Source organism: Evansella cellulosilytica DSM 2522, from assembly GCF_000177235.2.
Taxonomy (GTDB): Bacteria; Bacillota; Bacilli; order Bacillales; family Salisediminibacteriaceae; genus Evansella; species Evansella cellulosilytica.
Genome location: NC_014829.1, coordinates 980,418 through 1,038,088, shown reverse-complemented (window position 1 = coordinate 1,038,088; position 57,671 = coordinate 980,418). Strand labels below are relative to the sequence as shown.

The window sequence follows — 57,671 nt, the reverse complement described above, 5'->3', positions numbered from 1 at the left end:
GTAGCATCAATCGTGCCAACTGGCTGTCCTCTACTAGCTAACGGATCCTGAATCCCTATTGACCAAGGTTTTCCTGAAGGGTTGTTACCAATGACGATGATGTCCCCACCTAAATCTATTATTCCTGCAGTAACACCGTGCTCTACCATCAACTCTGCAATTAAATCTGCAATGTATCCTTTCGCTATCCCACCTAAATCTAATCTCATTCCCTCTTCTGCTAAAAATACAGTCTGCTTCTCTTTGTTAATCTCAATTTTCGTATGGTCCATTAATGGTAAAATTTCATCTATTTCATGCTGTTCTGGCTTACGTGCATCGTCAAAGCCGATGTTCCATAGTGATGTTAACGGACCTACTGCAATATTAAATAATCCACTCGTATCTTCGGCATGGGTGATGCCTCTTTCAACTAACTTAAATACTACAGGGGAAACTTCAACAGGCTCTACACCTGCATTTTCGTTTATATTGTCCACATCTGATCCTTCTATATTAACGGCTATTTTGTCACCTAACTCATGGATTCTTTCAAAGGCAGCATCCATTACCTCTTCTTTTCCTTCATCATATATTCTCAAAGTAACGACCGTCCCAATAGCCATCTCTGTTTTTCTTATAGGCTTTTCTGATACGCTTCCCTCTGATGGTGAGCTTGCTGCGCTTCCACATCCAATTAGGAAACCCGCTAATGAAATCAACGATACGAAAGCATAAAACTTTTTCATAGTTAACCCTCATCTCAATAATATTTTTAATGTAACCGAACCTGTGAAATAAATCACAAATAATCACCGCTAGTATAGCATCGCTCTTTTTTTCTGTCTATATAGCCAAAAGCTAGCATTCAAGATCAAGATTCATTTTGAAAAACGAAAAGTATTGCTACCTTAAGCTTAAAATAGTTTATTAACTTTATAGTGCATAAAATATGATATTATTATGAACATTTTAGTTTAATAACTTTGTTACTATTCCGTGAACTTCATAGACAGATACATAAAGGAGATGTAAACTTTATGTTAGTTGTTCATAACTTCACAAGCGATTTCTTCTTGTGGATATTAAGGAGTGAAAATATTATGGCAGAGAAGAACATTGTCATCATTGGCGCAGGCTATGCAGGAGTTGCCGCAGCAAAAAAGCTTGCTAAGAAATACAAGAAAGACGATTCTGTGTCTATTACTTTAATAGATCGTCATTCTTACCATACTATGATGACCGAATTACATGAGGTTGCTGCACACCGTGTAGAGCCTGACGCAATCCAGTTCGACTTAAGACGTCTTTTTAATCGAACGAAAGTGAAACTTGTCACAGACAATGTGACAAAAGTAGATCATGAGAGCAAAACAGTGAAAACAACGCACGGAGAGTTTTCCTATGACTACCTTATTTTAGGTATGGGGGGAGAGCCTAACGATTTTGGTACTCCAGGTGTTGGCGAACACGGATTTACATTATGGTCTTGGGAAGATGCAGTAAAGCTTCGCGAGCATATTGAAAAAACGGTTCAAAAGGCTGCACAAGTTCATGATGAAGCAACACGAAGAGCTATGCTCACATTTACTGTCTGTGGATCGGGCTTTACAGGAATTGAAATGGTTGGTGAATTAATAGAGTGGAAGGATCGTCTAGCAAAGCAAAACAAACTAGATGTGGAAGATATTACACTGCAAGTGATTGAAGCTGCACCGACTATTTTAAACATGCTTGACAGAAAAGATGCAGATAAGGCAGAAAAATACTTAGTTAAAAAAGGCGTAGAAATCTTAAAGAGCTCCCCTATCGTTGAAGTAAAAGCTGATTCGATTCTACTAAAAACAGGTCAAGTAATACCGACGCATACACTTATCTGGACTGCAGGAGTGAAAGCAAACTCGGATACAGAAGACTATGGTATGTCCACTGGACGCGCTGGTCGACTAAATGTAAATGCCTATATGGAAGCAGAAGGTTTAGAAAACGTTTATGTTGTTGGTGACTTAGCTTATTACGAGGAAGAGCCAGGTAAACCGATTCCACAAATCGTAGAGGCTGCCGAGCAAACGGCACATACAGCCGCTGATAACATCATCGCTGATATGAAAGGTACTGAGAAAAAGGAATACAAAGGTAAATATCACGGTGTTATGGTCTCTATCGGAGCAAGGTACGGTGTTGCAAACTTAAGTGGCATCCATCTTAGTGGATGGTTCGCAAACTTTATGAAGCACATGGTGAACTTATATTATTTCTTCACAATCAGAAGTGGCTACTATATGTGGCAATACGTATCACATGAGTTTTTCCATACAAAAGATAAAAGAAATGTGTTCCGTGGTCTACCAACACGATTTGGAAATGTACTATGGAGTGTCCCATTAAGGGTCGGTGTAGGGATATTTTGGTTAAGTGAAGCGCTACCTAAAGTTTGGGGTTATACGAAGTGGGAAGAAGCTACTGCTAGTTTTTCCTCATTACCGAAGCTTTTCCAAGGCTTTGGGGAAGATTCATGGCTAACAAGTTCAACACTGAACATGGATTTATGGTGGCTATCTGACGGTACTACTGCTGCTACAACCGCTGCTACAGACGGAGCTACATGGGCAGAGCCAATTTTAAGCGAAATTCCTTTCTGGTTTGAATGGATGATGAGACTTTCTCTTCCTTCAATGGAAATGGCTTTATTTGCTCAAAAAGTGATGGTGCTTCTAGAGGTTGCTATAGGATTTGCCCTTATTTTCGGTTTATTTACTTGGATTTCAAGTGCAGTAAGTGCTGGATTACTTCTTATGTTTACATTCACAGCCATGCTCGGATGGGATAAAGCTTGGGCATTCCCTGCTTCAATTGCACTGATGAATGGTTCTGGACGCACATTAGGCTTAGATTACTGGGTTATACCATACGTTCAACAAAAAGTTGGAAACTGGTGGTATGGAAAGGAAAGAGCGATCTATAGTGATCATCGTTCTAGCTCAACAACTACGACAAAATCTAAAGGCAAGAGTATGTAATCAAGATTTTTAAAGAGATAGAGTGTCTCATTAGGTTCATCACCTTTTGGGACACTCCATTAAAAATCTAGACATTGGAGGGGAAAAAAGAAAGCATGAAACTACTTCGACTTTTTAAACGTTGGGATTGGGTCATTATCGTAACACTACTTCTCTTATCTTTTTTGCCCTCTGCTGTCTTCAGTTATCAGCAGGCTGGAATTTCCGAAGATGCAGAGCTTGTTGCTATCATCTCTGTTGATAACGAAGTTGTTGAAGAAATTACACTTACAGGACATGTAGGAAATGACATACTTGATATCCCTGGTGTTCCGTGTGATACAGAATCGATTGAGTTAAAAGATGGACAAATTAGAATGAAAAGCTCTCACTGCCCAGAACAAATTTGTGTTTTAACAGGCTTTATTTCTAGACCAGGCCAAACGATTATTTGTCTACACCATAGGGTTATTATTGAAATTCAAGCTGTTCAAGGACATACAGATGAAATCATCATAAGCTATTAATGATAGTTTTAGAGATTCCCTAAAGTCTAATAGATTGGAAGTTGGGACATATGACAAAAAATCAACGACTCGTATATATCGCATTGTTAGCATCTCAAGCCGTCATTATCGGTTTACTAGAAAGAGCGATTCCCTTTCCATTCGCCTTTGCTCCTGGAGCAAAATTAGGTTTAGCCAATATTATTACAGTTATGGCGATTTACACTTTATCTACGAAAGACGCAGCAAAAGTTGTCGGGATAAGGATTGTTTTAACAGCTTTGTTAGGAGGAACAATTTCGACATTTATGTATAGCGCAGCTGGTGCAGTCATTAGCTTCATCGGTATGTGGGCTGTGCACAAGCTTGGTCCTTCTCGTGTGAGCATGATCGGCGTAAGTGTTACAGGAGCAATCTTACACAACGTAGGGCAATTAAGCATTGCAAGCTGGATTGCACAAACGTGGACTGTGCTCCTATATTTACCTGTATTGTCGTTTATCGGTGTCTTGTCAGGAATTGCTGTAGGTATAGCTGCTAACTATTTGCTTACTCACGTAGAAAAGCTTCATTACTATAAGGAGTTGCGTGATTTAAGAAAAGTGTAAATAGCTTAAATAGATGTAACATAATTCTAGAATGAAAGAGGTTAAGACTATGCGTGTACATCAAATGTGGGATGGATATCCTGAATTAAAAACAAATTTATCTTCTGTACTCTCTTTAATAGAGTCACATGTTCGTGTTCGTGACAAAACCGTTGCAGCAACCATTAATAATCTTGTTCACTCTGGTGGAAAGCTTCTCAGGCCTGCGTATTCACTCTTATGCTCCCAAATCGGACCAGATAGTGAAAAAGAAAAAGCAGTAGCCGTTGCGGCTGCGATTGAAGCCATTCACATGGCCTCCCTCGTTCATGATGACGTTATTGATGATGCGGACACGAGGCATAATCATGCAACGATTCATACAATGCATGGAAATAAATTTGCGATTTATTCAGGTGATTATTTGTTTTGTATTAGCTTTCAAATACTCGCTCAGCATGCTAGTTCCTTAGCCCATCTAGATTTTAACACTAGAGGAATGGAAAAAATACTAGCTGGTGAACTAGATCAATTAAATTCAAGATTTAAGCCATCGTTAAGTGTAAAAAGCTATTTATCAAGAGTTGCAGGGAAAACAGCTCAGCTTTTCGCCATTAGTTGTTATTCAGGTGCAATGGAAGGTGGTGCTACTCGAAAACAAGCAATGAACGCTTGGAATATGGGGCACTACATTGGAATGACCTTTCAAATAATGGATGACATATTAGATTTTAAAGGGTCTTCACATTGCCTTGGGAAGCCTGTGATGAGTGATTTGCAGCAAGGAATTTACACGTTACCGTTAATTTATGCTATGCAGCAAAAGCCTAACGCCTTTAAACCATTCCTAGAAAAAAAAGACATGCTAACAGAAAATGACTTAACAGTAATAGCCGAGCTCATTGACCAATATAAAGGAGTAGAAAAGGCACAGGCACTTGCTGATAAGTATACAGCAAAAGCGTTAAAACAGCTTAGCAAGCTCCCTTCCGGTGATTACAAAGAAATATTGGAGGAAGTTACTACAAAGCTACTAAAAAGAAAATCCTGAAAAAAAGGCCGATGAAAAAGTGGTGTTCTTTCACTTTTTCATCGGCCTCGTGTTCTTTCACTTTTTTAGTGGCCTCCTAAAAACCTTTCATCAGTTTTCTACATCATACTGATGAAAGGTTTTTATTTTTGAAAAAAATATTGAAACTGACGTTACGTCATTTTGTATAATGAAAATATGGGTGTCAGAAGAATAGGAGGAACACGTGATGATTTCTATTAAAGAAGTAGCCAAGCAAACTGGTGTTACTGTTAGAACGTTACGACATTATGATCATATCGGTTTGTTAAAGCCTTTAGGCAAGACTGAAGGTGGGCATCGCTTGTACGGGGAAGATGAAATGAAGAAGCTACAAGGAATCCAATTTTTAAAAACATTAAGATTTAGCCTAGCAGAAATAAAAGATTTATTAGATGATAATACACATGATTGGTACATGGAATTACAAAATCAATTAAACTACTGCATAAACGAAAAGCAGAAACTTGAACAAATGGAGTCCTTGATTCGAGGTTTGATGAACGAATTTACTATCGAGGGAAAAAATGATCTTTCCCATATTCAACAGCTTATTCGAATGTATGAAGATAATTCACATGAAAGAGAACGATTTCGACAAGAACGTTTTACTGAAAAAGAACACGAGCTCTTAGACCTTTTGCCTAATATTAATAATGGTGATCCAGATACAATAGAGTGGGTATCCTTACTTGCACAAATAAAAAAACATATGAATAAAGGCGTTGACTCAACTGAAATACAATCAATTATTCGTCGTATGCTAGAAAAAGAAAAAGAGACTTTTGGAAATGACCCGCAGTTTAGTGAAAAATTGTGGGAGGTTAGAAGCTCACAAGAGGAATCAAAAAAAGCAGGTTTCTACCCCATTGAACAAGAAGTCATTGAATTTGTTGAAGAAGCGACGAATTTTTATTTAAAGGGGGATAAATAAATGAATATCCTCTATGAATTTCACTGGGAAATCTTTATCGTCGCAGAAGTTGTGTCTGTTATTTGCCTATTGCTTTTTGGATTCTTCCGATATTTTTTAGAAAAACGGAAGCTTAGTATTTTCTTTATATTAATGTTCCTTTCTCTAATTGTTTTAGAAGCTATATTAGGCTTAATGATCTATAAGGAGACCGGAGAATTTTCAACGTTTTTAATCGTCATTATTATATTTGTAATTTACGCCTGCACATTTGGGATGTTTGACTTTATTCGTCTTGATCGCTGGATGCGGCAAAAAATTGGTAAGTTTCGCAAAGTCGAGCTATTAACGGAAAAAGATTATAAATTGATGGAACGAAACAAAGACCCTAAATACATTGCAAAAAAATATAGAATAAGTGCCACTATCCATTTCATTGTTTTTATTACCGGACAAACAATTCTTTGGTCAATTGGGACAAATAATGTAGAGGAAATGATTCGATACATAACAGACCTTTCATGGATAGAAGAAGGTGCAGTCGATAATTCTCCTTACCAGAACGAAACAATGTACTATATCGGAATGTTGTGGGGCCTCATTTTTATTATCGACTTTCTCTATTCCATGTCATACACTATCTTCCCAAGTAAGAAAGAGTAAGTGGTGCGGCAAGAAGTGGATTGACTACACTATGTATAAAAAAAGGATACTATTTCTATTTCAACTTAAAAACACATGTGATTTTATATAATCACATGTGTTTCGCATTACATTGACTAGACTTTACCTATCTATATATCCAGTCCTACAATGACTTTTCAATGGAATATTATTGTACTTCTACAGATCCTGTTACAGTACCCTCAGAAAGGTCTGCACTTGCTTCAAATTCTTCACTAGCAAAGTAAACATTTCCTTCAATAGTACCATTAGGAATACTGAAGTTGTTCGCTTCTACGTAAACGTCTCCAACGAATGTTCCACCTTGAAGTCTTGTGTTTTCATTTTGGATCGTTAACTTTGGAGCAGTTAACGTAAATTGTGCAGTAATATTACGATCAGCATCTTGCTCATATAAAGCTAATTTACGAGCTGGCTCATCACGGTGTGTATGGTTACCAGTTAACACAACTTCTTCATCTACTGTTAAATCATCTTGGAAAAGAATAATCCAAGGCCCATCTGCGCTTACACCATGGAAGAATGATTCAGCATCAGTAACCATGATTTGTGTTGCACCTGTTACTGCATCAGCTTCTTCTCCACCTTCAACAGATACAGTTCCTGTCACAGTACCACCAGAAAGGTCAGCACTTGCTTCGAATTCTTCGCTTGCAAAAGTAAGGTTTCCTTCGATTGTAGCGTCCGGAATACTAAAACCATTTGCAGCTACAACTACATCTCCAGCGAATGTACCACCTTGCAGTCTTGTGTTTTCACTTTCAATTGTAAGCTTTGGAGCAGTTAATGTGTATTGGTCTGTAATATTACGATCAGCATCTTGTGCATAAATAGCAATTTTACGTGCTGGCTCATCACGGTGAGTAAATTGTCCAGCTAAAACAATTTCTTCATCAACAGTTAAATCGTCTTCTAAAATAATGATCCAAGCACCGTCTTCGCTAATACCTTGTAAGAAAGAAGCTTCGTCAGTGACTACTACTTGCGTAGCACCTGTTGTTGCATCTGATTCTTCATCGCCACTTGTTTCGTCTTCTCCACAAGCCGCCATTAATCCTACTGATAATAATAATACTAATACTAATAAAAAGCCTTTGAATTTCATTAAGTAATCCCCCTGTCGTTAATTAATGTGATTTATTTCACAAGAAAATCTTATCATAAATTTTAGACATTTATAGTTAATATGTGTGTATAATTTGTGAAATTGTGAGCAAAGTTATTTAAGCACTATTATTATACAAATATCAATAAAAAGATTAATTTATATTTTTTTGTATTATATTTTCGTTCTAGGGAAAATTATATCTCGGGAGGTGATTTAGATGGCTAATAACAATAACAATAATCGTAATCGCAACAATCGTAACAACAACAATAATAACAACCAAGACTTAAACGTTAATGCAAACACTGAATTTGCAAACGAAAATGCTGCTAATGCAAACAACCGCAATAACAGAAACAACCGTAACAACCGCAACAACAACAATAACTAATTACTTATGATTCAACGATAACCTCCGACCAAAACGGATCGGAGGTTTTCAACTTTACTTATTATCTTGATCTGTGACTTTGGAATATATGCATGTATTTCTTACTTGTTTACCGTCGGGAGATAGGTCATCATTTTTTAATATTGCATCTAATGTGAAATCTAATCTTTCTGCTACAGCTCTACTACGATCATTTTGTTCGTCGCAGCATATTTCTACCCTTTTTGCTTTTATTTCCTTAAATGCATATTCCGTTATTCTCGTTATCGCTTCAGTCATGTACCCTTTTCCGCTATAGCGCGTATCGATCCAGTAGCCAATCTCGCACTTAGGAATGTCCCAATTAATTCTATGTAAACCAGAACAGCCGATGAGTTCACCGGTTTCTCTAGAAAAAATAAGAAGTCGTAAGTCCTCTCGACTTAAAAACTTCACATGAGCTTCTCGTATATTTTCCTCAACATCTTCTAACGTTTGCTGCTTTTGAGCAAATGGTAACCACGGCTTTAATTCAGTTATCGATGCATTAATTGCCTTAAACACCTTTTCCCCATCACCCGGTAACGGCATTCTGATCATTAATCTTTCGGTGTAAAATTCCGTTGGTAACTCTATCATGATTGGTTTAGTCACTTTATTCACCCATTTCTACTTTTATCTAGGTTTTATTATAACGTAGTCAAATGAAAAAATTGAGTTATTTTAATCGGGTCAGATTAGGTTTATCCCGGGTTCGTTCTAACCCGGGTTCATTTACCTCACCTTCAGGCTCTCTCTTGCTCTCGTTTCCTCCCTTTTTGAAGGTGATACTTTTGAACCCGGGTTCACTCTAACCCGGGTTACTTTTCCTCACCTTCAGGCTCTCTCTTGCTCTCGTTTCCTCCCTTTTTGAAGGTGATACTTTTCAACCCGGGTTCGCTTTAACCCGGGTTCGCTTTAACCCGGGTTCGCGCACCTCACCTACGACAATAAAAATTGAAAGCATATATAAAAGGATAATCCCAAATGAAATTTGAGTTTATCCTTTACATAGTTGGACCGTCTATCTGTAGTTTAAAAATTAATCTTTCTTCTTTTTCTTTAATTCCTCAGTTACGTCCATATCCTCAGCGAATTCCGTGCTAAACTGCGGTGGAGAGAACATCGTGCCTTTTTTCATATTAAATGCTTTCACTAATACGAATTCATGATAAATTGCTTCTAAAAAGGAGATAAAGAATGCTGCTAAAAGTGCAAATCCTAACGTAGGGACAATTCCGTCCATAACCGTGACATTTAGTAACCAAAGCACAATAGAGTAAAGCCCTAAGTCAGCAAGAGATGCAATGAAGTTTCCGTATCGAGGATAAATGAGTAAATCCCCAATGACATAAGCAGGTATTACTGCAATAAAAGCAGCAAATAAAATCCAAGAAATAGCTACTTCAAAAAAAGTTAATGTAGACAATAGAACTAGGCTGACAAATCCAAATTTTATTAATAATGCAATGACGTGCTTCATTGTTATAAAAACTCCTTTTTAAGTGGAATTTTTTAATTGCATTATTATCATGTACAGTTTTTAATTAAATATAAATGTGATAAAGATTTGCCTTTTAACAAACAATATAGTAAACGGTTTATGTACATTCAAATAACTTAACTTGCAATTAGATCCTTTAGTATCGTCACTGTTCCGAGTTTTAATGAATAAGTGCGGATAACTTTACACTGTTTTTCTAAAAACAAGGAAAGAGGCTGACATAAGAAGTGAAGACACCTCTTGAGCCAACCTCCCTCCTATTCATTTTATCGAACTGATCTTGCACCTAAATAGCGTTGGGACCAGTAAGAGTTATTCATACTCGTTATTGTTACACCAGTAGATGATCCAGCGTGGATAAATTGGTTATTTCCAATAAAGATTCCTGCGTGTGATGGACCTGATGTGTATGTTTCAAAGAAGACGATATCGCCTACTCGTGGAGTAGAAACTGGTGTCGTTGCATTCCAAATAGTTGCAACTGTTCTTGGAATACTAATTCCTTGTGTGTTAAATACATATTGTAAATAACCACTACAATCGAATCCACGTGTTGTTGAACCTCCCCAAACGTAAGGAACACCGATATGTTTTCTTGCTTCTTCAATCAACGCCTCAACATTAAAGCCTTGTTGAACTTGTGAAGTTGTGTTATTTGTGCTTGTGTTATTTGTGTTGCTAGATGATGTTAACCTTAACACTTGTCCTACACGTATAACGTCAGATGATAGGTTATTAAATTGTCTTAATTGATTTACTGTAAGGTTATGGTCTGTTGCAATTTTCCATAAGCTATCTCCAGCTCTTACAGTGTATGTTGTAGCCGATTGTTGCTGTGATTGATTTCCTGACTGTGCTTGAGGAACTTGTAAAACTTGTCCTACTCGGATTAAATCAGAGTTCAAACCATTAAGTGATCGTAACTCAGCAACTGTAGTATTGTAATTTCTAGCAATAACAGAAAGACTATCTCCTGATTTTACTGTGTATGACCCTACATTTTGTGTGTTATTAGACACTTGTTGCACATTTGATGAAGATGGTATTTGTAACACTTGTCCAATACGAATCAAGTCTGAAGATAAGTTATTTAATGATCTTATTGCATTTACCGTAGTGTTATGATTTCTTGCGATAACAGACAAGCTATCACCTGATTTTACAGTGTACGTTCTCGCCTGTTGTGCTTGTACTGTAAGTGATTGTCCTACAAATATAGTAGAGGATGATAAGTTATTCCACGTCATTAACTGTTGAACAGTTACTTGATTGTTATTTGCTATTCTCCAAAGTGAATCTCCTGATTGAACATGATATGTTTGTGCATCTACTTTTCCTGTAAATAATAAGAACGCCAATGTAGCAGTAGTTGCTGCAGATATCAAATATTTTTTCATGTTGTAACTCCTTTGTGATGAAAAATTTTATTAGTTTATGAATCTATAAAAATTGTAGTATGGAAAATAGTATTTTCGTACGCATAAATATTGGTTGAAGTAGTAAATCATGGATAGTGTTCTTAATAGAGGTAAAATTGGAAGTGTTCATCTCAAATGATTTGATCAATATTTGTTAGTATATATGCCTTTCAGAACTATATGGATAAAATTAGCGTTTGACATTACATTTCTGTAACAGTGAAAAAAACTATCCAATGTACGGATAGTTTGTTAACTTATGGGATATATAAGGATAATATCACCTTATTTTTCTCTCTGAAATATCGTGACACCAGGAGTTACTGATAGTGCTTGTATGATTGTACCAACTCCTTGAATCCATTTCCCAATATTTCGTAACTGATCTCCCAGCTCCTCTTCAGACTTTAATTTGTTCGTGACACCTATTGCTTCTACGATTGCACCAATTGCTTGTAGTTCATTCCCGAATGCTTTAGGAGGATTATCATCACTTCTAGCAACCGCAGTAATATAGGATCCTAACGCTTGCAGAGAATCACTGATGATTTCTAGCTGATTGTTTATTTCTTCGTTATCATCCATTAATTCATGATAGGCTAAAACGGCATTTCCTTCCGAAGCTATTCCTTGAATCCTATTGCCTAATGCTGCAAGTGAATCTTCATTTGCTTCAGCTATCATAAAGTTTCCTATACCTTGGATACCATCCCCGATAATTCGAGTCCACTTTCCTATCGTACTATCTTGTATTTCTATACTTACACCAGCCGCAGCAACGTTTGCACCAATTGCCTCTATCCAGTTTCCAGCTATATAAAGAAATTGTTGTTCTGACATAAGATCGCCACCCTTTCGTGTTCAAGCGGTTAGCAGTAAGACATAGCGATCGTTAAAATTACTTTTATTGTTTGTATTGCAATGGCTACGCTCGCCTGATAGGAGAACCCCCCCCTATCAGGCTTTTAACGATTGCGACGGCTACGCACATTGCTTAGGATCACTGAAAAAGTAATTATTCTTTAATTATCAGTTATTATTATAAGTTACTCTGTACATAGTGTTTGATGATCCCTGCACAAGCTCGCTTTCCGTGGAGAGTCGGCAAGCCGCTTCGAGTTCTCTACGCTGCTCTATCGGCACTTTTTCTCTTTTGACATCTCTCTATATGCTCATAAAGCTTCTCTATCTGCACTTTTCCTCTTGCATTATCTCTCTATATGCTCATACAGTTACGGATACGCTCCAAAGCATATGCTCGTATAGGAAGAGACAGTAACCTCGCTTGATCCAGTTTCATCAATTCGTTCTTAAATTATAGATTATGAATATTAATATACGATAGAATCATGTTTTTCACTTTTTCAGTGCCCTCAAAAAACACCCCTTATTCAGTGCCTTCTTGCTATTCCCGCTGGAGTCGCCACCTTTCGTTTCACCATGCCGAAAAAAGCAACGAATTTCACGAAAAAAGCCTTATTTTAAAACATAGTACACTACCACTCTGTATCATAGAGATATGCTCTTTGTGCCCCCACAGCTTGGTAAGCCGTACCAAATGCTTGGATCCATCCACCAATTGTTTGAAGTACTTGGCCTCGATTATCTTCTTCATCCTCAATTTTTATATCATATAACACGCCGATTCCCTCGATCATAGCACCAATTGATTGTGCGATGTTACCTAACACCGTTAGTGGAGCCGTGCCTAATTTATCAATCGACTCAACGTATGAACCTAATGACTGAAGAGAGTCCCCTAGGATTTGTACTCTTAAGCTCGTTTGTTCATCAGCTTCTTGAAATACAACTAAATACTCTGATACAGCATTGGAAAATGTACCTACAGCCTGTAACCAATCTCCCATTTCAGCAATACTACTTTCGTCCTCTGCGATTGCCTGTAGGGTGTTTCCAATGCCTTGAAGACCGTTTCCGATGATCCCTTTGTATTTACCTCTAATGACATTACTTCCAAGCTCTTCCGTTTCCGCAATAGCAGCAATTGTTTGTCCAGCCGTTTCAATCCAGTTACCAATAACGTCTAAAAGTTGATTATTCACATCCATCCGCCACCAATACAATGGTTACATGCTAAATTTGCCTATTCATTGTTTTTATGATATTCATCTACAAGCAATTTGGTTAAAACGAGAGATTACGTCTTTTTCCGTGATGGTTACGATTCGAAAAGTTGTAACACAAGTCCTCATATATATTTGATATAATTGAAAATATATTAGCTATAAATTATATAGTTTCTATAATGAAGGAGAGATTCACGATGAAGGAAGCTAATACTGTTGTTATTGAATGTTCCATTGAAAAGGCGCTAAATGTAATAGGAGGTAAGTGGTCCTTTTTAATTTTAAAAGAACTTTTTGAGGAGAAAAAAAGGTTCGGTGAGCTACAAAAATCTATTAAAAAAATTAGCCCAAAAGCTTTAACAGACACTTTACGCCACTTAGAAGATAACGAAGTATTAACCCGAACAGTATATCCAACAGTACCTGTAACAGTAGAGTACTCATTAACGGAAAAAGGACAAGCATTGCATAAAATGATAAAGGAAATGAAGATTTGGGGATCGACGTGGGCATAGAGGAATGATAGAGGCAAGCTCAAAGTAAAGATTTCACTATTGAGCTTGCCTCTTTATTTTCCCTCTATTTAATTGGCAACCAATTTAAAACTTCTTGAATTTTTCTATCCCAGTAGCCCCATTCGTGGTCACCAGGACCGAAATCTGTCGTTAATTCGATAGTCGTTTGTTCGCACGCTTCCTTAAATGTCATGTTGTCTTGAAAGAGGAAATCCTCTGTTCCACAACATTGATAGAGGAGTGGCTTTTCTTGCTTGGCATCTACTTGCTTCATTAAATAAAGCAAGTCATTCGCCTCCCCAATCGTTCCCTCCTCACCGTATATGAGCTCGAATACACGATTCATTGGATTATCTTCTGTTAAGTTTTTTATATTTCCTTCCATATCTAGCGCTCCAGATAAACTCGCTGCTGCTGCAAAGCGATCTGGGTAGGTTAGCGCCCATTTAAATGCGCCATATCCACCCATAGAGAGACCCGCTACGAAGTTTTCTTCACGTTTGCTTGAAAGCGGGAAAAAAGATTGGGCTAGCTTTGGAAGTTCCTCTGTTAAAAATGTCCAGTATTTGTTCCCGTATTTCATGTCTGTATAAAAGCTTTGGTGCACTTGGGGCATGACGACAGCTATTCCCATTTCCGCGACATATCGTTCTATCGATGTTCTTCGCGTCCAAATTGTGTCGTCGTCACTAAACCCATGTAATAAATACAGCGTTGGGTGACGCTCGCCTTTCACTTCGTTTTGCATTCCAATTTGTGTTTTTGTTTGCTGTGGTAAAATAACCGTCATCGATGTGCTTAAAGTAAGGACCTCTGAGAAGAATTGACATTGTATAAGTGCCATAAAAGTGCTCCTTTAGTTTATATTTTTTTCTATTAATCTTGAAACAATAGGTTGTCCATCCCATAAAAGGTGACTAGCAGCTTCTCTTTTCTTCATTTCAAGTTCTTCTAGTAATAAGAAGAAATTTTTAGTAGGTAACTCTCCTAACGCATGCTTCTCTGAAAGCCTGTTAAGATACGTTCTCATTGCTTGCAAGTTTTTTGATGCATTATTCCCAGTGTCAGAAAACTCATAAAGAACAGAAGCATAAGGACTTCGTTGAATACGATATGTATTAGCTACTCTTAAAAAGAAGTCCCAATCCCAATAATTTTTCACTTCCAAATCAAAATTACCAGTTGTTTGATGGATGGCTTTTTTATATAAACATCCAGAAGGAACAAAGGTAGAAAACGTCCTCATCGCTTTTAGATCATATTGATACGCAAATAAACGGCGACTCTTTACATATCGGACATTTCCCTTCACTTCATAATTAATAATCTCTACATCTGAATATACTAGGTCGTAGTCTTGCATTTGCGATAGCATTTTTTCCATATGACTCGGCAATATTATGTCATCATCATCGATCAGCATGATATATGTTCCTAGTGCTTTTTCGATTCCAACATTTCTTGCATAAACATGATTTTTATTTTCTGGCAAATTAATAATTGTGATGTTTAATTCATCATATAAGTGCTTTAACACTGAAATACTTACCCCTGCATCATTAACAATAATTACTTCGAAGTCTGAAAAAGTTTGACGAGACAGCGCTTCAAGTAATTCTCCTAACGAAAATAGCCTATTATAGGTTGGGATAATAACAGAAATGGTTGGTTTTTTATCCATCGCATCCTCCATATTCTTATGTCTAATTTTATTATACATGAATGACTTTTACTAATGGAAGACGCAAAGAGGGTAACTCGATAGGTTAAGATTAACCTTTTTGAGTCACCCTCCTCCAGCATTTTTAATAGCTATACTTTTTCAAATGTGTACTTTAGCTTCATCTTTTAAGAAATGAAATGCTTCATCATATGAGTTAAAGTGATATTCTTCTGAGTGGTTTGATTGCTTTGCTGTACGCTTAAGCTGCATTTTGGCAACTGCACCTTCAACTACTACTGCGGCTCTCTTCATTCCCGCCTCTTTTAACCATTCCTGGTGCTTTACTAATTCCTCTCTTGTATCTTGCTTCATCACAGTGACATCTACCATTTCTACTAGTACGTCAAAGCCACTTGATGGAAACCCTTTTAATAGCTCTGTAATTCTATTAGTTGCTTCACGAACTTCCTCTGGTTCAACCATGCCTGACCATTTTATGTACATTATTTTTTTGCTCACATCTAATACTTTTACTTCAAACATATAACCCCAGCTCCCTTGTATACGTTATGTATAATTTTTATATAAGTTTATTATAATCTATAGTTTTAATTAAAGAAACAAATATGCTTAGAAATTATATTTTAATATTTTTCAATAAAAATAGATGGAAAGTATTATAAGCGTTCAACAGAATAGAGAAATAAAGGCCATCTCAATAGATAAAAAAACTTAAAGACAGCCTCTACACAACTCATCAATACAGAAAACTCATAAGTAAGCCTACTAAATGCTATCTTCGTGCTATTTCCTACGATTTTGTTAGCAATTACTTCTAATACTTAGTGTATTTTTCTATACGCTCTTCTTTCAGCGTATGAAACACACTTGACACATACTTTCATCTCATTCCCTATATCATCCATATATTTACTAGGCTTTTTACATTTATGCTTGCATATTGTACACTTCTCTCCAAATAACTTTGACAGCATGTATAATAACCTCCTCAAAAAATGTCATATGCTACAAAACTTATGAATAGCCTTTCATAAGTAGGAAAATAGTTACATGCACTATACCCTTTTATAAGTGAAATTACGATAATTATTCTATGTTTACAGCAGTTAGTTTGTTTCCTACTAAATAATTACTATTTTTTCAGAAAATTATAAAAAAATAACACACATTTTCAGAAATGTGTGTTATATTATTTATTATATTTATATCATATTAAAGCTTTAAAGGAGGAAATAACATTGAGTCAATTAGATGGTTCTCGTGAACAATGGAACTCTCGGTTAGGTTTTATTTTAGCAGCAATGGGTTCTGCAGTTGGTTTAGGTAACATTTGGCGTTTTTCCTATGTTACTGGAGAAAATGGTGGAGCGGCATTTTTATTAATTTATCTTTTATGTATTCTTTTAATTGGTCTACCTATTATTATGGCAGAGTTTACAATTGGACGACGTGCTCAAAGTGATGCAGTCGGCTCATTTGAAAAGCTTGCACCTGGTAAACCATGGGTATTAGCAGGTATTTTAGGGGTAGCCTCCGCGTTTATTATCTTATCATTTTACGGTGTTGTTGCCGGTTGGTCAGTGTTTTACTTCGTACAGTATTTAATTGGCGGATTGAACGCTTCACCTGCAGATGGTTTTGATGGCTTCTTCGTTGGATTCATCAGTAATTCATGGCAGCCGTTAATTTGGCAGTTCCTATTTATGGCATTCACAATCGGAATTGTTTTTGTAGGGGTTAAGAAAGGTATTGAAAGAGCAAATAAAATTCTCATGCCTTTACTTGCTATTTTAGTTATTGTGCTTGCTGGCTACAGTATGACTTTAGGTGGCGCTCAAGATGCTTTAGCTTTCCTATTTAGTCCAGATTGGAGTGTATTAGGTGATCTAGATGTATATTTAGCAGCGTTAGGTCAAGCGTTCTTCTCACTTAGTTTAGGTATGGGTGCATTAATTACTTACGGTAGTTATCTTAAAAAAGAACATAAGCTACCTGGTGCTGCAGCAAGCGTTGCAACATTAGATACACTTTTTGCAGTTATTGCTGGTCTTATGATATTCCCTGCCGTTTTTGCATTCGGAATTGATCCAGGATCAGGTGCTGGTCTTGCATTTATTACTTTGCCTGGTATTTTTGACAACATGGCACTCGGTCAAATGTATGGAATTTTGTTCTTCTTCTTACTTTCAGCAGCTGCATTATCATCTGCTGTATCACTATTAGAAGTAGCCGTGGCTTACTTTATCCGTAAGTTCGATTGGTCTAGAAAGAAAGCTTCTCTTATTATTGGGGGACTTATCTTCTTACTTGGAGTTCCTGCATCATTAGGAAATGGCGTATTAGGTGGCGTTTCATTCTTTGGGCAACCAGACTTAATCGATAGCTATGATTTCCTAGCATCAAACATCTTCCTACCATTAGGTGGTCTGATCATCGCCTTGTTTGTAGGTTGGGGCTGGAAGAAAGCCGAAGTACTTAAAGAATCTGACTTCGGAAACACTGGACTTGGTAACACGTGGATATTCCTTTTAAGAATCGTTGCACCAGCACTAATCCTCATTGTATTCATCACAGGATTAGGAATTTTTTAAAAAATACTAATAGCTGGCCCAATGGGGTCAGCTTTTTATTATCTTTTCCTTTATATATACATCTAGGTATTTTTTACAAAGAAATGGTTTTGTCCTTCCTTTTTATTCAGAATTTTTCCAATTTATATTATGATAAAGCTAGATGTGTGTAATGGAGGTGAGTGAATGTGGCATGGGGTTTTGATGATCTATTGTTAAATATATTATTTATTTTATTCTTCTTACTCTTTGTACCACTCATCCTAGATCAAATTAATACTTCTCATTCAAAAAAGAAATGGATCATGATCGTTTCATTTAATTTAGCCGTCATTTCCTGTATGATTTTTCCGATTATTTATGAAGATGGCATTTTAGCTGATTTACGTTATTTAGCTGTTCTTGTCGGAGGACTTTATGGTGGTTGGATAGCTAATGTATCTTTGCTTCTTACAAACATTATCTTTAGATTCGTTTTTGACGGACCTGGCACTTATACTAATATTATTTTAGCAACTCTTCACTTTTTACTTATTACTTTTACATACCGACAATTTAAGCTACTGTCAAAAACAAAAAAAATCATTTTCAGTTCAACATTGGCTTTGTTATCGAGCGCTGTAACTATCGGGATTATACTAATCGCGTTTGATAACTTTATTACGATCTATACTGGATTATTTTTCATTGTGTTACAAACTCTCTGCATTGCCTTAATCATTTACATTACAGAAATTATGCGTGAAACAAGAATGTTGAAAATAAGAACAGAGAAAATGGAACTAGTTAGTCAATTAGCATCGTCTATCTCACATGAAGTTCGTAATCCACTAACAGTTGTTCGAGGTTTTTTACAGCTTTTACAGCAAGTGGAATTACCTAAAAAGAAAAAAGAAGAATACGTAAAGCTAGCGATTAGTGAGATTGATAGAGCTGAAAGCATCATTGGTGATTATTTAACTTTTGCAAAGCCTAGTAAGGAAAAAGAAGAGTTTTTAAATACGAAGGAAGAATTAGAACGAGCACTAGAAGTAATTAAACCGTTAGCTAATATGAATTCTGTCGCGATAGAAACTGCTTTTCACCCCTGCTGGATCAGAGGAGACAAGCAATTATTTCAGCAATGCTTACTTAATATAACAAAAAATTGCATTGAAGCAATGCCAAATGGTGGGACATTGAGAATTCATACACATTTCGATGGTAATAAAGTAGTCATCCATGTTTCTGATAACGGTATTGGTATGACAGAAGAGCAGCAAAGAAGGTTAGGTGAGCCTTATTATACGACAAAGGGGAAAAAAGGTACTGGCCTTGGTATGATGGTCGCTTTTCGTATCATTGAAAATTTTAACGGATCGATTTCTGTATCGAGTGAACTACATAAAGGTACTACCTTTACTCTCTGTTTACCAACATTAAACACTGATACAGAAGAAGTCGCTTCAACGAAGGAATAAAAAATGAGAGAATAGCCTCGCAGCTATTCTCTCGTTTTTTCTTTCTTTTTAGATAAAAATAGCGGTAGGAGTGGTACTCTGTTTTAATGGAACATCGCAGTTTCTACTAAGACACCCTCCCCTCTTTATTATCGCTTACTTTTAGCTTCTAATTCTTGAATGATCACATCAACAGTACTCGTTGCTAAAGCTTCTGACATCTTTGCTTTCATTTTTGGTCCTTTTTGTTGTAAATCTTCTAAATTGGTTAAAAGACTATTATTGTTTAAATGTTCTTCCTCGAGCATGATCGCATAACCCTTTTTCTGAAACGATTTCGCATTTAAAATTTGGTCACCCCTGCTTTGATTTCTCGTAAGCGGAATGATTAACATCGGAATGTTTAAGTGTAAAAACTCAAAAATGGAGTTAGATCCACCACGACTAATCACGTAATCAGTCGCAGCTAGTACATCTGAGAGTTCCTCATTGAGATATTCAAATTGCTTATATCCCTTTTTATTTTCTAAGTCAGTTTCTTTATTCCCTTTACCACAAAGGTGAACGATTTGGTATTTCTCCAATAATTGTGGGAGCGTACCTCTCACAGATTCGTTTATTTTTTTTGATCCTAAACTCCCACCCATAATTGTTAATATTGGTTTATCAGTCGTAAAGTTTAGGAATGATCTTCCTTTCACTGCGTCGCCGCTGAAAAGCTCTTTTCTAATTGGTGTACCAACAACTTTCGTTTTTTCAGAAGGAAAATAATTGGCAGCCTCTTCAAAGGACGTAAAAATGTTAGTTGAAAATCGTTGCGCAATTTTATTCGCTAACCCAGGGGTAATATCACTTTCATGTAATAAAACAGGTATTTTTAACATACTCGCAGCAATTACTACAGGTACCGTTACAAATCCACCCTTAGAAAAAATGACTGCTGGCTTTAGCTTCTTTAACACCCTTCTAGCGTCTCTTATTCCTTTTAAGACACGAAAGATATCAGTAAAATTCTTCTTAGAAAAATATCTTCTAAGTTTTCCACTTGAAATACAATGGTAAGGAATATGTATGTTTTCGATTAACTCCTTTTCAATTCCATCATAGGAACCAATATATTCTACATTCCAGCTATCGTCTAGCTCATTGATAATCGCAATATTTGGTGTCACGTGCCCTGCCGTTCCCCCACCTGTAAATACAACTGTCTTTTGACTCATCGTACACTCACTCCTTCTTGGCAGCACTCCGAATAAATGTTTATCTATTAATAGTTATGTTAACTTCTTCTATTCTAATTATTGTTTCTTGAAAAAGTATACCATTTTTTTATGATTAGTGTTCTTTCATTTTCGGTAAAAAAAGTGTGTGTCGTAAACGCCGGATTATGGACCTTTTCGACACACGACTTAGTTATCGTTCTCATTTTTTATGTTTTGTGAAAAAGTAGGACAGCTTTGTGTGGAGATCGACACATTTTTACCCTCTAATAATTATAAAGACGAAGTATGCAATGTACACAAGTGTTAAAACAGACCCTTCTCTTTTTGAGACTTTACATTGAGTAATCGCAAAAATGAGTAATACAATCGTTAATACGATCATAAACCAAATATCAGCAAATATTTTCTGATCAATAGGTAGCGGTGTGATAATCGAGGATATCCCTAGAACAAATAAAATGTTAAATACGTTACTACCTACAATATTACCAATAGCAATCTCACTTTGTTTTTTTAGTGCTGCTGCCATTGACGTAATAAGCTCCGGCAACGACGATCCAATGGCCACAATCGTTAACCCAACAAGCGTTTCACTCATTCCAAAAGTAATGGCTATACTCGTACTGCTTTCAACTACTAAATACCCACCAATAATAATAGCAGCTAATCCTGCTATCGTAATGATGATATTTTTCCCCCAATCTTTTCTACTCGTCTCAACTGTAACCTCTACAGTTTTATCGCGACTATTCCTTGCAACTTCAAAGATGTAATACAAAAAGATACAAAAAAACAAAAGAAAAATAATCCCGTCACTTCGCGTAATGACGTTAACATTTGTTTGCTGTAAAAACGTATCACTAATGAGCACTAACAAAACAACACTTGCTAAAAACGTAAATGGTATTTCCTTCCGTATCGTTTCACTTTGCACTTTAAGCGGAAAAATAAATGCTGTCAATCCAACTACTAGCGCAGTATTTAAAATATTACTTCCAACAATGTTACCAACCGTAACACCGGCGTTGCCTTCTAACGCAGCAATGATACTAACCGTTGCCTCGGGAGAACCAGTACCAAAAGCAACAATAGTTAAGCCGACAATCATCGGTGGAACCCTTAGAAGACTTGCGATTTTAGAGGATCCCTCTACAAAGTAGTCCGCGCCTTTTATAAGCAAAACAAACCCTAATAATAATAAAAAATAAGTCAATGTAAACACCAGCCTCTGTAACGGATAAACTACTCCGTATTGTTAACATGTTTAGCTGAAAACATGAGTTTTTATTTTGAGAGTTAGTTGTCTGTGTTGGTCTGGTGGTCATTGGTTGTTGTCGCGCGGGGTAGTTCTTATTAGTTTGTTTTTTCGCGCAGCGCTTTCTTCACTTCTTGCGATTTTTTTGGTAAAAGGCGGATGGTGCGTTGCCTTATTTATATGACACGCTTTTGCTTAAGGTGCGATGGCGACTTCTTGTTTGGAACATTATTTTTGATTTTTCGGGCAGCATTCAACTTGTATGATGACCTTCAGAACATTTTTTCTGCTTTCTCGGGTAGTATTGACCTCGTATGATGACCTTCAGAACATTTTTTCTGCTTTTTCAGGTAGCATTGACTTCGTATGATGACCTTCAGAACATTTTTTCTGCTTTTTCGGGTAGCATTGACCTCGTATGATGACCTTCAGAACATTTTTTCTGCTTTTTCGGGTAGCATTGACCTCGTATGATGACCTTCAGAACATTTTTTCTGCTTTTTCAGGTAGCATTGACCTCGTATGATGACCTTCAGAACATTTTTTCTGCTTTTTCGGGTAGCATTGACCTCGTATGATGACCTTCAGAACATTTTTTCTGCTTTTTCGGGTAGCATTGACCTCGTATGATGACCTTCAGAACATTTTTTCTGCTTTTTCGAGCAGCATTGACCTCGTATGATGACCTTCAGAACATTTTTTCTGCTTTTTCGAGCAGCATTGACTTCGTATGATGACCTTCAGAACATTTTTTCTGCTTTTTCGGGTAGCATTGACTTCGTATGATGACCTTCAGAACATTTTTTCTGCTTTTTCGGGTAGCATTGACTTCGTGTGATGACCTTCAGACAATTATTTCTGCTTTTTCTGACAGTGCTTCTCCACACCAATGGTATAGATCGTTCGTCTTGATTTGTATTTTTAGGAATATCAATCTAAAATTATCAGAACCCCCCAAAAAAAACTTTAACCAGCACTTTTTTCACGCTGATTAAAGTTTCATCTGGAATGCTATATATATCTATGTTGTTATGACTTTAATAGTCTTTCTCTTCCCTTCGCAGCGAGCATTTCTAGTTTATCTTTATAATACTTCGCATCACTAGATGAGACTGCTCGACTTAAATTGAATTTAAATGTCACAAACATCTCATATTCTTCCTCCGTCAATCCAATTTCGTTAACTATTTTTTCTTTTACTTCCATCTTTTCCACCGCTCCTTATGAATGAATAAAAAGCCCCTCCTTTTGAAGAGGCCACTGAAACGTACAGATCACTTCTTCAGTGCCTTTTGATTGAAGGACTCCTTTTGTTGAAAAATAAAGTGTTGCAACAAAAATATAAAGATTGCTTCACGTATTTTAAATAATATGCATATGATTGCTAGTTATGACAGATTTTTTTAATAACTCCTTAATATCTTGGATACTACTTTCTCATGTCTTATTTTCACATAATAAGAAACCGGATTATTCATTTTGGATCACTAATTAAGAGTCGTTGCTTTTGTATCTATGAATCAGCTTAACTTTTGTTTCATTATTTATTGAGTATCGTTCCTTCATAACACCCTTAACCCGATTTACCATCATTCCGAACTTGATTTCCCTTTCATTCTCGAGCACTTCGCTTCCCTTCATTTCTCGCTTCACGATTTGGAAAATATTGTTCATCCCAAACGGCTTCATTCATTTCATTTGCTATTTCTAGTACTCTTTCTAACTTATTTTCTGTTTCTTCGTCAACATATATGAGATTGATCGTTTTTGCTTTTGATGTTTGTTCATCGTCTTCATCATCTACAAACCAAGATAGCGTGACAAAATCATTTTCAACGTTTTCACCTAAATATACTTCTGTTCCATCACCGAGCCATTTTTTCATTGTGCTGTTATAGCCAGGATAATCAAAGTTATAGGCTTGTATAATGAGTCGTGTCCTCGTTCCTTGATCTTTCCCTATCGCTGTAAATTCAACACCTACTTTTTTCCGTTTATCAAAGTCAATGATGTTTATTTCGGTAAATCCATCCGTTTCAAATGGGATCTGATCCTCGGTGATGTTGAGATGAAATGGGATGGCATCTAGAGCTACTTGAAAATCATCGCTACTATAATATGTTGATGTATCAACAACACCAACCTCCTGTAACGAGTCCGTTTCTAACTGAAAAATTTGAGATTCATATTTTTCAGGAATACATCCTCTTAAAATAAAAACAACCATTATAATGATGATAAAAGCCTTTTTCATGGCAACCTCCCACACGAGCACGATATAAATGAAAAACTTATAGTACAACCTATTCCAGCTTTTAAAAATTACGACAAAATTTTTTATGAACAAAAGTCATAGAAAACAATAACGTGTTTTCCACCAACAATAAAAAAAAGGTAACCAATACATTGGCTACCTTTCATTTCATATTCAATATAAAAAAATTAGCTACTGTAAATCGTGGAGAAATTGAAAACAAATGATGAATGTTGAATTTATATTGCTGATAGCGCTGGCCAGTGCTTCTTGACCCATTTTAGTAGTGGTAAATCCATTCCCTGGCCTGCAACTACAGACAAACTAGTAGGGATGCCGTCTGTATGGCCTAATGGTAATGTAACTTGAGGTAATTTAGCTAAGCCTGCGATACACGTTAATTGCATCGTTTTAGTACGGCGATCTTCTAATTCATTCTCTGATAAGTGAAGCTTTGGTGCTATATCAGGAGTTGTAGGAATGAGAAGGATAGTATGATCGCCTAGCAGTTGTTGCATAGCTTCAGTGATTTCCTCTCTCATTCGCTCATTAGGCTCCTTTAGTGACGGATCTAATGCGCTAGCCCATTGAAATCTAGCTCTTATATCAGGGGCAAATTCTGGTTGTACCTTTTCAATCCATTCTCCATGCGTTTTCCAAATCTCTAAACCTTGTAGCGTTCGGAATACATTACTCCACTCCATTAACCCTTCCTTGGCGACGTTTCCAGTTGTAGCTGTTAGCTCACTTTCTACATAATGGACATATGGCTTTAATGCATGAACCATCCCTTTACTTACTAGTTCCCAACAATCTTCTCCTAGAAAAACATGATCAAATGCTTGATTTCGATGTTCATCGCCTTTTACAATTACTTGTCCAACAAGATGTAGCAGTGCTGGATCCTTCGTCATCCATCCAACAGTATCAAAGCTTGAAGCTAGTGGTATGGCTCCATCAATACGTACACTCCCATGCGTTGGGCGAAATCCGAAATTCCCACAATAAGCTGCAGGGATTCTGATAGAGCCTCCTGTGTCTGTTCCTAAGGAAAAATCGACCATGTTTGCTGCAACCGCCACTGCTGATCCACTAGAAGATCCACCAGGTACCCTTGTGTGTTCCACTGGATTAACTGGTGTACCATAATGCATGTTTTCCCCATTTAAGCTGTACATTAATTCATCCGTAATCGTCGTTCCTAGAAGTGCTGCACCTTCTGCCAATAGCTGCTCAACAACAGGAGCATTACTGTTAGCTGGTTCATGACTCTTTAACCAATCTGGGTTACCTGCAGAGGCCGGTATTCCCTTAATGTCAAATACATCCTTTACTGCAAAAGTCTTATCTACTAGTTTCCCACTGGTAGTGCGCTTTACTTCCATCTCACTGATAAAGGCGTTGTAGTTCATCCCGATCTCTCCTTTCTATTCGAAGCTGTCTTTTCTCTACACACCACCATTATAAACTTGTCCCATATAAAATGAACAGAATTCAAAAAAATGTATATAATCTTACACAAATGTTACCCTTCCTTTATTTTTCTTGTACATTATTTACAATAAGAGAAACATTTATCGGTATTCTTAACATAACAGTACTTTTCTGGGGAGAGATGAAAATGAGGTTAGAAAGTGTTTTAAAATTGCCGACCTTTAAGGGCGCTGTAGTAGTAGCAGGTATGAAAGGGTTATCAAGAACCGTTCAGTCGATGAATATGATAGATCAAACAGATATCATCCACTATCTTTCTCCTGAACAGTTTTTATTAACGACAGATTATCCATTCAAAGATACACCAAAGGAGCTTTTCAGCCTTGTAAAAGTGATGACAGAAAAAGGTGCTGCTGGACTAGGAATAAAAACGAACAGATTTTTAAAAAACATCCCACCTGAAGTGATCACGTTAGCTAATGAGAGAAATTTTCCTATCATCAAATTATGTGTCGACTTTTCATTAGGGGAAATGCTGCACGAAGGTTTAGGATGTATATTAAAAGAGAAAACAAATGAATTAGATTATGCCATGAACATTCATCGACAGTTTACAAACATTGTTATTTCAGGTGGTGGTTTCTCAAAAATAATCGAAAGCTTAACAAACATTTTACGTGTTCCTATTATTTTACTGAACTACCGGCTTGATATTATGGCAAATTCTCATGAATTGAATAAAGACACATTCTTTGATATTTATTGGCATATACATGAAACCGTTCATCAAGAAGATATCGATGAGTATAAAGTCATTGAATTACCTAAGTCCAACATGAATACGTATGAAAAGCTATCGATTTATCCTATTCACTCAACTAATCAACAAAAAGGCTATATTATTTTATTTGGCTCCCCTTTAACAAACGACTACTCTTCTACATTAGCGCTAGAGCAGGCAGCTAACGTTATCTCCTATGAATTTATGAAAATACATGCGCTAGAACAACATTCTAGAAGAATTAAAAATGAGTTTTTTACCGACTTAGTTGAAGGAACGATGAAAAACGAAGATGAGATATTTAATAGAGGAAGTGAATACGACTTAAAAAAGGAGCTTCATTATGTTTGTATTACGTCTAAAATCGATGATGCCTCTGATTTTTATGTAGACGCCCATCCACTTCAATCAGACAAGGAAATCAATAGTAAACGCGATCAAATTTATGAGCTATTATCGTCATTATTAGCTAGTCAGTTCGAAACAAGCATCGTATTTAATAAGGGTGACCTTTTTACACTATTAATAGGGATGGAAAACTTCCACGAAACAGCGGAGAAAAATTTATTAGACACGATTCATGTCATCCAAATGGACATTTACGAAACACAGCATACCGCCCTTTCATTTGGAGTAAGCAACTATACAGACAATATTAAAAACATTTCTACGTCCTTTCAAGAGGCTGTCGATGCATTACGGTCTGGCTATAGAGAAAGTAAAAAACGGTTTATTAAAACGTATAGAGTAAAAGAATTAGCAGAGCTATTTAGGGCAATTCCAACGCAAAAGCTAGAGGAGTTTTATAAGTCATCATTAAAGGATCTAGCCTTTCCACCAGAACGTGAAAAGGAAGATTTAATGAATACTTTGTCTATCTATTTAAATAACAACTGTCAAATTGCTGAAACGGCTAAATCGATGTTTGTCCATCGAAACACCGTGATTTATCGTATAAAAAAATGCGAGAAAATTTTAGGAATCGATTTTAAAGGAGAAGATGAAACACTTCGATTACGCATTGCCTTCTTTGTAAGATCATTGATGAAGGAAAAAAATGAGACATTACCATTCAAAGAAAAATTTTAACGTTAATACGATTACTGTATATAATACAGACCCTAACATAAAAGATGAAAAATGTGTATCAGCATTTGCCGGTACTTCATCTTTTAAAACGTTTATGATCATTGCGCCTGACACAAACGCAAAAATCATTGATATCACTGGGCTCGGGAGGACAAAAAAATTCCCAGCTATCCAACCTGTTGCTATCGCAATGACAAGAAAGTAACGACCTAGCTGTTCATACATTTCCGCGTTTTCACGCCAAAGATCATGCGCAACTGCCAAGAAATGGAGCCCGATAGCCGTTGAATAAAATACGGCCTGCCAGCCGGCCACCTGGGTCGTAATAACAACATAAGAAATCAACATGTTGTAAATACAGAAAAAACCAAGCTCTATTGCAAAAAACAACTGATTATTTCTAGCACGCGATTGGTTATAATGTGCTAGTTTTTTTATACCAAATATCGCTAGCACTCCGAGGAGTCCTACAGAATAAAGCTCCGACTCCATTGCAAAATGGTCTGCTTCGGCATATGTAGCCTGGTGTTCATGCATCGCCGGTAAAACATAGACAAACACGTATGATACCGCAATTCCCCCTGAAAGTGATAACCATTTGGCTCTCCGAATACGAGTCGACGGAATCCATCTAGAGGCAAAGAATTGGATAAAAATAAAGATAATCCCCGTTACTATTGAACCAATCGTCATCGAGGTGCCCCCTCATTTCAGGTTATTAACCTTTTTCATCATTTACCCGATGACTTGTCTCATATAAACAAGTTTTTCTTGTAAGCGGTGAAGACATGATGCCACATCCCATAAAAGTAGGGGAGTGCCCTTCTCGCTAGTACGCGTGGCATCATTTCCAATATTTTTTCAATACAAAGAAGAATGCACAGGGGGGTGCATTCTTCTTCGTAGTTAGGAATTAACGGGATCATCGTAGAAACCTCAAAAGTCGCACTTAGAGATTCCCGAAAAAAATAAGAAAACTATTAACTTACATTTATTATAAATGATCAGTAAATGTCTTCGCATGATGTTCGTTAAATAATATAACAATCTATTTTTTCTTAATCACATGTTCATAATCTTCTTTAGTATCAATATCAAAAACAACATTCGGGTCATTGACTTCAAGCTTTTCCACTGTTTTTATTTTTTCAATGTACACTTTCCCCCCTTTATCACTAGCCAAAAATGGAAGCGGTAATTGATGCACATTTCCGATAAAAACAGGATGCCCTTGCTGCCCATTATATAAAGGCCTTATTACGTAAGGATCTGTTTTCTTTTCAGCTAACTTCCTACCTTTCAGTATAATAGTAGAAATTGTCTCCTTCGAAATAAACGGCTGATCTGCTAAAAAGACAATCGCAGAAGGAATTGTTTTAGTAACACTATTTATACCGCAATTAAAAGAAGTAGATTGGCCTTTTACAAAATGGTCATTCATCACCCACCTCAGCCTATCATCTTCCGTACGAACAGCTTGTCGTATTTCATTCCCTTTATGTCCGACAATGACGACAATTTCCTTAAAACGGTGCGCATTTACTGTTTCTATTACATGCTCTAACATAAGTTGGCCACGTATTGGTAGTAATTGCTTCTCCGTCCCCATCCTTGTCGAGGTCCCTGCCGCTAATATGATTGCACTGATGTCTTCCTTTATCATGTTACCAACACCTAACATAAAGATTGCAAGTTTTTTAGAAATGGAAGCTCCTTTTTCTTTTTCTGCTTTCTATTTTTGGCATTCCGCTCATTCCTTACTTTAATTAATTCTCCTAAAATACTAATACTAATCTCCTCTGCCCCCTCAGCATAAATATTTATCCCTACAGGTGAATGTAACCAATCTGGTATTGCTTCCTCGCCTAGCAATCGATTCGTTCGTCGTTTCGAACCGAGAATACCAATATATTTTGCTCTCACATGCATGAAATACTCTAATATCACTTTATCCTGCTGAAAGCTATGAGTCATGATTAATACGTAACTACTTTCACAAATGCTATTGTCCTGCAAGAAACGCTCAGGATGCGCAACTATTAATTCACTTGCCTGAGGAAAAAATGTCTCGTTACATCTTGCCTCTCTTGGATCAATGACTACGACCTTAAAATTAAAATCGACAGCTCTCTTTACTACTGACTCCACATCTGGTCCTGCTCCAAAAATATATAGTAAAGACGGTGCTTTAAACCGTTCAATCATGACTTGATCTCCTTCAAGTTCTTCATAATCAAGAATAGCTTCACTGTTGACGAATTGTTGAAGCTTTTTGGAAAATGTCTCAGTTAAATGAATACTGGGCTCGCTTGTGATGCTTGTGCCATTTTTGTAGAATAAAAGAGGCTGCACTACCCTACCATTCTCAAGCTTTCGGAAGGAGATCACATCGTGACCTTGTAAGAGTTCCTCATCGATTTGTTTCCAAGTTGTGCCTATGTTCCAACCAACTGGCTCAATGTGTACATATATTTTCCCGTTACATCCTGCACCTTTTCCCCAACCTTCATCACTCTCACTTCGTAAGTCATATGGGACAATTTGTTGTTTTTTCGTTTCAATCACTTGTTGAGCATAATAAGACAAATCCTCTTCTAAACATCCACCGCTTATCATCCCAAAGCTGCTTCTAGCTTTGGAAAACATCATTTTCGCTCCTTCACGTCTATACGAGGAGCCTTCTATATAAATAATTGTCGCCATAGCAAACGTTTCATTTGGTCTCTTTTTCATTAGCGATATATAATCGACGATATCTTGCATTGCCTTCCTCCTCTGATTCGAAGTAAGCCTACTAAAGCTATCGTATTAGACATCCGCTCATTCCATGCATCCCATTTTTGTAGTCAATTAAAGAAGCATAAAAAAAACCATCGCTTCCGTCTTGGGAATGATGGTTTTTATGCTTGTGCTGGTATAGATGATCTTTTTTGGTTTTCGTTTTTCGCACTCTCATGTCAGTAAATACAAACGGACTTCGACTACTTTCTGGGTTTCTTCTCCCTTCACGAACGAGCCTCTCTCTCTGCTTTTTCGCTTTTGACTTTGCCATAGTGATGGCCTCCTTTAACATAAGTGATATTTATTAGTATATAGGATTGGAATAAATATAGAAATGCTTTTCTTTTGATTTTGATAAAGACAAGGCTATGACGAAAAAAGGCTTTCTAAAGCTCATGATTATATGTGCTCTTGGATTTGTAGCGGTTGTGACGTTCGTTACATTATCTACATGAGGAAGGCTGTTCATTCAGTTTTATACTGAAAAGAAGGCTCCAGAAGCTTAAGAGGTTGACTCAAAAGGTAAAAAATTAGACCTTTTGAGTCAACCTCTTAGTTTATAACACATATAAATAAACAGACACATCGTACGACAATAATAGAAAAAGAATGACGGAAATGTCGTTATTTCGACTACCGCCATTCTTATATATTTTGTGTTTTTGTTTTAAAAGTTTGGCAAATTATCTAAATTATTCTCTTCGATACCATCAGCATCGCTTCTTAAGTGCTCTTCACCGTCACGTCCACGGAACACATTAACATGCTCAATATCACCATTCTTTGCCATTTGCTGTGCTTCTTTGTAGTCTACTACCTCTCCTGACGATAGTTGCAATTCTACGATATCACCTTCATTATTTTTCCTTACAGCAGTAATCGTTTTTGCCATTTTTATCGCCTCCTTCATTGGTAGCATGTGGAGTTGTATGAAAATTATACACGAAATCCTACTTTTTTCTTCTATATCTAGATACGAATTGATTATTTGCTATCCAAAATCTCCACGGGTAATCTTTTGCTTCTCCACTGTTTTCTATGCCGATTCTCGGGCCTTTGCTTATCTCTTCAGGAGCGATTCCATCTCCGTCAGCTATAAACAGCGGTTTTTCAAACAACGGAAGTCCGTAGTCCGTAATATCAATTCCCATTGCTTTTGTTAACTTCCCTGGTCCATTTGTTAGCTCATGTAATGCTTTACCTTCTCCTCTACGAGCTAGTATCAAATCAATACCGACTAATGGCTCGATTGCCCTGATTAATACAGCTTCTGGCTGTCCTACTTCAGCACTAACCACGTTAACGAGACAATGGGTATGCATTACATATGTATACGTATAGCCACTAGGTCCAAACATCACTTCCGTTCGTTTCGTTCTTCGATTATTAAAGCTATGAGCTGCACGATCGTGAGGACCTTTATACGCTTCAGTCTCCACAATTTTCCCCGCAGTCACTCCTGCATCACTTTCTTTTACTAACGTCTTTCCTAATAAGTTGATTGCGAGCTGCAGAGTAGATTGTTTGAAAAAACGTTTATCCATTGGTTCCACATTCCATGCTTCCTTTCATTAAATTATAATTAAATAGTTTTTCTAGGCTCTTCTCACAGTAACAAATCACCATCTTGTTCATACATTACGAGTAGTTTCGTTTTTCATAAAATTACTTAACCTTCCTGGTTTGAAAGGAGTTAACAATGGAACAAGTAACACTAACTTCTGCACATTGGGTGTTCTTGCTTGTTATATTAGTAATATTTACGTTTATGATATTCCGACGCGATGTTGTACTTCCTGCTATCTTAGGGACATTTGTGCTCGGTTTTATTTATAACCTCGAATTATCGTTTTTAAATGGATTAGTTGCTGCTTCACAAGTCGTATTCGGTGCTTTTTTGAACTCGGGTATTGTACTCTTTGATATTATGCTCGTTATCGCCCTCATGGTTGCTATGCTAAAATCGCTGCAAAATACTGGGGCAGATACGCTCATGGTATCCCCATTAAAACGGTTAATGGTGAACCCTACAACTGCTTTTTTCGTGCTAGGATCAGCGATGTACCTCGCTGCCACATTTTTCTGGCCAACACCAGCAGTTGCATTAGTCGGTACTGTCTTACTACCCGTTGCTCTAAAAGCTGGTTTACCAGCAATGGGAGCAGCCATATCCATTAACTTATTCGGTCATGGTATGGCATTATCTGGTGACTTAGTTATTCAAGGTGCAACTGGAATTACATCGTCTGCAGCTGGCTTGCAGTCTGTAGATATACTTCCTTACACTGCATTGTTTTCATTTGTCGTTGGTTTTATCGCCATCGGAATTGCTTATTATCGATTAAGAAGAGGGATGGCGAAAGGGAAATGGAAAGCGACACCTCCTGAGGACGCACTCAGTATTGGGGAGGACGATCCACATGTAGAACAAAACAAAAAGGCGAAGTTTTTAGCTATGTTCGTTCCTTTCGTTTTATTTAGTGTCGTCTTTCTCATGCTATATCGTGCATTCATAACCCCTGAATATGCGATTCAAGGTGATGAGGCTACAGCACTCCTTGGTGGAACCGCAGTATCATTACTATTAATTTCATCCTTTTTATCAAAAGGGAATAAAGCAATCGAAGATATTGTCGGACACATTCGCGAAGGCTTCTATTTTGCTATAAAAATATTTGCTCCAGTGATTCCGATTGCCGCTTTTTTCTTACTTGGACATCCAGATCATGCTGAAACCGTTCTCGGTGAAGGAGCGCCAGGCTTTTTATTTGATTTAGGCACTGCGATGGCACATCACATTGATAGTAATCCAGTTACAATTGTCGTCGGGATGGTTATTATATCACTACTAGCTGGAATGGACGGATCTGGCTTCTCCGGATTGCCACTTGTAGGTGCTCTTGCAGCCGGTTTAGGCGGAGGCGCTGGAATGGACGTAGCAGTATTAGCATCTATTGGGCAAGTTGCAACGATTTTTGCTGGCGGTGGAACGTTAGCTGCTTGGGCATTTGGCGTAGCCGCTGACTCCGGGGTTGCCGGCGTTAAGCCGATGGACCTCGTTAGGCAAAACTTTTTACCTGTCATGATCGGATTGCTCGTCGCTACAATTATTGCGATACTGATCATTTAGCAGCTTTGATGAATTATTTAGAATTCGGTAAATCACAATTCTATATGTTATTACCAATCATTATTATACCTCCACTCTTCATGCTCCTACTCAGTGAAACGAATTTATTGACCCGGTCACGGCATTAAGGGCCTTCAAAAGGAAAAAACCTTTTGAAGCGCCCTTTCTAGTGATGGGAAATATTCCAGACAGCATTTTTGGCTAAAAATAAACTGTCGTAGCATACTCAATCTTTTTTTCCACTAGAAGGGTTTTAAGCAAATTTGCACAAAGTTTGATAAAATGGAAAAAAACTATCGGAGGTATGAAATGGCTAAGAAAAAGCTAGTTATTACACACGAATTAGGACAACCTTTAATCGAAGCTATTAAATCAACTGTTCCTTCCTGGGAAGTGATTGTTAGTAAGGACCCTACCATTTGGAAGAAGCATCTTTCTGATGCGGAAGTCATCGCAGGCTGGAAAAAAGAAATGCTTACTTACTGCTTCACTGAAAATTCGAAGTTAAAATGGCTTCAAACATGGAGTGCTGGCGTAAACAAGATTCCTTTAGAGGAAATGAAAAATAGAAATATGTTAGTCACGAGTGCAAATGGTGTACACGCATACCCAATTTCAGAAACCATATTTGCACTCATGCTAGGTTTAACACGACAAATACATCACTACGTTCGTAATCAACAGGAGAAAAAGTGGCATCATGCAAACCTTAAGTTAGAGATTCACGAAAAAACAATAGGAATCATTGGCGTTGGCGCAATAGGGAAAGAAACAGCTAAAATTGCGAAAGCGTTTGGCATGAAGGTGCTAGGTGTAAGAAACTCAGGACAAAAAACGGAATATGTTGACCACATGTATACTCCTAACGAATTGAATAACATGCTGCCACAATGTGACTATGTTGTTGTTACTTTACCTCTTACGAAAGAAACAGAAGGAATGTTCGGTAAAGAGCAGTTTTCTCATATGAAAAACTCAGCTTTCTTTATTAACATTGGGAGAGGAGATATTGTTGTAGAAAACGAATTGATTGCCGCTTTACGAAATGATGAAATTGCCGGCGCTGGACTTGATGTATTTCAAAAGGAACCATTAGAGTCGACTAGTCCACTTTGGGCCATGGAAAACGTGATCGTCACACCGCACACTTCTGGTTCTACAGAGCATTACGATGAAAGAGTCATTCATGATATTTTTATTCCTAACCTCCTAAACTACATGAACGATGAAGAGCTTACCATTAATGTCGTAGACTACGATAAAGGCTATTAAATAATGATCAGAGGATGACTCAAAAGGTCGATTTTTTGAAGGCACTGAATAAGTGGTGTTCTTTAAGTGAACTGAAAAAGTGGCGTTCTTTCACTTTTTCGGTGCCCTTAAGCAATGTGCGTAGCCATTGCAATCCCTTATAGACTACTATGAGTGAATTTATAAAAGAAAGTATAAATTTTGCAGTGAATTTTATCGCCGTGCGTACTAGTGTTATTTGGCGAAGGGCAGATGGCAGCTCCCCATCTTACCTTCACACTCACTTTTCTTTGCTCAAGGGCAGATGGCGCCCGCCCTTCTAACCTTCACACCCAAACCAAAAGCATTAAAAAGGCAATTGGCCTCGTGCCAATTGCCCTCCAACTATCACTTTAAGCTCTTTCTTATATTTGAGATATAAGCTTCTATCTTTGTTTCATCGTTTTCTCTAAATGCTTCAAGTAGCTCATCGTCTGTAAGTTGTTCCAACAACTCTTTTTTTTGACTCACATTTTTTGCCTGCTTAATAATATCTTGCCGTAGTTCTCCTATTTTCTCTAAGTAGGCTTCATATTCTGTACCGAACAATGTTTCTAGCTGTTCTCTAATTTTTTTAGTGAAAATTGGGCTCGTACCTGTCGTCGATATCGCTATTTGTAATGCACCACGGTCAACTACAGCAGGTAAAAAGAAATTGGACAGCTTTTGATTATCGACAATATTGATAAAAGGAGCTTGTTGTGCATCCTCATATATGGCTTCATTTATCGCTTTATCGTTTGTCGCCGCAATTACAATAAAAGAGCCCTCTGTATCACCATTAACGTAGCTTCTGTTTTCATAATCACATTGGTCAATGATTGAGTCAAGTTCGTCGCATAAATCTGGACTTATGACCTTTACTTTACATTGATTAGAAAGGAGCTGCTGCACCTTTCGATACGCAACTTTACCGCCACCAACAACGACAGCCTTTTTACCGTTCAACTTAACCATGCATGGAGTGAATTTAGCCATTTTTGTTTACCTGCCTTATTCTTCCTAGCGTATACGTACTGGCGTATAGCGAAGTAAAACTAAACATAATTGTTTACCTGCTCCTGCAGCCATTCCGTGATCGCAGAGTGAGGTAAGTATGTTTTTCCATCATACACATGGTCAACCTCAACGAGTTTGGAAGGGATCTTTTTTGACGTATAATACCCTTCACTTAAAAAGACAGGGACAACAACGAGTTTGTGTTTATTATTATCGCTTAGCTGCTCCGCCGCTTCGGTAATCGTATCTGGGAGAATGGTTCCGTAGTTACTATCGTTAAAACGGTATTTTTCTTTGAAATACGTGCACATATAACGTAAAGTTTTTTCCCATTTTGGCTCAAAGTCAGGTCGGTTACTTCCGTGTGCAACGAGTAATAACCGCTCGTTTTCTGGTTCCAGCGTAAGGGACGATATACGTTCTTCAAGTACCTTTAAAATAAACGGATGATAGTCCATTGCCTCTCCCCAAACGATGTTTGCCTTCGGATGGATGAGAGGAAGGTCCGTTTCAAGTAAAGGCGTTTTAATAACGCCAAGAGCATATTGAATTTCTGCGAGATGTGTACTTCCAGAGCAAACGAAAAAAGGAATCGCTAATATTTCTTCTACACCTTGTTGTTCAAGTCTTCTGACGCCATCAGCGATGCTGCGACCTTCAATTAATTCAAGATACCCGATCGTTACTGGCACATCTGTTTTAATGTTATCGACACTTTCATCAATTAATTGAACCCATTTTTTATCACGTGATCCGTGCGCTAAAATTAATACTCCTTTTTTCCATTGCTCTTTTTCCATAAATAACACCTCTTTCTATTACGACCCTTGCGCTACAGTGAGCGTCTCTGCTCCTTTTTCTGCAAACCATGCAAGCTTTTCACGCAGTGTAACGACTTCACCAACTACAATAATTGCAGGTGAACGAAACTGTGCTGCCTCTACCTTCTCAACTATGTTATCAAGGGTGCCAACTAATGTTTCTTGCTCCTCTGTTGTTCCCCACCGTACGAGTGCTACAGGCGTTTTTCGGGAACGGCCATGTAAAACTAGCTGTTCCTGTATCATACGTAAGTTGCCAACGCCCATATAAAAAACGAGAGTGTCAACAGAAGTTGCCAGCTTATCCCACTGCGTTTCCTTTTGGATTTGATCAGTTCGTTTATGGCCTGTGATAAATGCACATGATGAGCTTAAATCTCTATGTGTTAACGGAATTCCAGCATAAGTTGTCGCGGCAATTCCTGATGTTATTCCAGGGACAATTTCGTAGGAGACACCGTTATTGACACAGTGCTCTGCTTCTTCACCTACGCGCCCAAAAATACTTGGATCTCCACCCTTAAGCCTCACAACTGTTTTTCCCTTTTTAGCATGCTCTACTATTATTTCATTTATATTTTCTTGCGGAATGATATGACGATCTGGTAATTTTCCACAGTAAATGAGCTCTACTAATGGTTTTGCATAGTCTAATAGGTCTTTGTTGATAAGTCTATCATACACAATAACATCTGCACATTGAATTGCTTTGGCGCCTTTCACCGTTATTAAGTCTGCGTCTCCGGGGCCCGCTCCCACAAAGAATACTTTTCCATTGTTCATCTTCATCGCCCCTTCATATAAAAGTAACTCGCTAATGTTATTTTGTACTTCTAAAAGATTGGCGCCATTTGTCTAGATGATGAGCGCCTCGTTTATTTTTTAATTGCTCAATTACTCGTTCTATTCCTTCTTCCATCGAAGCCGCATTTCCGTAGAAGTAATAGCGTGCGGCTGCATTGTATATGACTTGTTTTCTAAAATACGTTAATTCTTCAGCTTCTTCACCATGTAGAATGGCCTCCATTAGCTTTACTTGATCTTGAAGTGTTAACGACTCTTTTTGGTCATCCTTTGCTTCATGTAAGCCATATGATTGTGGATCTAACTCTATATGATTGACCTCTTCTTTCGTTACTTCATATACAAAGCTTTTGCGATGGATCGGCATGTCCTCTGATCCTTCTGCACCTTGAACGATATAGGCTTTTTTAAATCCTAAGTTTCTAATGCTTGTCACATTTGTGTTAAGTACTGATTTATGAAAGATTCCGAGCATAATCGATTGCGCGTGCGATAAATTCAATAGTTTTTCCACAATATTGATAAAAGAACGTACCTCGATTTGCTCACGAACGTGACGTATCTTTGAAAGTGGTTGGCAAAGTGATTCTGTCCAGCCAAAACCAATATTGTATTCTTTAATAGATGTTGCGATGTCTTCAGCCGTACTTTGAACGGGAATCTGCAGCTGTTCAAATATCGCTTTTAAAGTAGAGCCGCGCTTTGGCGGTAGCGTATCACTACTGTGTAAATATACAGGCATGCCACTTTCAGCTAACAAGATGGAAACTGGAACCGTTACAGCAAATGTTTTTCTTCCATCATACGGTCCAGAGAAGTCAATTAGCTGACTTGTAATCTGTTCAGGTAATGGTATTGTCATTGCCCTTTCTCTTAAAAAGTGAACAAAAGCTGCCACTTCCTCTGGTGATTCTTTCTTTATTCTTTGGGCAATAAGGAATGCGGCAAGCTGAACATCTGTTGCCTCCCCGTTAAAAATCGAGTGCGCTGCGCTCCAGGCGTCATCGTATGTTAAATCTTTAGCTCGGTTGCTTCCTTTTGCTAGTTGTTTGATCCATTGTCTCATCAAAACTGCCTCCCTTTTGATCAATCAGAGGGGTGATGCTTACAGAACACACTTTGAACTCTGGCATTTTACAGAAAGGATCAAGCACAGGATTGGTCACTCGATTAATAGATTGGGAATCTCCCCAGTGAAATGGGGCAAATATCGTGTCCCTTCTAATTTTCTCAGAATAGCTGCTTCGGATGATCATACTACCTCTTCTAGAACGTAGCTGAAATAATTCACCATTATTTATACGATACTTTTTTGCTGTTTCGGGGTGAATTTCGAGTAACGGCTCTTCTGCTCTTTTGTTTAGTTCGGGACTCCTTCTCGTTTGTGTGCCACTTAAATAATGCTCCATTATTCTTCCTGTTGTTAATAGTAGGGGGAATTGTTCAGATGGCTCCTCTACTAGCTTCGGTTTTCTCAACCCGTAAAATAGTGCTTTCCCATCTGGATGAGCAAATGTTTGGTCGAAAATGCGAGATGTACCAGGGTGTTCTTTATCTGGACAAGGCCAGAAAATACCTTCCTCTTTTAAGCGATTATAAGTGATCCCATAGTAATCTGCAATTCCACCTCGACTAGCAAGCCGCAACTCATTAAAAATATCTTCTGCACTTGTATATGAAAATGCTTCTTGAAAACCGAGCGACGAAGCAATCTCTGACATGATTTGCCAATCGTGCTTCACATCACCTGGTAAAGTTCTTTCAGCTTTCCTTAAAACAACTCTTCCTTCAAGGTTTGTCATCGTTCCTTCATCTTCTAGATAACTAGAAGTCGGCAATATAAGATCGGCCATTCTTGCTGTTTCAGAGACGAACATATCTACTACAACGAGAAATTTTAACTTTTTCAATGCCTTCTCTACAAAAATAGCATTTGGATTTGATACGACAGGATTTGATCCCATCACGAACATCGCTGTTATTTCCTCTTTGTCTACCTTTTCTATCAATTCATAGGCAGAGACGCCTTTTCTTGGTAACTCGGCTTCATTTACACCCCAGACACTTGCAATATATTTTCTATGCTCTTCATTTTCAATGGAACGATAGCCTGGGAGCTGATCTGCTTTTTGCCCATGCTCTCTTCCACCTTGGCCATTTCCTTGTCCAGTAATAGCCCCGTATCCGCATGCATACTTTCCAATTTTCCCTGTAGCTAATACGAGATTTAAATATTGCCTGACGTTTTCATAGCCATGAGAGTGCTGTTCAACCCCTCGCGCAGTAAATAGAAAACCTGTTTCAGCTTTACCATATTCTCTCGCTGCGAGTGTAATATCTTCCACTTTCACTCCCGATAAATCTGCAAGCTCTTGAAGGTCTAATCCTTGAATATCACCCTTCACCTCATGAAAACCGTTCGTTCTTTCTGAAATAAAGCGATCATTCGTATATCCTTCGTCAAATAACACCTTTAACATCGCGTTTGCAACGAGCGCATCTGTACCAGGTTTTACTTGTAAATGTAAATCTGCGAGTTTAGAAGTGCCTGTTTCTCTTGGGTCAATAACGGTGATGAATGCACCGTTTTTTTTCGCTTTTCTAAAGTAAGGTACGATTGTAGGCTGGCAATCAGCAATATTCGTTCCGGCTAATATAATGCATTTTGCATCTGGTATTTCTGATAGGCTGTTCGTTAGACCACGGTCCATTCCAAAAGCGGCATTTCCTGCAGCTGCTGCAGCACTCATGCAAAATCGACCGTTATAATCAATGTGCTTCGTTTTTAAGGCCACTCTAGCAAACTTCCCTAGTAAGTAAGCCTCCTCATTTGTTAAAGAACCACCACCATAAACGCCGAGAGCATCATTCCCGTCTTCTTTTTGGATAAACTTAAATTGTTCGACGATATATTCAATTGCTAGCTCCCATGGAATTTGGCAAAACTCTCCGTCTATTTTTAAAAGAGGAGAGGTGATACGCTCACCATTCATCACATGCTGGTGAGCGTTAGCACCTTTCATGCACATACGTCCTTCTGAAGTACGATCTTGCTTGTTCGGTTTTGCTTTATACCGCTTCCTCGTTACGATTCTTTCTTCTGTTAGCTCCATGGAACATTGCACACTACAGTATGGGCATTGAGTCGTCATGACCTTTTCCATTGATTTCTCTAACTGTTCAGTGCGAAAGTGTTTAAGAAAGTCACTCATTTGAACTCACACCTCTACAATTCAATATTAAATATTCCTAGTCGGTGAAGGGGGATGCGCTGTTCCAAAAAGATCAACATGATTTAAAGCAAAATATAAACAGTGTCATCTGTCACCTCAACATCATACGTTTTTACACATCCATCATCTGGCTTTTGTACTTCTCCAGTAGTTATATCAATCTTCCAATCGTGTAATGGGCAGAAGACGTGTTCTCCACTAACAATTCCTTCGGCTAAAGGCCCTTGCTTATGCGGGCATTTATTTTCAATTGCCTTCACTTTCCCATTACTTAATCTGAATAATGCTATTTCGTGTCCCCCCACTTTTACTTCTTTTCCTATTTTTAACGGTAGCTCATCAAGTTGAGCGACTAGTACTTTTTGTAGTTCCTTCGTGTTCCCCATTTTTTCCCCTCCTATCGAAGTTGTAACGATTTTGTATCAAACAATTGTTCTTTTTCTTTTTCGTTTTCTATATATTGCTTCCACGGATCATCTTTAAGAGCGCCAAGCGCGATGTTCATTCTTTCAACGAGTTGTTGCTTTAACTCAACATTGTCGACGACGACAGCTTTGACATGTTCAATACCAACGCGATCTAGCCAATGTGACGTACGCTCTAAATATTTAGCATCCTCTCGATAATATTGAAGGTATGCTGCAACAACCTCTAGCACTTCTTCATCTGTTTTTACTTTACATAGTAGCTCTGCTGCACGAAGGTCTGTGCCTCCATTACCACCAACGTAAACTTCCCATACGCCGTCTAGTCCGATAATACCGACATCTTTAATACTTGACTCTGCACAGTTTCTAGGACAGGCAGATACAGCCATTTTTACTTTGTGTGGTGTATTCAATCTCTCAAACTTCTTCTCTAACGCAATCCCTAGTCCAATAGAGTCTTGTGTTCCGAAGCGACAGAAGTTCTCCCCTACACACGTTTTCACTGTACGAATCGCTTTACCATATGCGTACCCTGATGGCATATCTAAATCTTTCCAAACGTTTGGTAAGTCTTCTTTTTTAATCCCTAACATGTCAATTCTCTGTCCACCAGTGACTTTAATTAACGGTACTTCATACTTCTCTGCGACATCTGCTATTCTTCTTAAATCCTTCGCATTTGTCACACCGCCATACATTCTAGGTACAACAGAGTAAGTACCATTGTTTTGGATGTTTGCGTGCATTCGTTCATTTACATAGCGTGATTCCTTCTCATCCTCATAATCTTCTGGTTTTACCATTCCTAAATAGTAATTCACTGCAGGACGACATTTCGAGCAGCCTTCTTCTGTTTTCCAGCCTAATACGTTCATCACTTCTTTTGTATGTGATAAGCCTTTCGCTCTTATTTCTGATACCACTTCTTCGTGTGACAAGTCTGTACATGCACAGATCGTTTCCTTCTCTTCTACTTGTTCAAATTCATCACCAAGCGTATGTTCTAATAGTTCACCTACTAGATTTTTACATGTACCACAGGAACGGGATGCACTTGTACAATCTCTTATTTCTGCTACTGATGATAAATTATTCTCTTGAATCGCAGTAACAATATCACCTTTCGATACCCCGTTACAGCCACAAATAATTTCACTATCTTCCATATCTGCTACGAGACTGACAGCATCATCACTTGCCCCTTGTAGCATGCTTAATTGACTCAACTCTGCAGAGCTTTTACCGTTGTTGATCATATTCAACAGCTTAGTACTTTCTTTTGTATCACCGAATAGTACCGCTCCTACAATCTTGTCATCACGTACAACGACCTTTTTATAAATGCCTTCAAAATCATCTTGCACACGGATCGCTTTATGGTTAGGCGTGTCATTAAATTCTCCAGCAGAGAATACGTCGACACCACTTACTTTTAGTTTTGTAGATAAGATCGAGCCTTGGTAACCGTCTTCTGCGTCTACTTCACAAATTCTTTTTGCGAGAACCTTCGCTTGCTCCCATAATGGTGCCACGAGTCCGTAAACCATTTCTCTATGCTCCGCACACTCACCAACGGAGTAGACGTTCGGTGCACTCGTTTCCATGTAGTCATTCACGACAATACCGCGGTTCGTTTCGATATCACTCGCTTTTGCTACTGCAACATTTGGCTTAATTCCTACAGCCATAACTACTAAGTCTGCTTTAACGACTTTTCCATCCTTAAATGCAACTTTCTCGACACGATTTTTCCCTAGAATTGCTTCTGTATGATGATTCAATAAAAAATTCATACCTTGCTTTTCAAGCTCTTCTTTTAACATCGTTGATGCAGTAGGGTCTAGCTGTCTTTCCATTAAGTGATCTATAATGTGGACAACATCCACCTTCATACCTAGATTGAGTAAACCGCGTGCTGCCTCTAATCCTAAAAGCCCTCCACCAATGACGAGCGCTTTTTCGTATTTTTTCGATGTGTCAATCATCGTTTCACAATCTTCAATGTTTCTAAAGCCTATGACACCTTCCTTATCTGCTCCAGGTAATGGCAGCATAAACGGATTTGAGCCTGTAGCTAAAATTAAGTCGTCATAATCGACAACTCGACCTTTATCCGTCAAAATGACCTTTTTTCTCGTATCAATGTTTTCTACTGTTTCTCCTGTAAAAAGTTGAATGTTGTTTTTTTTCATACCACTCATAGCTATTTAAGACGATGTCATCTACAGTTGTATCCCCCTGTAATACAGAAGATAGCATAATACGGTTATAGTTTGGGTGTGGCTCTGTCCCAAATACCGTTATTTCGAAACGATCTGGATCTACTTTTAGAATTTCTTCTAACGTCCTTACACCAGCCATTCCATTCCCTACAAGTACTAGCTTTCTTTTCGACATGATTTAACCCCTCCAAATTTATAAGATTACTCAGATATAAGTACATAAGAGGAAACGTTTCGTATCTATTTGTTAACCCTTATTCCTAACGAACCATTATTTGTTTACTGCTACTTTTTTCAATTCCATTTCATAATGATCTTCTACTGCATTTTCTCTGTCTACAGATGATTCATAATACTCATTTGCAAATGAGTTTTTAGGCTCCTCTAGCCAGAAGTAGCAAAGCACGAAGCTAGTAAATGCACCACCAGCTAATATGAAGAAAAATTGTTGCGGTGTGACAAATGTATATAGCGTTAAGTAAATTGTTGACCCTACATTTCCATATGCCCCTGCCATACCTGCAACTTGACCAGTGATTCGCTTTTTAATCATCGGTATAATGGCAAAGGTTGCTCCTTCTGATCCTTGAACGAATACAGATGTTAAAACGGTAATTGCAACTGCTAGGACGAGTGGCCAGCCAGAATTGATAAAGCCCATGCCTACCATCCCTAAGGTGATTCCAACCATGTAAATAAGCATGACACGCTTTCGATTTCCCATTCGATCGGATAAAATTCCTCCTAATGGTCTAGCGATTAAATTAATAAACGCAAACGATGCGGCTATTAGCCCAGCTGATGTTGCACTTAATGAAAATGTCATCTGGAAAAACATCGGAAGCATCGAGACAATAGCAAGCTCTGCACCAAAGTTTGCGAAATATGTGCTGTTTAGTGCTGCAACATTCTTAAATTTATATTGGTCGTCCTTCGGTACACCCTTTTTTAAAATAGGAACATTCACTTGTAATATTTTGTATATTTGATAGAGCATTACTGCACCTATAATTGCGTAAGTAGAATATAAAACTGTCGAAGAGATGAATCCCATTCCCTCTAAACGCCAAGCGAGTACAGCTAACGCGCCTCCTAACGGCAGTGTCCAAAGAATAAGCTGAATCATATCCTTCCATGTACTTACTTCCATTGCACCATTTTTCTTAGGTACAACGAAGGCTTTCCCTTCTGGAGTATCTCTTACAGCAAGGAAATAAATAATTCCATACACGATACAAAATACTCCTGTTAAGGCGACCGCATATCTCCAACCTTCGTCACCGCCAAAGGCTGTTAATGCAAACCAAGGTAACAGCATCGCTCCAGCTGCCGAACCAAAGTTCCCCCATCCTCCATAAACACCTTCTGCAAATCCAACATCCTTTGGTGGGAACCATTCTGAAACCATCCGAATACCGATAACAAAGCTTGCACCGATACTACTTAATAACAATCTTGAAATCATTAACTGTGTCCATGAGTCTCCAAATGCAAACATAAACGTTGGTATTGACATTAAAATCAGTAATCCCGAGTAAACAACTCTTGGACCAAAGCGATCGATTAGCATTCCTATCACGATTCTTGCAGGTATCGTTAAGGCGACGTTAATAATGGCAAGTGCAGCAATGTGCTCAGAAGTTAACCAATCACTAGATTCAAGCATCGTCGTTGCTAGTGGTGCCATATTAAACCAAGTAAAGAACGATATAAAAAAGGCAATCCACGTTAAATGCAACACTTTCATTTGTTCATTCTTAAACTTAAAAATATCAGCTATTTTCATAGATGGATTACCTCCCTTAGTTAAATATTTTAGCTTTTCTATATTATCTGAATTTTTAAAACAAAAAAATATAGAAAGTAGCTAAAAAGAAAAGCTTGCTGAACAAGTTAATTATGAGTATGACATAGGAATATAGCGAAAAAATGGTTCCTGTAAGATAATTTAACGAACAATTTCTCCTTAAGAATAGGGTGATTTTCGTGTAAATGTTGAGTTTAAAACAAAGAAAACGCTTCCCTTTTTAAAGATTTTCATCGAATTTCATAGTGAATCGTTTTTAGCTGTTTTACTCATCTGTACGCGCGTTTTGGTTAATGTGCACAAAATATCTTCTCTTTAGGGGCGATGGAAGTGGACTCATTTTACCTTTATAGGCTTTTTTTGGTTACAATTACATCCATATCTAGTATAATGACAACTATGACGAATACTTAAAGGAGCGAAAAAGATGTGGAAATCGTATGAAAACTTTGACGTAGCAATTTTCTGTACAGCCTCATGCTTAGATAGTTCATTTGAACAACTCCAAGAAGAATTAAGCTTTTTTCAAAAGCATATTCATGTTGGGAAGGTATATATAGAAAGTCATCGTGGTGACGTCACACTAAGTAAAGAAAGACTTCAAGAATTAAAAAGCTTTTACGAAGCAAGGAATATTAAGGTTGCTGGTGGCATTACTCCAACACTTCCTGATGATTATCGCGAAGGTTATAGTAGGTTATTTGGTGGAATTTGTTATACAGATAAAGCATCACGGGAGAAATATAAAGAAGTGGTTGAGCTAACTGCAGCTGTGTTCGATGAGATTATATTAGATGACTTCTTTTTCACCAATTGTCGATGTGACGATTGTCTAGAACACAAAGGAGACCGTTCATGGAGTGAATTCCGTTTAGCACTTTTACAAGATGTCTCTGAAAACTTAGTTATTAAACCGGCAAAAGCTGTTAATCCGAATGTAAAAATGGTCATTAAGTATCCTAACTGGAATGAAGCATACGCTTCGTCTGGTTACAATACGAAGGAACAGCCAGCTATTTTTGACGGGGTTTATACCGGTACAGAAACACGTGACCCGGCGATAAGTCAACAGCATATCCCACGTTATGCCTCTTACTCGTTACTTACTTGGATGGAAAACCTTAAGCCTGGAAAAAATGGTGGGGGTTGGTTTGACGCTCTCGATTGTACATACGTAGATTATTATTTGGAGCAAGCAAACCTCACCGTTTTCGGTAAGGCGAAGGAACTAACATTATTTTGTTACTCTCTTCTTAAAGACAGCAACTATACACCAGCTTTAGGGTTTCAGCTCGACAAGCTTGATCAAGTCGCTAGCAATATAGGAAACCCAGTTGGCGTAAAGGTGTACGTTCCGCATGCGGCTTATGGTGAAGATCATTTATATGATTACTTAGGCATGCTAGGGATACCGTTGGAACTCACACCTCATTTCCCTGATGGAACAGCCCCATTACTTGTTACTGCATGTGCTGCTAAGGATAAAGATATATTAGAAAAACTTAAGCAGTATTTAAAAAACGGTGGTAATGTCATCATAACTTCTGGGTTCATTGAAGCGGTGGGGAGTGAAATAGGAGAATTAACGACGTTACGCCCAACCGGAAAAAAAGTGCCAGTACAGCAATTTGCAATTGAGACTGCTAGCTGTACATTTGATGAATTTTCTTACTCAAAGGAAGAAATTATCTACCCATTGTTCGATTATAGTACTAATAGCACATGGCAATCAGTAGTTGCTTTCAATGGACAAAACAATATCCCTGTCATGATGTACGACAATTATAGTAAAGGGCGTATATATTCACTCGTCATACCTGATAATTTCTCTAACATTATGGATCTTCCTAGCTCTGTTGTAACAACTATCAGGAGTATCTTTACGAAAGATTTACTTCCTTATAAAGTAAAAGGTCCCGGAAATGTTGGGCTATTTACCTATGACAATGATCAATTTATATTAGAAACATTTGCAGTGACACCACAAAAGTGGAGCATAGATGTACCTAAAGGGAAAACACTAAAACTATTAAATAGTAGCGAAGTCCTTAAACCAAAACTTGTTAATGAAGATAGTAGTAAGCAATACGAACTAAAGTTAAATCCATCTCAATTTAAATCATTAAAAATGATAAAAGAGTAAGTCTAAGAGTATTTAAATGTACTAGGGTATCTAGTATGTATTATAAAAGCGAGGGTATCCTAAAGTCGTTTTCTAGACTTTATAGACATCCTCGCTTTTTAAACTATCCCTTTTATTTTGACTCTGTTAAAGGCTAATGTTGATTTTCACGAAAGGTGCGAGACGCATCCTGAAGCGAAAATCAACAACAAAGTTTAACATAGCCTTTATTTTAGTTATAACATCATTTTATCTTCTATACTGAACACGATGTAAGTTTGCAAATATACCACCTTTTTCGATAAGCTCATCATGCGTTCCTTCTTCAGCAATGCCTTCCTCTGTCACAACAACAATTCGATCTGCATTTCTAATTGTAGCTAGTCGATGGGCAATTACTAATGTTGTTCTATCTTTTGCAAGCTCTGTTAAGGCCTCTTGTATAATGAGCTCTGTCTCTGTATCAAGTGCTGACGTAGCTTCGTCTAAAATAAGAATAGGAGGATTTTTTAAGAACATTCTAGCAATCGCAATTCGTTGCTTTTGACCACCTGAAAGCTTTAATCCTCTTTCACCAATCTGTGTTTCATATCCATCTGGCAAGGAAGCAATAAAGTGCTCTAGGTGAGCTCGTTTAGCTGCTGCTGCGATGTCCTCATCAGAAGCATCCAGCATGCCATAGGCAATGTTTTCTCTCAAAGTGCCTGTAAATAAGAAAACGTCCTGTTGAACAATACCGATTTGAGAGCGAAGCGACTCCTTCGTTATCTTCCTTATGTCGATACCATCAATTGTGATTGCCCCTTCCTCTACATCATAAAAGCGAGGAATTAATGAGCAAATCGTCGTTTTCCCTGCCCCTGAAGGTCCTACAAATGCAATCGTCTCACCGGCACGAACATGTAGGTCAATGCCATTAAGCACTCTTTTATGATTTTCATACCTGAAGCCTACATTGTTTAACGAAATATCTCCACGAAGTGAAGGAACGTGAATGGCGTCCTTCGCATCTTTTATTTCTGGTTCTGTATCAATCATTTCCGTAAACCTTTTGAAACCTGCCATCCCTTTCGGATATAGCTCCATCAAAGCGCTAATTTTATCAATCGGTTTTAACAGAACATTGACATATAAAATAAAGGCTACGAGCTCACCATTTGAAAGCTGACCGTTAAAGCTTAACCATGCACCGTATACGAGGACGGCTAATGTAATAAAACGGGTAAGCATATAAATGCTAGATAAACTAAAAGCCATCACTTTATACGATAATATTTTTGCCTTACGGAACTTTTTATTTTCTTTATTAAATCTAGAAATCTCAAATCTTTCATTCGTAAACGATTGGACAACTCTTACCCCAGATACACTGTCCTCAACTCTCGCATTTACATCCGCGATATCACGAAACATTTGCTTCCAGGCTTTATTCATTTTTAAGTTACAAAATACAATCAGACCAATTAAAATAGGAACGATACATAAAATAACGAGTGCTAGCTTCACATTAATTGTAAACATAATCCAAAAGGCACCGATAAAGGTCATAAATGCGATAAACATATCCTCAGGGCCGTGATGAGCAAGCTCCCCTATATCAAATAGGTCGTTTGTAAATCGACTCATAATATGTCCTGTTTTCGTATTATCGAAATACTTAAACGATTGCTTTTGAGTGTGTTCAAATAGCTGTTGGCGCATGTCGGTTTCAATGTTAATTCCTAGATTATGTCCCCAATAATGGACAACATATTGTAGGAATGTACTAATTCCATAAATGACAAAAAGACCGATCCCTATCCATACAATCGTCGGCCAATCTCCATAAGGAAGTAGGGAATCAACAAACCACTGAACCGCAAGTGGAAAAGCTAGTTCTAATATCGCTACAACGATAGCGCTTGAAAAATCGGCTGCGAATAATTTTTTGTGTGGTATATAATAAGAAAAAAATCGTCGAATCAAATAGTTTGTCCCCTTTCTTTCATACGTTACTAGATTATAATATATGGTAGTATTTAAATAATCAATAAAATATTTCGAAAATAGAAATAATTTTTTTCGTGTTTTGAGCATTTAAATGGCAATTTTAAGGATGATTATGTAAAATAATCTTACTTTTTCATTAACAACTGTTATAATAGTGTTTATCAAAATATTCAACAAATTGAGGGATGTAGCCTTGCCTATTAACATACCTAAACGTTTACCAATACGTAAAGTACTAGAAGAAGAAAATATATTTGTGATGGACGATGAGCGTGCGATCCAGCAGGATATTCGTCCACTGAATATTGTTATTTTAAATTTAATGCCTGAAAAGCAAAAAACGGAAGCCCAGCTCCTTCGCCTATTAGGTAATACGCCACTACAGGTGAATATTACTTTTTTGCGGACGGTTTCGTACAATCCTAAAAATGAAAGTCCGTCTCACTTAAATGAGTTTTATTCTCAATTTCAAACAATAAAAGACCGTCGTTTTGATGGGATGATTATTACCGGTGCGCCTATCGAGCACTTTGAATTTGAAGAGGTTGGTTACTGGGAAGAAATTACGGAAATTATGGATTGGGCACACGACAACGTCACTTCCATTATGCATATTTGTTGGGGCGCACAAGCAGCCCTTTATCACCATTTCGGTATCGAAAAATATCCGTTAAAGAAAAAGTGTTCTGGCATCTTTAGCCACACGATTATCGATACTCCTGGGATTGAATTATTACGAGGCTTTGATGATGAGTTCATAGCTCCTCATTCTAGAAATACCAATATTTCAATAGAACAGGTGAATGCTACGGATGATCTAATATTGCTAGCCTCCTCACCAGAGGCTGGACCATTTCTTTTAATGACAAAAGACGGAAAACATGTTTTTGCAACTGGACACCTTGAATACGAGACAACAACGCTTGCTGAGGAATATAAGCGTGATATAAAAAAAGGGGTTCCTGTACCAATACCAGCTTATTATTTTCCAAACAATGATCCAGAAAAAGAGCCAATTAACAGATGGCGATCACATGCCCACTTACTATTTTCGAATTGGCTCAACTACTACGTGTATCAACAAACGCCATACGATTGGAACTGAAAGGAAGGAGGTTCCATCAAAAGGTTATCAGTTAACTTTTGATGCAACTGCAATGTGCGAAGCCATTGCCCTGAATAAATTTTGTACGCCCTACACGTAAGGTGCGATTATCACCGCAAATTTCACATCATATTCTAGAAGAACCTACCTAAAGGAACATACCTTTAGGTTTTTTTGTATCATAATTGTAAAATAAACTTTACTTTTTGTATAGTTAACTTTACAATGAAAGAAGAACTTATGAAGGAGTTACAAAATGACAATTAAAAACCGAGTAAAGGAATTAAGAGCTAGACATAGCTTAACACAAGGAGAGTTAGCTGAATCGGTAAATGTGACGAGACAAACGATTGTCGCTTTAGAAAAAGGGAGTTATACGCCATCACTATTACTTGCAATGAATATCTCCCATACTTTTAATATGCCTATTGAAGAAATATTTTATCTTGAGGAGGAAAAAAATTGAGTACTGTCCGAAACTTTTTTATATTAGTCGTTATTTTTGTCTTATTTGGTTGGGGAATGGTTTCTTTTTACAATGCATCAATTGACATTTCGCAGTTTTTATCTGATGATTCTCGATCTTACGTATTTGAATTAAATGTAACACCGATCATTTTGTTAATTATCGTCGGTGGAATTGTAACGTATATTAGTTATAGTAAAAAGCAAAAAAAGGGATGGGCTAAGTCACTATTACTCCCAGAAGAATTTGAAGAGAGCGATGAAAGGGAGAAGCAAATCACGAGTCGAGCTTGCCGCGCTGCTTATATTAGCATGTATTACGCTTTTCCTATTATCATTTCGTTGTTACTCATCTACCCTTTTATTAATAACACAATGCCATATTACCCAATCTTATTATTTTTGTTGCTTCCAATCATTCAGATTACGACCTACTTTATTTCATGGACTTTAAACTATAAAAGTTAGTGAGGTTGACTCAAAAGGTCGATTTTTTACCTTTTGAGTCAACCTCTAATAGCTTTTGGGACAGCCTCAGCAGTGGAAATTCTCGGTAGCTCTTAAAGTACTAGTGAGTGCTCTTCTCGCTAGAACCCACAGCGATAAAATTCCACTTCCAAATTTTACTTATTTAAGAAAAAAACTGGCCTGCATACTTGGTCGCAGTTCAGTTTTTTTACATCTACTTCATAAAATAAGCTTCATATAAACTTTTTACAGCTAGATCGACTTTATAAGCCTCGACGCCAAACATCATGCTTACCTCTGATGAACCTTGATTAATCATTTTGATGTTTACCCCAGCATCATAGAAGGCATTTGTTGCTTTCGCAGCAATTCCTACTGTTTTTTCCATTCCTTCTCCTACAACCATCACGATAGCAAGGTCCCTTTCGATGGAAACATCATCTACATGGAGCTCCGAAAGAATTCTATTTATGACTCTGTCCTCTTTTCCACCCTCTAAATGGTGGGAGCGTACTATGACAGATATATTATCGATACCAGATGGTGTGTGCTCAAATGAAATTTGCTCATCCTCTAATATTTCAAGTAAATGACGTCCAAAACCGACTTCTCGATTCATTAAATATTTTGTAATGTTAATGCTGCAAAATCCTTTGTCGCTGGCGATACCGACAACCGGTACGCCATTTACTTCTCTTTCTGCAATGATTTTTGTTCCTGGCGCTTCTGGATGATTCGTATTTTTCACTCGAACAGGTACTTTCTTTTGTACAACAGGCTGAAGTGCTTCGTCGTGAAAAACAGAAAATCCAGAATAGGCAAGCTCCCTCATTTCTCTATACGTTAATTCTTTAATTTCGCATGGATTATCTACAATGTTTGGATTAACACTGTATATGGAGTCAACGTCTGTAAAGTTTTCATATTCATCCGCTTCCACACCAGCTGCAATGATTGAGCCCGTAATATCTGAGCCACCCCTAGGAAAAGTCACGATATGCTCATTATTTGAATAACCGAAAAATCCAGGGATAATAAGGATGCCTTCGCGTTTTCTCAAGTCGGCAATTCGTTCGTACGCTTCAGGGAGGATGCGTGCATTTCCTGGCTCATCTGTCACGATCATTCCTGCATCCTTAGGAGAAACATAATGCGCTACTACTCCTAGGGATTGAAAATAAGAAGCTATAAGCTTTGCATTGTTATCTTCCCCACTCGCTTTCAAAGCATCTAAAAGTCGTTCGTATTGTGTTCGATATGTCTGGATGATCTCAAGTAAGCTATCTTTAATCGTCTCGATGATATTGTCTCCGAGATCGAGCTCCTCTGCAATATCACGATATCGATCTACAACCTTTAATAAGGCCTCTTCGTCAAAACTTGATGGTGTTACAGTGCTCGCTAATTGGATTAGTAAATCGGTCGTTTTCGTATCTTGCGCATCTCGTTTTCCTGGAGCTGATACAACGACTAGCTTTCTTTGTTCATCTGACAAAATAATGTTAGCGACTTTTCGCCACTGTGTTGCACTTGCTAATGAACTTCCCCCAAACTTCACTACTTTCACGATAATACTTCCCTTCTTATCATTGCATTCAGTAAATACAATTGTCCTCGCGACATGGAATTTTTATGCTTTAGTATACAAGATTATTGATTAAAAGTCATTACCTAAATAAGAAAAGACTAAAACCGAGCTTGGAGAAGCTCGGTTTAGTCTTTTCTTAGAAGCGGTGAAGAAATGATGCTACATTTTCCTATAAATTGTAGAAAGTATGGCAATGGCTACGCTCGCCGCTCGCCTGATAGGAAAAACCACTCCTATCAGGCTTTTTAACGATTGCGACGGCTCCGCGCATTGCTTAGGGACACTGAAAAAGTGAAAGATCACCACTTTTTTAGTGTCCTTTGCCCTTCTCACTAGTACGCACGGCGGAAAAATTCCATCGCCAATTTCTTTCTTATCTTTTTTTAGAAACGAGGGACCATCACCCTCGTTTCACATTGAATTATTCTTTTAACATGCTATATACTTCTTCATCTAGCTGGGCTGCCAGCTTAGGATCATATGTTTTTTCAAATTGAGGCTCTGCTGTGATTTTACCACCATAGAAAATGACATCCTCTACAGATTCTATATCTACAGTGACAACACGGAACTTCATTGTTTTCTCTATGACATCAGAAACTGTTCCTTTTCCTCTAACAGAGTAGCAGCTTCCAGCACCAGTAATTCCTAATACAACATTCGGATCAGCTTGGATGTTTTGTGCACTGTGTGCATTATGTCCGACTGCAAATTTGATCTTTTCTCCATCTTCTGTAGCTGCAACCCATGAAATAACACTTAAATCAGGTTGTTTCTTTTCAGGATCGTTTGTAATTAAAGAAACAATTGTTTCTCCTTGTAATGCGGCTACTAGCTCTTGGCTTAATTTTGTCTCTTGCTTAGCCATGTTATCTCTCCTTTTTCTTCCATATTTAACGCCTTTGGCATCTGATTTACTTAAAAATTTTTTGTCAATTTTATGTTCCATCACACCACGCCATTTTTCAATGCATGCCTATAATGGTAACCAATCTCATTATAACAAACACTATCTTGTATGCTCCAATTATACGTTCTGAAAACACGATTTCTACATTGAAAGCTTCCCCATTTTTGTTCAAAACTATAATATTTATGTACAGTAAAAGTTAATCTTCATCCTTAACATCAATATCTTCAGGAATTGGTTCATTAAGTATTTGTTCGATTAATTCCTTATATTTTTCTAATTGATCCATATGTGTATTGAATTGCGCTTTGTTAATGAGAAACTGATCACCATCATGAACCGCTCGAATTTTTCGTTGGTTTATTAAGTTTTTCACATACATTTCTGATACCTCTAAATATTCCGCTGTTTCTTTTACCGTTAAATACATATCACAACCTACTTTCCTCTCGTCTTTCCATATTATATAACGTATACAACGTACAAGAAAAACATTGATTTGAGCCCAGTTAGTAAATATTTCTAAAAACTATGCTCTGAACAAGTCAACACCAGACAATAGTAAAAAAAGAAAGAAGGAAAAGCAGCAACAAGCCTTTCCTTCTTCCTTTTCTTTTTCTTTTTTTCTTCATTCACCAGTTACTTAAGAGATGCTTTTATCAACCGCATGCTGCCAATCTGGAAAATAATATAAAGCATTTTTCATTAAGTCTGGGTGTAATTTCTTAATTTTCTTCTTGTTTAAAGCCCCCATCTCCCTTTGTAGTCTTCTAATTTCTGCAACGACTTCTTCCATGCTCATACTCGCTTCCATTCAACACGCCTCCTTATAAAGAATTATTTATATAATTACCAAATATTGAAAATAAATACACAAAATTTTTAGTAAATTAAAAAAAGCGTGTGATTTATTCACTACATCACTTTCATCTTCTTCATAAGTTGTAGTGAGTGTTGTTCTCGTTAGTAAGCGTGGCTAAATTTCCGGCATCTTAGTTTACCTCTTATCATTTATAGAAAAGGGAGACTCAATAGGTCAAAATTAACCTCATTAAGTCTCCCTTTTCAGCATTTTTTTTTTCAATGGCTCCGTTTATTACGCGACTACGCTCATTGTATTGAGGGCACTGCTCTTTTTCGCATAGCGGATCAAGCCCACTGCCATGCTTTCTTAATCTTTTAAAAATCTAACTTTATTCCTTATTTCTTTGCGCTTTTTCTTTTTTCAATTTTACAAAACGGTATGCTAAGTAGGCGATATATAGTGGCGTTGCTATATAAATAAGATAAGGAAAATTAGTATAAGAGCCCGTGTAGATGACGATGAGTAACGCCCCTAAAAATAAAGTCACGATTGTTCCATACTTCGGTAATGGGATCTCTTTTAAGCTTGGGATTTTTATTCTACTGACCATTAGAAAACAGAGTGCTGTAAAAATAACAGTTGTCACAATCTCTGGAATCACATTACCAAACAAAGTAAGTAATGCAAGAATTCCTCCGGCAGCTGTTATAGGGACACCGGTAAAGTAATTACCAGATGAAGATGTTGATGCACTCACATTAAATCTCGCAAGTCGATAAGCTCCAAACAATGGAAACAAACCAGCAACTGCAAAACCTAATAGGTCAAACTGGAAGAAGTATGTATAATAGATGAGAAAGGATGGCGCAATTCCAAATGTCACGATATCCGCTAATGAATCCAGTTCCTGCCCCATTTTACTTTCCGCTTTTAGCATCCTTGCTAGTCGTCCATCCATACTATCTAACATCATTCCGATTAAAATTAATATAGCGGCATTGTTATATTCCCCACTTGCAGCAAATCCGATGGATAAAAAACCACAATAAAGGTTAGCTAATGTCACTATGTTCGGTATACTTTTTTTCAAACGCATCGGATACACCACGCTAACATGTATTTTTAAAATAAACTATAATGTAATATAAAAATTAACTTCATTGATTGTACTATTTGGAAATTTTCATCACCTTACACTCATCTTATTCTTTAAGTAAATTGAATAATTATGTACCGTTGACTAACTAAATAAGTATTACTATTATTTTAATACATAATTGATGAATTAGCTTTCTTTTTCATGAAAAAAAGAGAGATCATATAGCTTTAAAAGGATTTCGCCATTCCATTAACAGAGCGTAATTGTGTGACTCTTCATCCTCTAAGTAATCCGCAACTATACTAACTGGTGTTCTTCCGCATCGGAGTAAAAAGCTAGCTACCGGATCTTTCATTTCACCATTCACTACAGCTTCAACATATGCATCAATGGACATTTTTTCTGCATGCTTATAATATCCAGGCAACCTACCTCCACCGAGAAGGCGATCTAATCCTTTATGTACTACCGTTTCATACATCGATTGCATGAGCCATTTTCCTAAATCCATTTTTCTAAAAGCTGGACGTATACATATATCAACGACATAAAGTGTGTTGCCATTAGCATTGTGATTTCTTATGTATCCTTCATCTGTTATTTCATTCCACGTATGTTCTGGGTGCTTTGGATTAAAGTCAACGAGCAATCCTGTCATTGATCCTGCAAGACTTCCATTCACCTCTACACATAAAGCACCGTCGGGAAATAATGTAACATGGTTCATCAGTTGTTCTTCATTCCACCATGCTTCTGATGGGTACGGTGGTGGGAAACTCTCTTCTTGAATTTTAATCAATTCTAAAAAATCGGACTCCTTATAATTTCTAATGACAACCTCTGAGAGCTCGTCTTTATTTTGTAAAATCATACGTTTGAAATATCCCATCGTGTTCCCCCTCTTACTTCCATAAATATTAATTAGTATTTTACCAAAAAAAACAACATAAATATAATGATGCAGTTTTGAGTGTTCAATGACTATTCGTAATGTACTAACATGTAAAAAAATTAAACTAAAACGTTTACAAATACTTGTATAAAGACGAACTAACCTGTGATATGATCGTAATTATATTGTTCATTTACTACTTCTGGAGCGTGTTCTATGGAAAATAACAGTGCAAAAAAACTATCATTATTCGCAATTACTTGGCCAATTTTCATTGAAATGACTTTACATATGTTTCTTAGAACGGCAGATACATTTATGTTAAGTAGAGTATCTGATGAGGCAGTCGCTGCAGTCGGCGTTGCTAATCAGCTCATCATGTTTATGTTTTTTCTGTTTCAATTTGGATCGATTGGTGCAACTGTTGTCATTGCCCAATATTTAGGCGCAAAAAAGCATGATCAAATACATAAATTTTCAGGTAATGCCCTATCATTTAATATTTTGTTCGGTATTGTTGTGAGTGTCGTTATTGTTTCTTTTACTAGCTTTTATTTAGGCTTTTTCCACTTAACAGATGAGCTATTCGCAATGGCAAGGACATACATGCTTATAGTCGGCTCCGCACTCGTGCTACAGGCAATGATGCTGACATTAGCTGCGATCATACAAGCACACGGTTTTACTAGATATACAATGTATGTGTCTGTCGGCATGAATATTATTAATATTTTCGGTAACTATGTACTCATATTTGGGGCATTCGGTTTCCCTCAATTAGGGGTAACAGGTGTTGCTATTGCTACCGTCTTTAGTCAGTTTTTAGGGGTAACCGCAAACTTCATTATTCTCTATTTTAAAGTGAAGGTAAAAGTAAGGTTGATCGATTATATCAAATGGAAAAAAGATCGCTTAATGAAAATATTAAGTGTAGGTGTTCCTGCCGCACTCGGGCAAATATCCTATTCTGCTAGTCAAATTGTAACGACCGGTTTTATAACTGTTCTTGGACCAGATATGCTAACAACTAGAATTTACACGTTAAATATATTGTTCTTTGTTATCGTTCTAGCAATCTCTTTAGGACGCGGAACGCAAATTGTCGTTGGCCATTTAGTTGGTGCTGGAGAGATGGATAAAGCTTATAAAGAAGCCTTCCGCAGCTTAAAATGGAATATCTCGCTTTGTTTAGGAGTAGCCGTACTA

General features: G+C 37.5%; 53 protein-coding genes and 1 pseudogene (2 of these 54 cut by a window edge). 18 read left to right on the top strand and 36 right to left on the bottom strand.

What is annotated here, in order from left to right:
• Nucleotides 1–728 carry the 5' portion of an FAD:protein FMN transferase gene (locus BCELL_RS04650; protein WP_013487530.1) on the bottom strand. The gene continues 337 nt to the left of window position 1, outside the view, so the window shows 728 of its 1,065 coding nt (coding positions 1–728); the start codon lies at nt 726–728; its stop codon lies beyond the left edge, outside the window.
• A gap of 354 nt (nt 729–1,082) precedes the next feature.
• Between BCELL_RS04650 and BCELL_RS04645 the strand changes: the two genes are divergently transcribed.
• From BCELL_RS04645 to BCELL_RS04620, 6 genes are all read left to right on the top strand, one after another.
• A complete protein-coding gene (locus BCELL_RS04645; RefSeq protein WP_049786622.1) occupies nt 1,083–2,999 on the top strand; it encodes an FAD-dependent oxidoreductase in 1,917 nt (638 codons plus the stop codon).
• 95 nt (nt 3,000–3,094) lie between these two features.
• Complete coding sequence (locus tag BCELL_RS04640) at nt 3,095–3,505, top strand: NusG domain II-containing protein (RefSeq protein ID WP_013487528.1); 411 nt, start codon at nt 3,095–3,097, stop codon at nt 3,503–3,505.
• Nucleotides 3,506–3,555: 50 nt separating this feature from the next.
• Nucleotides 3,556–4,092, top strand: a complete 537-nt coding sequence (locus tag BCELL_RS04635) for a Gx transporter family protein (RefSeq protein WP_013487527.1) — start codon at nt 3,556–3,558, stop codon at nt 4,090–4,092.
• 49 nt (nt 4,093–4,141) lie between these two features.
• Nucleotides 4,142–5,122 (top strand): polyprenyl synthetase family protein, encoded by a 981-nt coding sequence (locus tag BCELL_RS04630; RefSeq protein ID WP_013487526.1) that lies wholly within the window; start codon nt 4,142–4,144, stop codon nt 5,120–5,122.
• A gap of 208 nt (nt 5,123–5,330) precedes the next feature.
• Complete coding sequence (locus BCELL_RS04625) at nt 5,331–6,074, top strand: MerR family transcriptional regulator (protein WP_013487525.1); 744 nt, start codon at nt 5,331–5,333, stop codon at nt 6,072–6,074.
• The gene (locus BCELL_RS04620; protein WP_013487524.1) at nt 6,075–6,716 is read left to right on the top strand and encodes a hypothetical protein; all 642 of its coding nucleotides are present in this window, start codon (nt 6,075–6,077) and stop codon (nt 6,714–6,716) included.
• A 169-nt stretch (nt 6,717–6,885) separates the two neighbouring features.
• Here the strand turns inward: BCELL_RS04620 and BCELL_RS04615 are convergent, their stop codons facing one another.
• Complete coding sequence (locus BCELL_RS04615; RefSeq protein ID WP_013487523.1) at nt 6,886–7,842, bottom strand: hypothetical protein; 957 nt, start codon at nt 7,840–7,842, stop codon at nt 6,886–6,888.
• 220 nt (nt 7,843–8,062) lie between these two features.
• Here BCELL_RS04615 and BCELL_RS22875 point away from each other — a divergent pair, with 220 nt between their 5' ends.
• On the top strand, nt 8,063–8,236 hold the full coding sequence (locus BCELL_RS22875) for a hypothetical protein (RefSeq protein WP_013487522.1): 174 nt from the start codon (nt 8,063–8,065) through the stop codon (nt 8,234–8,236).
• Nucleotides 8,237–8,290: 54 nt separating this feature from the next.
• On the opposite strand, the gene BCELL_RS04610 is transcribed toward BCELL_RS22875, so the two are convergent.
• The 5 genes from BCELL_RS04610 to BCELL_RS04590 all read right to left on the bottom strand — a co-directional run bounded on the left by BCELL_RS04610 (nt 8,291) and on the right by BCELL_RS04590 (nt 13,239).
• Nucleotides 8,291–8,854 carry a GNAT family N-acetyltransferase gene (locus BCELL_RS04610; RefSeq protein ID WP_013487521.1) on the bottom strand — a complete coding sequence of 188 codons (564 nt, stop codon included), beginning with the start codon at nt 8,852–8,854 and terminating at the stop codon, nt 8,291–8,293.
• 442 nt (nt 8,855–9,296) lie between these two features.
• Nucleotides 9,297–9,737, bottom strand: coding sequence for a YndM family protein (locus tag BCELL_RS21480; RefSeq protein WP_013487520.1), 441 nt, complete (start codon nt 9,735–9,737; stop codon nt 9,297–9,299).
• Between the two features lie 287 nt (nt 9,738–10,024).
• On the bottom strand, nt 10,025–11,155 hold the full coding sequence (locus BCELL_RS04600; RefSeq protein WP_013487519.1) for a C40 family peptidase: 1,131 nt from the start codon (nt 11,153–11,155) through the stop codon (nt 10,025–10,027).
• 306 nt (nt 11,156–11,461) lie between these two features.
• Nucleotides 11,462–12,016 carry a DUF6944 family repetitive protein gene (locus BCELL_RS04595; RefSeq protein ID WP_013487518.1) on the bottom strand — a complete coding sequence of 185 codons (555 nt, stop codon included), beginning with the start codon at nt 12,014–12,016 and terminating at the stop codon, nt 11,462–11,464.
• A 656-nt stretch (nt 12,017–12,672) separates the two neighbouring features.
• Nucleotides 12,673–13,239 carry a DUF6944 family repetitive protein gene (locus BCELL_RS04590; RefSeq protein ID WP_013487517.1) on the bottom strand — a complete coding sequence of 189 codons (567 nt, stop codon included), beginning with the start codon at nt 13,237–13,239 and terminating at the stop codon, nt 12,673–12,675.
• 221 nt (nt 13,240–13,460) lie between these two features.
• Between BCELL_RS04590 and BCELL_RS04585 the strand changes: the two genes are divergently transcribed.
• Nucleotides 13,461–13,778 (top strand): winged helix-turn-helix transcriptional regulator, encoded by a 318-nt coding sequence (locus tag BCELL_RS04585; protein ID WP_013487516.1) that lies wholly within the window; start codon nt 13,461–13,463, stop codon nt 13,776–13,778.
• Nucleotides 13,779–13,842: 64 nt separating this feature from the next.
• Here the strand turns inward: BCELL_RS04585 and BCELL_RS04580 are convergent, their stop codons facing one another.
• The 3 genes from BCELL_RS04580 to BCELL_RS04570 all read right to left on the bottom strand — a co-directional run bounded on the left by BCELL_RS04580 (nt 13,843) and on the right by BCELL_RS04570 (nt 15,984).
• Nucleotides 13,843–14,622 (bottom strand): alpha/beta hydrolase, encoded by a 780-nt coding sequence (locus BCELL_RS04580; protein WP_013487515.1) that lies wholly within the window; start codon nt 14,620–14,622, stop codon nt 13,843–13,845.
• A 12-nt stretch (nt 14,623–14,634) separates the two neighbouring features.
• Nucleotides 14,635–15,459 (bottom strand): glycosyltransferase family 2 protein, encoded by an 825-nt coding sequence (locus BCELL_RS04575; RefSeq protein WP_013487514.1) that lies wholly within the window; start codon nt 15,457–15,459, stop codon nt 14,635–14,637.
• A gap of 141 nt (nt 15,460–15,600) precedes the next feature.
• On the bottom strand, nt 15,601–15,984 hold the full coding sequence (locus tag BCELL_RS04570; RefSeq protein WP_013487513.1) for an STAS/SEC14 domain-containing protein: 384 nt from the start codon (nt 15,982–15,984) through the stop codon (nt 15,601–15,603).
• Nucleotides 15,985–16,700: 716 nt separating this feature from the next.
• Here BCELL_RS04570 and BCELL_RS04565 point away from each other — a divergent pair.
• Entirely contained in the window at nt 16,701–18,053 is a 1,353-nt protein-coding gene (locus BCELL_RS04565) for a sodium-dependent transporter (RefSeq protein ID WP_013487511.1), read from the top strand.
• Between the two features lie 167 nt (nt 18,054–18,220).
• Nucleotides 18,221–19,492 carry an ATP-binding protein gene (locus tag BCELL_RS04560; RefSeq protein WP_013487510.1) on the top strand — a complete coding sequence of 424 codons (1,272 nt, stop codon included), beginning with the start codon at nt 18,221–18,223 and terminating at the stop codon, nt 19,490–19,492.
• Between the two features lie 128 nt (nt 19,493–19,620).
• Here the strand turns inward: BCELL_RS04560 and BCELL_RS04555 are convergent, their stop codons facing one another.
• From BCELL_RS04555 to BCELL_RS04540, 5 genes are all read right to left on the bottom strand, one after another.
• Nucleotides 19,621–20,691, bottom strand: a complete 1,071-nt coding sequence (locus BCELL_RS04555) for an undecaprenyldiphospho-muramoylpentapeptide beta-N-acetylglucosaminyltransferase (protein ID WP_013487509.1) — start codon at nt 20,689–20,691, stop codon at nt 19,621–19,623.
• A gap of 259 nt (nt 20,692–20,950) precedes the next feature.
• On the bottom strand, nt 20,951–21,907 hold the full coding sequence (locus tag BCELL_RS04550) for a calcium/sodium antiporter (protein ID WP_013487508.1): 957 nt from the start codon (nt 21,905–21,907) through the stop codon (nt 20,951–20,953).
• 1,071 nt (nt 21,908–22,978) lie between these two features.
• Nucleotides 22,979–23,155: a hypothetical protein gene (locus BCELL_RS22455; RefSeq protein WP_013487507.1), complete on the bottom strand. Its 177-nt coding sequence runs from the start codon at nt 23,153–23,155 to the stop codon at nt 22,979–22,981.
• A 406-nt stretch (nt 23,156–23,561) separates the two neighbouring features.
• Complete coding sequence (locus BCELL_RS04545; protein ID WP_013487506.1) at nt 23,562–24,203, bottom strand: hypothetical protein; 642 nt, start codon at nt 24,201–24,203, stop codon at nt 23,562–23,564.
• A 239-nt stretch (nt 24,204–24,442) separates the two neighbouring features.
• Nucleotides 24,443–25,615 carry an amidase gene (locus BCELL_RS04540; RefSeq protein ID WP_013487505.1) on the bottom strand — a complete coding sequence of 391 codons (1,173 nt, stop codon included), beginning with the start codon at nt 25,613–25,615 and terminating at the stop codon, nt 24,443–24,445.
• 209 nt (nt 25,616–25,824) lie between these two features.
• Here BCELL_RS04540 and BCELL_RS04535 point away from each other — a divergent pair, with 209 nt between their 5' ends.
• Entirely contained in the window at nt 25,825–27,507 is a 1,683-nt protein-coding gene (locus BCELL_RS04535; protein WP_013487504.1) for a PucR family transcriptional regulator, read from the top strand.
• Here BCELL_RS04535 and BCELL_RS04530 read toward each other — a convergent pair.
• The 6 genes from BCELL_RS04530 to BCELL_RS04505 all read right to left on the bottom strand — a co-directional run bounded on the left by BCELL_RS04530 (nt 27,484) and on the right by BCELL_RS04505 (nt 31,832).
• On the bottom strand, nt 27,484–28,200 hold the full coding sequence (locus tag BCELL_RS04530) for a DUF3270 family protein (RefSeq protein ID WP_013487503.1): 717 nt from the start codon (nt 28,198–28,200) through the stop codon (nt 27,484–27,486). The two genes, BCELL_RS04535 and BCELL_RS04530, sit on opposite strands and share 24 nt — an antisense overlap.
• Before the next feature lie 355 nt (nt 28,201–28,555).
• On the bottom strand, nt 28,556–29,170 hold the full coding sequence (locus BCELL_RS04525; RefSeq protein WP_013487502.1) for a nucleotidyltransferase family protein: 615 nt from the start codon (nt 29,168–29,170) through the stop codon (nt 28,556–28,558).
• A gap of 11 nt (nt 29,171–29,181) precedes the next feature.
• Nucleotides 29,182–30,270, bottom strand: coding sequence for an XdhC family protein (locus BCELL_RS04520; RefSeq protein WP_013487501.1), 1,089 nt, complete (start codon nt 30,268–30,270; stop codon nt 29,182–29,184).
• A gap of 37 nt (nt 30,271–30,307) precedes the next feature.
• Nucleotides 30,308–30,559 carry a hypothetical protein gene (locus tag BCELL_RS04515; RefSeq protein WP_013487500.1) on the bottom strand — a complete coding sequence of 84 codons (252 nt, stop codon included), beginning with the start codon at nt 30,557–30,559 and terminating at the stop codon, nt 30,308–30,310.
• A 396-nt stretch (nt 30,560–30,955) separates the two neighbouring features.
• Nucleotides 30,956–31,180 (bottom strand): DUF3892 domain-containing protein, encoded by a 225-nt coding sequence (locus BCELL_RS04510; protein ID WP_013487499.1) that lies wholly within the window; start codon nt 31,178–31,180, stop codon nt 30,956–30,958.
• A gap of 58 nt (nt 31,181–31,238) precedes the next feature.
• Nucleotides 31,239–31,832, bottom strand: coding sequence for a DNA-3-methyladenine glycosylase (locus BCELL_RS04505; RefSeq protein ID WP_041808611.1), 594 nt, complete (start codon nt 31,830–31,832; stop codon nt 31,239–31,241).
• Nucleotides 31,833–31,987: 155 nt separating this feature from the next.
• Here BCELL_RS04505 and BCELL_RS04500 point away from each other — a divergent pair, with 155 nt between their 5' ends.
• Together BCELL_RS04500 and BCELL_RS04495 are read left to right on the top strand one after the other, a co-directional pair.
• Nucleotides 31,988–33,418, top strand: coding sequence for a hypothetical protein (locus tag BCELL_RS04500; protein ID WP_013487497.1), 1,431 nt, complete (start codon nt 31,988–31,990; stop codon nt 33,416–33,418).
• 309 nt (nt 33,419–33,727) lie between these two features.
• Complete coding sequence (locus BCELL_RS04495; RefSeq protein ID WP_013487496.1) at nt 33,728–34,690, top strand: D-2-hydroxyacid dehydrogenase; 963 nt, start codon at nt 33,728–33,730, stop codon at nt 34,688–34,690.
• A gap of 366 nt (nt 34,691–35,056) precedes the next feature.
• Here the strand turns inward: BCELL_RS04495 and BCELL_RS04490 are convergent, their stop codons facing one another.
• The 8 genes and pseudogenes from BCELL_RS04490 to BCELL_RS04455 form a co-directional block, all read right to left on the bottom strand.
• Complete coding sequence (locus BCELL_RS04490) at nt 35,057–35,686, bottom strand: precorrin-2 dehydrogenase/sirohydrochlorin ferrochelatase family protein (RefSeq protein ID WP_013487495.1); 630 nt, start codon at nt 35,684–35,686, stop codon at nt 35,057–35,059.
• Nucleotides 35,687–35,745: 59 nt separating this feature from the next.
• Nucleotides 35,746–36,507: a sirohydrochlorin chelatase gene (locus BCELL_RS04485; protein ID WP_013487494.1), complete on the bottom strand. Its 762-nt coding sequence runs from the start codon at nt 36,505–36,507 to the stop codon at nt 35,746–35,748.
• An 18-nt stretch (nt 36,508–36,525) separates the two neighbouring features.
• Nucleotides 36,526–37,311, bottom strand: a complete 786-nt coding sequence (gene cobA / locus BCELL_RS04480) for a uroporphyrinogen-III C-methyltransferase (RefSeq protein ID WP_013487493.1) — start codon at nt 37,309–37,311, stop codon at nt 36,526–36,528.
• A gap of 37 nt (nt 37,312–37,348) precedes the next feature.
• Nucleotides 37,349–38,398, bottom strand: a complete 1,050-nt coding sequence (locus BCELL_RS04475; protein WP_013487492.1) for an anthranilate phosphoribosyltransferase — start codon at nt 38,396–38,398, stop codon at nt 37,349–37,351.
• Complete coding sequence (gene nasC / locus BCELL_RS04470; protein ID WP_013487491.1) at nt 38,352–40,544, bottom strand: assimilatory nitrate reductase catalytic subunit NasC; 2,193 nt, start codon at nt 40,542–40,544, stop codon at nt 38,352–38,354. The genes BCELL_RS04475 and nasC overlap by 47 nt, the downstream gene beginning before the upstream one ends.
• Before the next feature lie 83 nt (nt 40,545–40,627).
• Complete coding sequence (gene nirD, locus BCELL_RS04465; RefSeq protein ID WP_013487490.1) at nt 40,628–40,951, bottom strand: nitrite reductase small subunit NirD; 324 nt, start codon at nt 40,949–40,951, stop codon at nt 40,628–40,630.
• 11 nt (nt 40,952–40,962) lie between these two features.
• A pseudogene (gene nirB, locus BCELL_RS04460) lies at nt 40,963–43,390 on the bottom strand (nitrite reductase large subunit NirB).
• A 96-nt stretch (nt 43,391–43,486) separates the two neighbouring features.
• Complete coding sequence (locus BCELL_RS04455; RefSeq protein WP_013487489.1) at nt 43,487–45,001, bottom strand: NarK family nitrate/nitrite MFS transporter; 1,515 nt, start codon at nt 44,999–45,001, stop codon at nt 43,487–43,489.
• Nucleotides 45,002–45,449: 448 nt separating this feature from the next.
• Between BCELL_RS04455 and BCELL_RS04450 the strand changes: the two genes are divergently transcribed.
• Nucleotides 45,450–47,165, top strand: coding sequence for a hypothetical protein (locus BCELL_RS04450; RefSeq protein WP_013487488.1), 1,716 nt, complete (start codon nt 45,450–45,452; stop codon nt 47,163–47,165).
• A 228-nt stretch (nt 47,166–47,393) separates the two neighbouring features.
• Here BCELL_RS04450 and BCELL_RS04445 read toward each other — a convergent pair whose 3' ends face one another.
• Nucleotides 47,394–49,109 carry an ABC transporter ATP-binding protein gene (locus BCELL_RS04445; RefSeq protein WP_013487487.1) on the bottom strand — a complete coding sequence of 572 codons (1,716 nt, stop codon included), beginning with the start codon at nt 49,107–49,109 and terminating at the stop codon, nt 47,394–47,396.
• Between the two features lie 217 nt (nt 49,110–49,326).
• Between BCELL_RS04445 and metA the strand changes: the two genes are divergently transcribed.
• The 3 genes from metA (at nt 49,327) to BCELL_RS04430 (ending at nt 51,171) form a co-directional block, all read left to right on the top strand.
• Nucleotides 49,327–50,238 carry a homoserine O-acetyltransferase MetA gene (gene metA / locus BCELL_RS04440; RefSeq protein WP_013487486.1) on the top strand — a complete coding sequence of 304 codons (912 nt, stop codon included), beginning with the start codon at nt 49,327–49,329 and terminating at the stop codon, nt 50,236–50,238.
• Nucleotides 50,239–50,494: 256 nt separating this feature from the next.
• Nucleotides 50,495–50,704 carry a helix-turn-helix transcriptional regulator gene (locus BCELL_RS04435; protein WP_013487485.1) on the top strand — a complete coding sequence of 70 codons (210 nt, stop codon included), beginning with the start codon at nt 50,495–50,497 and terminating at the stop codon, nt 50,702–50,704.
• Nucleotides 50,701–51,171: a hypothetical protein gene (locus BCELL_RS04430; RefSeq protein WP_013487484.1), complete on the top strand. Its 471-nt coding sequence runs from the start codon at nt 50,701–50,703 to the stop codon at nt 51,169–51,171. The genes BCELL_RS04435 and BCELL_RS04430 overlap by 4 nt, the downstream gene beginning before the upstream one ends.
• A 214-nt stretch (nt 51,172–51,385) precedes the next feature.
• Here the strand turns inward: BCELL_RS04430 and BCELL_RS04425 are convergent, their stop codons facing one another.
• The 6 genes from BCELL_RS04425 to BCELL_RS04405 form a co-directional block, all read right to left on the bottom strand.
• On the bottom strand, nt 51,386–52,738 hold the full coding sequence (locus BCELL_RS04425) for an aspartate kinase (protein ID WP_013487483.1): 1,353 nt from the start codon (nt 52,736–52,738) through the stop codon (nt 51,386–51,388).
• A gap of 442 nt (nt 52,739–53,180) precedes the next feature.
• Nucleotides 53,181–53,627, bottom strand: a complete 447-nt coding sequence (locus BCELL_RS04420) for a pyridoxamine 5'-phosphate oxidase family protein (RefSeq protein ID WP_013487482.1) — start codon at nt 53,625–53,627, stop codon at nt 53,181–53,183.
• A 241-nt stretch (nt 53,628–53,868) separates the two neighbouring features.
• Complete coding sequence (locus BCELL_RS04415) at nt 53,869–54,099, bottom strand: excisionase family DNA-binding protein (protein ID WP_013487481.1); 231 nt, start codon at nt 54,097–54,099, stop codon at nt 53,869–53,871.
• A gap of 213 nt (nt 54,100–54,312) precedes the next feature.
• A complete protein-coding gene (locus BCELL_RS22870) occupies nt 54,313–54,483 on the bottom strand; it encodes a hypothetical protein (RefSeq protein ID WP_013487480.1) in 171 nt (56 codons plus the stop codon).
• Between the two features lie 379 nt (nt 54,484–54,862).
• Complete coding sequence (gene pssA, locus BCELL_RS04410) at nt 54,863–55,570, bottom strand: CDP-diacylglycerol--serine O-phosphatidyltransferase (protein ID WP_013487479.1); 708 nt, start codon at nt 55,568–55,570, stop codon at nt 54,863–54,865.
• A gap of 220 nt (nt 55,571–55,790) precedes the next feature.
• Nucleotides 55,791–56,462 carry a GNAT family N-acetyltransferase gene (locus tag BCELL_RS04405; RefSeq protein ID WP_013487478.1) on the bottom strand — a complete coding sequence of 224 codons (672 nt, stop codon included), beginning with the start codon at nt 56,460–56,462 and terminating at the stop codon, nt 55,791–55,793.
• 219 nt (nt 56,463–56,681) lie between these two features.
• On the opposite strand from BCELL_RS04405, the gene BCELL_RS04400 reads away from it, so the two are divergent.
• Nucleotides 56,682–57,671: the 5' portion of an MATE family efflux transporter gene (locus BCELL_RS04400; RefSeq protein WP_013487477.1), read on the top strand. Its footprint extends 378 nt past the window's final position; 990 of the gene's 1,368 nt are visible here — the first part of the coding sequence; it begins with the start codon at nt 56,682–56,684; the stop codon falls past the right edge of the window.

Coding starts and splice junctions, on each gene's coding strand:
- BCELL_RS04615 (WP_013487523.1), bottom strand. CDS start 7,842: ATGAAATTCAAAGGCTTTTTATTAGTATTAGTATTATTATTATCAGTA.
- BCELL_RS04455 (WP_013487489.1), bottom strand. CDS start 45,001: ATGAAAATAGCTGATATTTTTAAGTTTAAGAATGAACAAATGAAAGTG.
- BCELL_RS04490 (WP_013487495.1), bottom strand. CDS start 35,686: ATGGCTAAATTCACTCCATGCATGGTTAAGTTGAACGGTAAAAAGGCT.
- BCELL_RS04530 (WP_013487503.1), bottom strand. CDS start 28,200: ATGACGATTGGTTCAATAGTAACGGGGATTATCTTTATTTTTATCCAA.
- BCELL_RS22455 (WP_013487507.1), bottom strand. CDS start 23,155: ATGGAAGTAAAAGAAAAAATAGTTAACGAAATTGGATTGACGGAGGAA.
- BCELL_RS04555 (WP_013487509.1), bottom strand. CDS start 20,691: ATGAGTCAAAAGACAGTTGTATTTACAGGTGGGGGAACGGCAGGGCAC.
- BCELL_RS04540 (WP_013487505.1), bottom strand. CDS start 25,615: ATGAACTACAACGCCTTTATCAGTGAGATGGAAGTAAAGCGCACTACC.
- BCELL_RS04620 (WP_013487524.1), top strand. CDS start 6,075: ATGAATATCCTCTATGAATTTCACTGGGAAATCTTTATCGTCGCAGAA.
- nasC (WP_013487491.1), bottom strand. CDS start 40,544: ATGAGTGACTTTCTTAAACACTTTCGCACTGAACAGTTAGAGAAATCA.
- BCELL_RS04420 (WP_013487482.1), bottom strand. CDS start 53,627: ATGGCTAAGCAAGAGACAAAATTAAGCCAAGAGCTAGTAGCCGCATTA.
- BCELL_RS04580 (WP_013487515.1), bottom strand. CDS start 14,622: ATGGCACTTATACAATGTCAATTCTTCTCAGAGGTCCTTACTTTAAGC.
- BCELL_RS21480 (WP_013487520.1), bottom strand. CDS start 9,737: ATGAAGCACGTCATTGCATTATTAATAAAATTTGGATTTGTCAGCCTA.
- BCELL_RS04625 (WP_013487525.1), top strand. CDS start 5,331: ATGATTTCTATTAAAGAAGTAGCCAAGCAAACTGGTGTTACTGTTAGA.
- BCELL_RS04415 (WP_013487481.1), bottom strand. CDS start 54,099: ATGTATTTAACGGTAAAAGAAACAGCGGAATATTTAGAGGTATCAGAA.
- BCELL_RS04635 (WP_013487527.1), top strand. CDS start 3,556: ATGACAAAAAATCAACGACTCGTATATATCGCATTGTTAGCATCTCAA.
- BCELL_RS04495 (WP_013487496.1), top strand. CDS start 33,728: ATGGCTAAGAAAAAGCTAGTTATTACACACGAATTAGGACAACCTTTA.
- BCELL_RS04450 (WP_013487488.1), top strand. CDS start 45,450: ATGTGGAAATCGTATGAAAACTTTGACGTAGCAATTTTCTGTACAGCC.
- BCELL_RS04505 (WP_041808611.1), bottom strand. CDS start 31,832: ATGGATAAACGTTTTTTCAAACAATCTACTCTGCAGCTCGCAATCAAC.
- BCELL_RS04500 (WP_013487497.1), top strand. CDS start 31,988: ATGGAACAAGTAACACTAACTTCTGCACATTGGGTGTTCTTGCTTGTT.
- BCELL_RS04525 (WP_013487502.1), bottom strand. CDS start 29,170: ATGATAAAGGAAGACATCAGTGCAATCATATTAGCGGCAGGGACCTCG.
- BCELL_RS22875 (WP_013487522.1), top strand. CDS start 8,063: ATGGCTAATAACAATAACAATAATCGTAATCGCAACAATCGTAACAAC.
- BCELL_RS04585 (WP_013487516.1), top strand. CDS start 13,461: ATGAAGGAAGCTAATACTGTTGTTATTGAATGTTCCATTGAAAAGGCG.
- BCELL_RS04645 (WP_049786622.1), top strand. CDS start 1,083: ATGGCAGAGAAGAACATTGTCATCATTGGCGCAGGCTATGCAGGAGTT.
- BCELL_RS04595 (WP_013487518.1), bottom strand. CDS start 12,016: ATGTCAGAACAACAATTTCTTTATATAGCTGGAAACTGGATAGAGGCA.
- BCELL_RS04535 (WP_013487504.1), top strand. CDS start 25,825: ATGAGGTTAGAAAGTGTTTTAAAATTGCCGACCTTTAAGGGCGCTGTA.
- BCELL_RS04435 (WP_013487485.1), top strand. CDS start 50,495: ATGACAATTAAAAACCGAGTAAAGGAATTAAGAGCTAGACATAGCTTA.
- BCELL_RS04515 (WP_013487500.1), bottom strand. CDS start 30,559: ATGGCAAAGTCAAAAGCGAAAAAGCAGAGAGAGAGGCTCGTTCGTGAA.
- BCELL_RS04640 (WP_013487528.1), top strand. CDS start 3,095: ATGAAACTACTTCGACTTTTTAAACGTTGGGATTGGGTCATTATCGTA.
- BCELL_RS04570 (WP_013487513.1), bottom strand. CDS start 15,984: ATGTTTGAAGTAAAAGTATTAGATGTGAGCAAAAAAATAATGTACATA.
- cobA (WP_013487493.1), bottom strand. CDS start 37,311: ATGAACAATGGAAAAGTATTCTTTGTGGGAGCGGGCCCCGGAGACGCA.
- BCELL_RS04600 (WP_013487519.1), bottom strand. CDS start 11,155: ATGAAAAAATATTTGATATCTGCAGCAACTACTGCTACATTGGCGTTC.
- BCELL_RS04545 (WP_013487506.1), bottom strand. CDS start 24,203: ATGAAAAAGGCTTTTATCATCATTATAATGGTTGTTTTTATTTTAAGA.
- BCELL_RS04630 (WP_013487526.1), top strand. CDS start 4,142: ATGCGTGTACATCAAATGTGGGATGGATATCCTGAATTAAAAACAAAT.
- BCELL_RS04520 (WP_013487501.1), bottom strand. CDS start 30,270: ATGCAAGATATCGTCGATTATATATCGCTAATGAAAAAGAGACCAAAT.
- BCELL_RS04475 (WP_013487492.1), bottom strand. CDS start 38,398: ATGAGACAATGGATCAAACAACTAGCAAAAGGAAGCAACCGAGCTAAA.
- BCELL_RS04610 (WP_013487521.1), bottom strand. CDS start 8,854: ATGATAGAGTTACCAACGGAATTTTACACCGAAAGATTAATGATCAGA.
- BCELL_RS04485 (WP_013487494.1), bottom strand. CDS start 36,507: ATGGAAAAAGAGCAATGGAAAAAAGGAGTATTAATTTTAGCGCACGGA.
- nirD (WP_013487490.1), bottom strand. CDS start 40,951: ATGGGGAACACGAAGGAACTACAAAAAGTACTAGTCGCTCAACTTGAT.
- BCELL_RS04510 (WP_013487499.1), bottom strand. CDS start 31,180: ATGGCAAAAACGATTACTGCTGTAAGGAAAAATAATGAAGGTGATATC.
- pssA (WP_013487479.1), bottom strand. CDS start 55,570: ATGCGTTTGAAAAAAAGTATACCGAACATAGTGACATTAGCTAACCTT.
- BCELL_RS04575 (WP_013487514.1), bottom strand. CDS start 15,459: ATGGATAAAAAACCAACCATTTCTGTTATTATCCCAACCTATAATAGG.
- BCELL_RS22870 (WP_013487480.1), bottom strand. CDS start 54,483: ATGGAAGCGAGTATGAGCATGGAAGAAGTCGTTGCAGAAATTAGAAGA.
- BCELL_RS04405 (WP_013487478.1), bottom strand. CDS start 56,462: ATGGGATATTTCAAACGTATGATTTTACAAAATAAAGACGAGCTCTCA.